The following is a 43,142-nucleotide window of genomic DNA, read 5'->3' on the forward strand; positions in this document are numbered from 1 at the left end:
ATATTGTCGTAAGAAATGCTGTAGGGAAACATGTTATAGGGAAAAGCGTAGTAGATAAAAATGTAGTAGATAAAAATGTAGTAGATAAAAATGTAGTGTAGGCCAATGATGCATTGGTTTTAAAGTCATCCATTCTATTTTGGATATGTTGATTGATTTATGTACTTTTACGTAAGCCAGTGTTCGTTGACTATTTTTAAATTGAATTTTAATTCGTTTTTATTGAATTTTTATCAAATTATTTTGATGCTATAACGCTTCAGTTTGCCTATTTATTACGTTTAAAAAACGTTAAATTATCCTAAATTTTCCCGCCTTAAAATCCCTTTTGGTTATAATTTTCTAATAAAATTTAAAATAATTTGTTAAAATTTGCAGATTTTTATGATTTAGCTCAAGGTCTTTATAGACAGCTAGTGAATACTTTGTTACTTTAAGACCCTGTATTTAAAATTGGTATTACCAATTGACTTTGTCCTCATTAGTCAGGGCTCAGTTACTGAGGTTTAGTGACTAAGATTGAGTTAGCTAGGGCATGGTTTTAAAGCAACATGGTTTTAAAGCAACACAGTCCGAAGCAACATTTACTCATTGAATGGCTGACAGCAGATATGGCCTATAGCAAGATTCGCCAACCAAAGTTATCAGATGTGATTGAGCAGCGTCTTGAACAGCTCATTCTTGAAGGCTCGCTACGCCCGGGAGAAAAGCTGCTGCCTGAACGTGAACTGGCTAAGCAGTTTGAAGTATCACGTCCTTCTTTGCGCGAAGCCATTCAAAAACTGGAAGCCAAAGGCTTTCTTTTCCGTCGTCAAGGGGGAGGAACTTTCGTACAGGATAGTCTGTGGCAAAGTTTCAGCGACCCGCTTGTCCAACTTATTGCAGAGAATCAAGAATCCCAGTTCGATCTTCTGGAAGCGCGTCATGCGTTAGAGGGTATTGCGGCTTATTATGCAGCCCTTAGGGGAACCGATGAAGATTTCAAACGCATTGAGCAGAGCCACCTTGCTATTCAAGAAGCCCAACAAAGTGGGGATGTGGATGCGGAATCTGATGCTGTCCTGCAATATCAGCTTGTTGTCACGGAAGCTGCCCATAACGTGGTATTGCTGCATTTATTGCGCTGTATGATCCCAATGTTACAACAAAATATCAGACGCAATTTTGAATTCATCTATACCCGCAAGGAAATGTTGGCAGCCGTTAGTGGCCACAGGGCTGAGATTTTTAGCTCTATTATGGCGAGAGAGCCGGAGAAAGCCCGAGAGGCTTCTCATCGCCATTTGGCCTTTATTGAAGAAGTTTTATTGGATCTGACTCGTGAACATACTCGCCGTGAGCGTTCATTGAGGCGGCTCCAGCAACATCAGGAATAAGAGCCTGTCCCTTGGGGCGTCATTGACAAATCAAATTCCCGAATGGGGTAGGTTCTAAACTTGACTGTACAGATCCTGACTGCTGCGTTTGTACAGTTCATCAACTCTTTATCCAAGAGTTTTAGCGGCAACATATAGCAGGGCCTATCTTCCGGTCGTAACAGGCAGTTAGTCAAAAGGTATGACCAGAAGATAGGCTCCGACAACCATTAGAAATAGATAACAGATAAGGAATACACCATGTCAGATATTTTGAAAAATGACGTGGATCCGATCGAAACTCGCGATTGGTTACAGGCGATCGAATCGGTCATCCGTGAAGAAGGTGTTGAGCGTGCTCAGTTCCTGATTGATCAGGTTTTGAATGGAGCTCGTAAAGGTGGCGTTAACGTTGCTGCGGGTGCTGCAAGCCGTGATTATATCAACACTATTCCTGTTGAGGATGAGCCTGCTTACCCTGGCAACATGGATTTGGAGCGCCGTATCCGCTCTGCTATTCGCTGGAATGCCGTAATGACCGTTCTGCGTGCATCCAAAAAAGATCTGGAGCTGGGTGGTCACATGGCTTCATTCCAGTCTTCTGCTACTGTTTATGACGTGTGTTTCAACCACTTCTTCCGCGCTCGTAACGAAAATGATGGCGGTGACTTGGTTTACTTCCAGGGCCACATTTCTCCGGGCGTTTACGCACGTGCATTCCTTGAAGGTCGTCTGACTGAAGAGCAGATGAATAACTTCCGTCAGGAAATCGGCGGTAATGGTCTGTCTTCTTACCCGCATCCTAAACTGATGCCTGATTTCTGGCAGTTCCCGACTGTTTCGATGGGTCTGGGGCCAATTTCCGCTATTTATCAAGCGAAATTCCTGAAATATCTGGAACACCGTGGTCTGAAAGATACCTCTAAACAAACCGTTTACGCTTTCTTGGGCGACGGTGAAATGGATGAGCCAGAATCTAAAGGTGCGATCACTATCGCAACTCGTGAAAAACTGGATAACCTGGTATTCGTCATCAACTGTAACTTGCAGCGTCTGGATGGCCCGGTAACAGGTAACGGCAAAATCGTTAACGAACTGGAAGGCATCTTCGACGGCGCTGGCTGGCAGGTACTGAAAGTCCTGTGGGGCGAGCGTTGGGATGCACTGCTGCGTAAAGATACCAGCGGTAAACTGGTTCAATTGATGAACGAAACTCTGGACGGCGACTATCAGACATTCAAGTCTAAAAATGGTGCTTATGTTCGTGAGCACTTCTTCGGTCGTTACCCAGAAACTGCTGCATTGGTCAAAGATATGACTGATGATGAAATCTGGGCTCTGAACCGTGGTGGTCACGATCCTAAGAAAGTTTACGCTGCACTGAAAAAAGCGCAGGAAACTACAGGTAAACCAACTGTAATCCTGGCTCAGACCGTCAAAGGTTACGGTATGGGCGATACCGCTGAAGGTAAAAACATTGCTCACCAGGTTAAGAAAATGAACATGGACGGCGTCCGTCAGTTCCGTGATCGTTTCAATATTTCTGTATCTGACGAGCAAATTGAAAATCTGCCATACGTGACTTTCGACAAAGACTCAGAAGAATCCAAATATCTGCATGAGCGTCGTAATTCACTGGGTGGTTACCTGCCAAGCCGTCGTGTTAACTTCGACGAAAAACTGGAAATCCCAGCTCTGGAAGACTTCAGCTCTCTGCTGGAAGAACAATCCAAAGAAATTTCTACCACCATCGCTTTTGTTCGTGCACTGAACATCATGCTGAAGAACAAGTCTATCAAAGATCGTCTGGTTCCAATCATTGCTGATGAAGCACGTACTTTTGGTATGGAAGGTCTGTTCCGTCAAATCGGTATCTACAGCCCGAATGGTCAGCAGTATACTCCGCAAGACCGTGAGCAGGTTGCATACTATAAAGAAGACGCTAAAGGTCAGATCCTGCAAGAAGGTATCAACGAACTGGGCGCTGCTTCATCTTGGCTGGCTGCTGCAACTTCTTACAGCACCAACAACCTGCCAATGATCCCGTTCTACATCTACTACTCCATGTTCGGATTCCAGCGTATCGGTGATCTGTGCTGGGCGGCTGGTGACCAGCAGGCTCGTGGTTTCTTGGTCGGTGGTACTTCTGGCCGTACGACTCTGAACGGTGAAGGTTTGCAGCATGAAGATGGTCACAGCCATATTCAGTCTCTGACTATTCCTAACTGTATCTCTTACGATCCATCATTCGCTTATGAAGTGGCTGTTATCATGCATGATGGCTTGGAGCGTATGTATGGTGAGAAGCAAGAGAACATCTATTACTACATCACTACTCTGAACGAAAACTACCAGATGCCGGCAATGCCTGCGGGTGTTGAGGAAGGTATCCGTAAGGGTATCTACAAGCTGGAAAGCTTGGAAGGCGCGAAAGGTAAAGTTCAGTTGTTAGGTTCTGGTTCTATTCTGCGTCATGTTCGTGAAGCAGCGCAGATCCTGTCTGATGAATACGGTATCGGTTCTGATGTATACAGCGTAACTTCCTTCACTGAACTGGCTCGTGATGGTCAGGATTGTGAACGTTGGAACATGCTGCACCCATCAGAAGAACCTCGCGTTCCTTACATTGCTCAGATCATGAACGAAGCACCGGCTATTGCTTCTACTGACTACATGAAACTGTTCGCAGAACAAGTACGTAACTTTGTTCCTGCAAGCGAATTCCGTGTATTGGGTACTGACGGTTTCGGTCGTTCTGACAGCCGTGAAAACCTGCGTCATCACTTTGAAGTTGATGCTTCTTACGTGGTTGTTGCGGCTCTGGGTGAATTGGCTAAACGTGGCGAAGTTGATGTGAAAGTGGTTGAAGAAGCCATCAAGAAATACAACATCAACCCTGAAAAAGCTAACCCACGTCTGGCATAAGAGGTAAAGATTAATGTCTATTGAAATTAACGTACCTGATATTGGTGCAGATGAAGTTGAAGTTACCGAGATTCTGGTAAACGTAGGTGACACGGTAGAAGCAGAGCAGTCACTGATCACTGTTGAAGGTGACAAGGCTTCCATGGAAGTCCCATCACCACAGGCAGGTGTAGTTAAAGAAATCAAAATTGTGGTTGGCGATAAAGTCGAAACCGGCAAACTGATCATGATTTTTGAATCCGCAAATGGTGCAGCAGTTGCTGTACCTGCGCAGCAGGAAGCAGCAGCTCCGGCTGCGGCGCCAGCAGCGGTTGAAAGCAAAGAAGTGAATGTACCTGATATCGGTGGTGACGAAGTTGAAGTTACCGAAATCATGGTAAAAGTCGGTGATACCATCACTGAAGAACAGTCTCTGATCACTGTCGAAGGTGACAAGGCGTCTATGGAAGTTCCTGCGCCATTCGCGGGTACGGTGAAAGAGATCAAAATTGCCGCTGGCGATAAAGTTAAAACTGGCTCTCTGATCATGGTATTCGAAGTTGCGGGTTCTGGTGCAGCACCTGCGCCAGCGGCGGCTCCGGCAGCAGCGCCTGCGACATCTGCGGCGAAAGAAGTTAACGTACCAGATATCGGTGGTGATGAAGTTGAAGTTACCGAAATCATGGTAAAAGTCGGTGACACTATCTCTGAAGAACAGTCACTGATCACTGTTGAAGGTGACAAGGCTTCTATGGAAGTTCCTGCACCATTCGCGGGTACGGTGAAAGAGATCAAGATTGCGACTGGCGATAAAGTCAAAACTGGTTCTCTGATCATGGTATTCGAAGTTGCAGGTGCAGCACCTGCGGCAGCGCCAGCAGCGGCTCCGGCTCCAGCGGCTGAATCTGCGAAAGCAGCACCAGCTCCAGCAGCAAGCAAGCCAGCAGAAGGCAAAAACGAATTTGCAGAAAATGACGCTTATGTTCATGCAACTCCAGTGATCCGTCGTCTGGCGCGTGAATTTGGCGTAAATCTGGCTAAAGTTAAAGGTACAGGCCGTAAAGGTCGCATCCTGCGCGAAGACGTTCAGGCTTATGTGAAAGATGCGATTAAACGCGCAGAAGCTGCACCTGCTGCTGCGGGTGGTGGCCTGCCAGGTATGCTGCCTTGGCCGAAAGTTGATTTCAGCAAGTTTGGTGAAATCGAAGAAGTAGAAATGAGCCGTATCCAGAAAATCTCCGGTGCTAACCTGAGCCGTAACTGGGTCATGATCCCTCACGTTAACCTGTTTGATGAAGCGGATATCACTGAAGTTGAAGAATTCCGTAAACAGCAGAACAAAGAAGCTGAGAAGAAACAGCTGGGCGTGAAGATCACTCCGCTGGTATTCGTCATGAAAGCAGCTGCGAAAGCACTGGAAGCAATGCCTCGCTTTAACAGCTCCATTTCTGAAGATGGCCAAAAGCTGATCCTGAAAAAATATGTCAACATCGGTATTGCGGTTGATACACCTAATGGTCTGGTTGTGCCAGTATTCAAAGATGTCAATAAGAAAGGCATCATGGAACTGTCAAGAGAACTGGCTGAAGTCTCCAAGAAAGCACGTGCTGGTAAGCTGACTGCTTCCGATATGCAAGGTGGCTGCTTCACCATCTCCAGCCTGGGTGGTATCGGTACTACCGGTTTTGCACCAATTGTGAATGCACCAGAAGTGGCCATCATGGGTCTGTCTCGTTCTTCCATGAAACCTGTCTGGAATGGCAAGGAGTTCGTTCCTCGTCTGATTCTGCCTATGTCTCTGTCTTTCGACCACCGTGTGATTGACGGGGCAGATGGTGCGCGCTTCATCACTTATATTAATCAATTGATGAGCGACATCCGCCGTTTGGTGATGTAATGCAAAGGCCGGTGAATAACCGGCCTAATAATGACTAGCGTGACAGATATTTTCTCCTTGCATCTGGCAGGTTGAGATTTCTGTCACGTTAACGCGCTTTTCAGGTTATTTACAATTCTGTAAACTGCTCGCGGTGTGTACGTCCCGGTGGAATATGGTTTTTTTTTCGTCTGACCCGCCGGACAAACAATTAAGAGGTCATGATGAGTACTGAAATTAAAGCCCAGGTAGTGGTGCTTGGAGCAGGCCCTGCTGGGTATTCTGCTGCTTTCCGTTGTGCAGACTTAGGTTTGGAAACTGTTCTGGTTGAACGTTATTCCACTCTGGGTGGTGTTTGCCTTAACGTAGGTTGTATCCCATCCAAGGCGCTGCTTCATGTAGCAAAAGTGATTGAAGAAGCAAAAGCGCTGGCACAACACGGTATCGTGTTTGGTGAGCCACAAACTGATATCGATAAGATCCGTCTCTGGAAAGAAAAAGTTATTTCCCAGCTGACAGGTGGTCTTGGCGGCATGGCTAAAGGCCGTAAAGTTAACGTTGTTAACGGTGTTGGTAAATTTACAGGCGCTAACACTCTGGTAGTAGAAGGCGAGAACGGCGCAACAACGATTAATTTTGATAATGCCATTATCGCAGCGGGTTCACGCCCAATTCAGCTGCCATTCATTCCACATGATGACCCTCGCGTATGGGATTCTACCGATGCACTGGAACTGAAAACTGTTCCGGGACGCCTGCTGGTCATGGGCGGCGGTATTATCGGTCTGGAAATGGGTACTGTTTACCACGCTCTGGGTTCTCAGATCGACGTGGTTGAAATGTTCGATCAGGTAATTCCTGCTGCGGACAAAGACATTGTTAAAGTGTTCACTAAGCGTGTCAGCAAGAAATTCAACCTGATGCTGGAAACTAAAGTGACCGCAGTAGAAGCTAAAGAAGATGGCATCTACGTAACAATGGAAGGTAAAAAAGCACCTGCTGAACCACAGCGTTATGATGCAGTTCTGGTTGCTATCGGTCGTGTACCAAACGGCAAGCTGCTGGATGCTGGCAAAGCGGGCGTTGAAGTTGATGATCGCGGCTTTATCCATGTGGATAAACAAATGCGTACTAACGTACCTCACATCTTCGCTATCGGCGATATCGTTGGTCAGCCAATGCTGGCACACAAAGGTGTTCACGAAGGTCACGTTGCTGCTGAAGTTATTTCTGGTAAGAAACATTACTTCGATCCAAAAGTTATCCCATCCATTGCTTACACTGAGCCAGAAGTGGCATGGGTTGGTCTGACTGAGAAAGAAGCGAAAGAAAAAGGCATCAGCTATGAAACCGCGACTTTCCCATGGGCAGCATCTGGTCGTGCAATCGCATCTGACTGTTCAGATGGTATGACCAAGTTGATTTTCGATAAAGAAACTAACCGCATTATCGGTGGTGCTATTGTTGGTACTAACGGCGGTGAACTGCTGGGTGAAATCGGTCTGGCTATCGAAATGGGTTGTGATGCAGAAGATATCGCTCTGACTATTCACGCTCACCCGACACTGTATGAATCAATCGGTATGGCTGCGGAAATTTACGAAGGCAGCATTACTGACTTGCCAAACCCTAAGGCAAAGAAAAAGAAGTAACGCATTAGATTTTGCATTATTTCTACGGTGATAATAAGCGGCTTCCAAATCGGGAGCCGTTTTAATTTAATGGGTGATAAGGAAATAATAACTGCTGGTTACATCTAGAGTAAATGACACCTCCAACCTGAGTTAGATTGGTGAGGGCGGCTTGTGAGTTTATATTCTCCATTGACGTTATGCCATTTATTGTTATTGGTAGGTTTTAACTCCATATGTTTTAAATTAAAAAAATTAGAATCAGAAGAATGAATAGGTACAAAGCCTAATTTTTGATAAAAAATCTCAGCCTCAAGTTCTGAATAAACTCTTAATATTCCTTGATGGCCTAAGGCGAGAGAGATATTAACCACATGTCGGACAAGTAAACCACCATAACCATAACCGTTAGGGTAGGTTAATATGAATGCTATTTGGTCAATGTTACTATCAGATATATTAGGCTTGGCAAGCATTAATATGATAATTCCAACCGTCCTATTTGTAACTGAACAGATAAAATGGCGATAGTTATTTAAGCCTCCAGTAACATGTGCAGAGTTGAAGGTTCTTTTTATGGATTCACATGTATTGATAAATGTAGTGTGATGTCCACCTCCAAATATTATTTCCCTTATAGGTTTATACGAGTAGCTGGATTCATTTCGCTGTATTTCGTTAAGTGCAGATAGCATATCATTTTGATTAACTTCCTTAATTTTAGCCTGATATTTAGGGTAAAATTTCTCCGCCATAATAATTGCAGAATTATGGCCTGCGCCTACTGTAGCGTCATTTTCTTCTCTATTAAGCATAATAATATCCTTTTAAATGGTGTTAGCATCAGCTTTGGGGAAGCTTCTGGTTTTTGGGATAAAATATGAAGAATTACTTATTTATTGATATTGAAAATTTGTTGAATTGTGTACAGTGATCAGAAATGCTGTTAAGAAAAAGATGAGTATGGAAAGTCAGTGCGTTCAGTAAAAATTCAGATGGAAATTAAAGTATTTTCGAGTCCCAATAGAAAAAAATAGCATATCCGTCTATAAATACTCCTTTTAATGATATTTATCTAGAATTTTATCACTGTGCAATGTTGATTTTATGTGAATGAATTAACATGTCATTCAAATTTTGGTATGCTAAATGCCCGAAGCTGAGCATAATTATGATGTTATGCGAGCAAAATCCTCTGACCTGGCACCCTTGATGATTGTTTTAGAAGGTTATTTTAGATGATCGTTTTGGATGATCGTTACCGGGTGCAGACAGCCGGGTATATAAAATGACAATGAGAGCGAGGAGAAAGTCGTGCTAGAAGAATACCGTAAGCACGTAGCCGAGCGTGCAGCTCAAGGCATCGTCCCTAAGCCGTTAGACGCAGCTCAAGCAGCAGCGCTGGTCGAATTACTGAAGAACCCACCTGAAGGTGAAGAAGATTTCCTGTTAGATCTACTGACCAACCGTGTTCCCCCTGGTGTAGACGAGGCCGCTTATGTTAAAGCGGGTTTCCTTGCTGCAATTGCAAAGGGTGAAACAACTTCACCACTCATTACACCGGAAAAAGCCATCGAATTACTGGGAACCATGCAAGGTGGGTATAACATCCACGCTTTGATTGATGCCCTTGATGAAGAAAAGCTGGCACCTATTGCGGCGAAAGCGCTTTCTCATACTTTGCTGATGTTTGACAGCTTCTATGATGTGGAAGAAAAAGCAAAAGCGGGTAATGTTCATGCCAAACAGATTATTCAATCATGGTCTGATGCTGACTGGTTCCTTGAACGTCCTGAATTGGCGGAAAAAATCACCGTGACTGTATTTAAGGTCACAGGTGAAACGAACACCGATGATCTCTCTCCTGCGCCTGATGCATGGTCACGCCCTGATATTCCTCTGCATGCTCTGGCAATGCTTAAGAATGCCCGTGAAGGTATTGAACCCGATCAAGCCGGAGTTGTGGGCCCGATTAAGCAAATCGAAGCACTGGCTAAAAAAGGTTACCCGTTGGCTTACGTTGGCGATGTTGTTGGTACAGGTTCTTCCCGTAAATCAGCAACTAACTCCGTATTGTGGTTTATGGGAGAAGATATTCCGTTTGTACCAAATAAACGTGGTGCAGGTGTGGTATTGGGCGGAAAAATTGCACCTATCTTCTTCAATACCATGGAAGATGCGGGAGCGTTACCAATCGAAGTTGATGTTTCTAAACTCAATATGGGTGATTTGATTGATATCTATCCATATAAAGGTGAAATCCGTCAGCACGAAACCAATGAGCTATTGTCTACTTTTGAACTGAAAACGGGTGTATTGATCGATGAAGTGCGTGCCGGTGGTCGTATTCCATTGATTATCGGCCGTGGTTTGACCGGAAAAGCGCGTGAATCATTAGGCTTGTCACACAGTGATGTATTCCGTCAGGCAAAAGCGGTTGCGAAAAGCGATCGCGGCTTCTCATTGGCCCAGAAAATGGTCGGCCGTGCTTGCGGTACAGTGGGTATCCGGCCGGGAGAATATTGTGAGCCTAAGATGACATCTGTGGGTTCTCAGGACACCACAGGGCCAATGACGCGGGACGAATTGAAAGACTTGGCGTGTCTGGGCTTCTCTGCGGATTTGGTCATGCAGTCATTCTGTCATACCGCCGCTTATCCAAAACCTGTTGATGTGACCACACATCATACTCTGCCTGATTTCATCATGAACCGTGGCGGGGTATCGCTGCGTCCGGGAGATGGCATTATCCACTCATGGCTGAACCGTATGTTGCTGCCAGATACAGTGGGGACAGGGGGAGATTCTCATACTCGTTTCCCAATTGGTATTTCTTTCCCGGCTGGTTCTGGTCTGGTGGCATTCGCTGCTGCAACAGGCGTTATGCCGTTGGATATGCCTGAATCAGTATTGGTTCGTTTTAAAGGAAAAATGCAACCCGGCATTACTCTGCGTGATCTGGTGCATGCAATTCCTTACTATGCGATTCAACAAGGTTTGCTGACTGTTGAGAAGAAGGGTAAGAAAAATATCTTCTCTGGTCGCATTCTTGAGATTGAAGGTTTGCCAGAACTTAAAGTTGAACAGGCATTCGAATTGGCTGACGCATCAGCGGAACGCTCTGCGGCTGGCTGTACCATTAAGCTGGATAAAGCGCCAATCATTGAATATCTGCAATCGAATATCGTCTTGCTGAAATGGATGATTGCGGAAGGTTACGGTGATCGCCGGACACTGGAACGCCGTATTGTAGGCATGGAAAACTGGCTGAAAGATCCTCAATTGCTGGAAGCGGATGCAGATGCTGAATACGCTGCGGTGATTGAAATCGATCTGGCTGAGATTAAAGAGCCTATTTTGTGTGCGCCGAATGATCCAGATGATGCACGCTTGTTATCAGAAGTTGCTAACAGCAAAATTGATGAGGTCTTTATCGGCTCTTGTATGACCAATATCGGCCATTTCCGTGCAGCGGGTAAGTTGCTGGATCAGCATAAAGGCCAATTGCCGACTCGCTTGTGGGTTGCACCGCCAACCAAGATGGATGCCGCTCAATTAACGGAAGAAGGCTATTACAGCATCTTCGGTAAGAGTGGGGCACGTATTGAGATCCCGGGTTGTTCATTGTGTATGGGTAACCAAGCACGAGTGGCAGATGGTGCAACTGTGGTATCAACTTCTACCCGTAACTTCCCGAACCGTCTCGGTACTGGTGCAAATGTTTATCTGGCTTCCGCAGAGCTGGCTGCTGTGGCGTCATTGTTGGGTCGTTTGCCAACATCAGCAGAGTATTTGCAGTTTATGGATAAAGTCGATGAAACAGCAGCAGATACTTATCGTTACCTCAATTTTGATCAATTGAATCAGTACACAGAAAAAGCGGATGGTGTGATCTTCCAAACTGCTGTGTAAAAAAGTATATTGCAATGAATAGGAGGCAAATGCCTCCTTTTTTTATGTCAGTTTTACGGCAGCTTTTGTGTCAGTTTGTGGACTACTTCAGAGGTGGGCTAATCAGAAATGTTTAAAATCCAATTATGTTAGTCATAGGCAAAAAGTTAGTCATAGGCAAAAAGTTAGTCATAAGCAAAAGATAGCGGAGGTGTGTAATGGAATATGAATTTATGCAGGATATTACTGGTCAAGTGACAACATCTTTTTCAATGGATCATGAAGCTATAGGCCATTGGTTAAATGAAGAAGTAAAAGATGATTTGAGCATACTGGATAAAATCACGGTGGCCTTGAAGGATATTAAAGGCAGCGAACGTCAGTGGCAGTTGGCAGGCCATGAGTATACTTTATTGATGAGCGAGGATGAAATCATGATCCGGGCCAATCAACTCCAGTTTGACACTGAGATGATAGAAGAAGGAATGAGTTACTATGACAACGAAAGTCTGGCTTTTTGTGGCACAGACGATTTTATCGTTATGCTAGCCGATTACAGAGAGTTTATTTTGCAAAGAGATCATACATAAGTATTCGTGTTCAACCTATGATGGCTTTCTGCCATAATCGATATTCCATCACATATGTGTATTGTGAGAGTGGCTTTTCTATTTTTTGAACAGGAACCTATGAATTTCGGTGGTGCTTATGGTCATTAACAATGCCGAATATTAACAATGCCGAATGGGGATAGGTTCCAACAATAACGGTGGGCTTTGTATGGAAGAGATCAATCTGTCAAAGGAGATTGATAAAGCAGCGGGCTGGTTTACTAACAATCAGGATCTTTTGATTCAGTATGCGGTGAATGTTGTATCTGCCATCTTGATTCTTATCATTGGCTTATTTATCGCTAAGGTAGTCAGTAAAGCAGTCAAGCGTGTTATGTCATTGCGTGGTGTTGATGCCACTATTTCTGACTTTTTATCCGCAATTATTCGTTACGCTGTCATTGCATTCACGATTATTGCAGTCCTTGGCAAGTTAGGGATTCAGACCGCATCTGTGATTGCAGTAATCGGTGCGGCAGGTTTAGCAGTTGGTCTGGCATTACAAGGATCGTTATCTAATTTCGCTGCCGGTGTTTTGCTGGTGCTGTTCCGTCCACTCCGTACTGGTGAATATGTCATGATCGGTGCTGTGGAAGGAACCGTTGTTCAAGTGCAGATTTTCTCTACGACATTGCGCACGGCAGATGATCGTATCATCGTGATCCCCAATGGTAAGATTATTTCGGACAATATTATCAATACCAGCCGTGAACCTAACCGCCGTACCCAGATTATGGTGGGGGTTGCGTATAATGCAGATATTGATGAAGTGAAAAAAGTGTTGGGTGATGTGATTCAAGCGGATGAACGCATTCAACATGAAAGAGGCGTTACTATACGCCTGCACGAAATGGCTCCTTCGTCATTGAATTTTGTTGTGCGAGTATGGACAACCAACGGTGACGCGTGGAGCGTGTACTGGGATTTGATGGAAAACTTTAAGCGTACTTTAGATAAACACAATATCGGTATTCCATTTCCACAAATGGATGTTTACTTGCATCAGCAACAAACCACCTTACAGAAAAAGACGGAAGAATAATTAAACGATCTTGGTGTGAGAATTTTCATGCCTCACACCAAATTCAAATACAATTCTCATCATTTTTTCTAATGATGGATAAGAATTATTCATTTTTACTAATATACGATATTGGCTAATATGCATTGATACCATAACTAATTGAATAATTATTAGGGATTTTTGCATGTTTTCGATATTTATACAGGGCTTTTTTCTTAGTGCCGCGATGATCCTTCCCCTTGGGCCACAAAATGTGTTTGTGATGCAACAAGGGAGCAAAAAACAGTTCCATTTAATGAGTGCAGCATTATGTTCCATTAGTGATGCGCTCCTCATTGCGGCGGGAATATTTGGCGGAAGTGCTTTACTTGGGCAATCAACATTTTTGCTGCAAGCCGTGACATGGGGTGGAATCGCATTTTTACTATGGTATGGTTGGGGGGCTTTTCGGACAGCACTATCGGCGGAAGTTAAACTCTCCTCTGCTGAAAATATAATCCAAAGCCGTTGGCGGGTTATAGTAGCTCTCTTTGCAGTGACCTGGTTGAATCCTCATGTTTATCTGGATACGTTCGTCGTGTTGGGAAGCATAGGCGGGCAGCTATCAATCGAGCTTAGGCCGTGGTTTACCCTCGGTGCGGTAATAGCATCAATCAGTTGGTTTTTTGCATTGTCATTTCTGGCCGCGTGGTTTTCACCTGTACTCAATCAACCGCGATCACAACGTATCATCAATGTTTTTGTTGGCTGTGTGATGTGGTATATCGCTTGGGGCTTACTTAAGCAAGGATTACAGGTTTTTTACTGATCCCAAGACTTCTTCATCGATAGTGTGTTCATAGATAGTGTGCTAATGTTTCTTAAAAGCACCTTACTCATATAAATTTGCTGTATTTGAAGGAGGTTTTGTGAAACGTAAATCATTGATACTGGCTGCGATGATGGCTCTGGGAAGTCTCTCTGGCATGGCTGCTTCTGCTTCTGAATTGCCATCTGTCCCACATATTTCTACTTCTGGCAATGCGGTAATCAAAGCGACGCCAGATATGGCCACGTTGATAATCCATGTAAGTGAAACTCAAAAAAGCGCGGCAGATGCAAAGAAAAAAGTGGACGAGCGTGTCGCGAAATATTTTGATTTTCTGAAAAATAATAGTATTGAAAAGAAAGATATTGATGCTGCCAATTTGCGTACGCAACCAGAATATCAATATGAACAAAAGACCGGTAAATCAACAATCACTGGTTATAGAGCTTCGCGTTCGGTTGAAGTAAAAGTTCACAAGCTGGATCAACTGAATACATTACTGGATGGTGCTCTGAAAGCGGGATTGAATGAAATTAACTCGGTGCAGTTCAGCGTTGAGAACCCACAACGTTATCGCGATGAAGTCAGACAAAAAGCCATTGAGAATGCTATTGCACAAGCGACTGCATTGGCAAAAGGGTTCAACGGTAAATTAGGCCCGGTATATAGCATCAATTACCGTGCTCCTGAAGCTGTGCCAGCGCCAATGAGCCGCCTGAAATACCAGACAGCCCTGATGGCAGCACCAGCAGCGGATTCAGCCGGTGAAACTTATGAACCACAGAGTATTGAATTCTCTGATCACGTCGATGCGGTTTTTGAATTACAGCGTTAATTAATTTCATCTTCCTGACGTAACATCTGACGTCCTAGTTTGAGCAGGGCGTCAGTGACTTTTCTCATCGCTCCGCTTTCTGGGGTAAAACGATGCCAATAAAGCATACGGCGTTGGCATAGTCCGGGCGTTAAATCAACTAACTTACCTGCTTGCAGCTCCTTGTCGATTTGCAAGTGCGGGATCATACAGCAAGTTGAACCTTGTTTTGCCAATTGTACAAATGCTTCAGAAGAATTCACGATATGGCAGGGGACACTACCCGGTGATAAATCAAAGTACTGTTGTAAGAATGCCTGATGCATATCATCCAGATGGTCGAATGCCACGGCAGGGGCTTTCAGTAATGCTGAACGAGTAACGCCATTAGGAAAAAAGCGCTCTGCGAACTCTGGAGAGGCAACAAACAGATAATCAAGAGCACCTAATTTATCAACCAGACAACTTGGCAGAGGCTGAGCTTGAATACTAATCGCCCCAACAACTTCGCCACGCCGCAAACGTTCCTGAGTCCGGGTTTCATCTTCCACCTGAATATTTAGACGAATGGGTAAATCGGATAAAACAGGATGGAGAGCGGGTAAAAGCCAGGTTGCCAGACTATCCGCGTTAACCGCGAGGGAGAGCAACAGCGGTATCTCATTGCCATTTTCGTCACCGAGCCATTGTGCTTCCAGTAATTCTACCTGATGTAATAGCGCGAGCAGCTTCTGTCCTTGCTCTGTAGGGCGAGGTGGAACGGTGCGCACCAATAGTGGCTGACCAAACAGATTTTCTAATTGTTTGATTCTCTGGGATACCGCGGATTGGGTGATACAAAGTTTTTGTGCCGCCCGCTCGAAACCACGTTCTCGGATCACTGCATCCAATGCTTGCAGTGACCTGTAATCAGGACGTTTCATTGAAAATAAAGTTCTCCGTTTTTACTCTTATTCTTGCGATCCAAATACCATTGCGATCTAAACAGCATTATGTGGCCTAGGTAGCACTATGCCATATTTTTTCATGGCACGAGGTAATATTGTTTATACTAGCCGTCAGATTTTTCCTTGTAACTGTTTATAGGCTGTGATTGATATGACTCAGGACGAACTGAAAAAAGCAGTAGGTTGGGCGGCATTGGAATATGTTAAACCAGGCACAATTGTTGGTGTTGGTACGGGTTCAACGGCAGCGCATTTTATTGATGCGCTAGGAACCATCAAAGACAAAATTGAAGGTGCGGTGTCTAGCTCAGAAGCATCAACGGCAAAGCTGAAAAGTCTCGGTATTCCCGTATTTGACTGCAACGATGTTGACAGTTTGGATATTTATGTTGATGGCGCTGATGAAATTAACGGTCAGATGCAAATGATTAAAGGGGGTGGTGCGGCATTAACCCGGGAAAAAATCATCGCTGCTGTTGCAAAGAAATTTATCTGTATCATTGATTCCTCTAAGCAAGTGGATGTACTGGGCAAGTTTCCACTGCCGGTTGAAGTTATCCCAATGGCACGCGCTTATGTTACCCGTGAACTGGAAAAGTTAGGAGGAACCCCGGTTTATCGTGAAAATGTGGTAACTGATAATGGTAATGACATTCTGGATGTCCACAACCTTTCCATTGTTGAGCCGGCTGAATTGGAAGACAAAATCAATGGCATCGCCGGTGTGGTAACTGTTGGTCTTTTTGCCAACAGAGGTGCCAACGTAGTGCTGGTGGGTGCTGCAGACGGTGTCAGAACGATCAAAGAATAATCGTTTATTGGGGGCGGAATATTCTGCCCCAAAATATTTTTATATTTATTAAAAAAAGAAAATTTGGTGATATCTCTCACGTTACCGCCTAAAAAAAACTCAAAATCCTGCTTTTGTCTTGTAACGAATTATTTTACTTCGCGTAACAACTTATTTACTGTTTCTTATCCTGTTATATAAGCAATCGATTGTATTGCTGTTGTCGTTTTTTTTGTTATTTTGGTGACATCTATAGGCGTTATGAAGTTAGTACAACTAGGGCGGGCAAATGGTTAAGGTATCTTTAGAAAAGGATAAGATTAAATTTCTGCTACTGGAAGGCGTTCATCAAAGTACAGTAGACAAACTGAAAGCGGCTGGGTACAGCAATATTGAATATCATAAAGGGGCATTGGAACCAGAAGAACTGAAAGAAGCCATTCGTGATGCCCGGTTTGTGGGTATCCGTTCCCGTACCCAGTTGACTGAAGAAGTTTTTTCCGCAGCGGAAAAATTGGTTGCTGTGGGATGTTTCTGTATTGGTACTAACCAAGTCGATTTGAAAGCCGCAGCAAAACGCGGTATTCCTGTATTTAATGCACCATTCTCCAATACCCGATCAGTCGCTGAAATGGTGTTGGGTGAGTTGCTGTTGTTATTGCGCCGTATTCCTGAGACAAATGCAAAAGCACATAAAGGCGTATGGGATAAGCAGGCAAAAGGTTGTTATGAGGCTCGCGGAAAGAAACTAGGTATTATTGGTTACGGCCATATCGGTACTCAGCTCGGTATTTTGGCTGAAAGTATTGGTCTGAATGTTTATTTCTATGATATTGAAAATAAATTGCCATTAGGTAATGCACAGCAAGTTCATCATCTATCTGAACTATTGAATATGAGTGATGTTGTGAGCCTGCACGTACCTGAAACAGCTTCAACCAAAAATATGATTGGTGCAACGGAGCTGGAACTGATGAAACCAGGTTCAATTTTGATAAATGCTTCACGCGGCACCGTGATAGATATTCCTGCATTAAGTGAAGCGTTGGAAAACGGGCATATTTCTGGTGCGGCGATTGATGTATTCCCAGAAGAGCCAGCAACAAACAGCGATCCTTTTATCTCGTTATTAACAAAGTTTGATAACGTATTACTGACACCGCATATTGGTGGATCGACTCAGGAAGCCCAAGAAAATATTGGTGCTGAAGTCGCAGGTAAGTTGGTGAAATACTCTGACAATGGTTCTACGCTGTCCGCGGTTAATTTCCCTGAAGTTTCACTGCCTGTTCATGCCAAAGATACTAACCGTTTGCTGCATATCCATGAAAACCGTCCCGGTATCTTAACCAGCATCAACCAAGTGTTCACTGCTCAAGAAATCAATATTGAAGCACAATATCTGCGAACTGAAGGCGATATTGGTTATGTGGTTATTGATATTACGGTGCAGAGCACTGCTGAAGCTGAATTGGTATTGCAACAATTGAAAGCCTTGCCTGGCACAATCCGTTCCCGGTTACTTTACTAATTCACCAAGAGTGAAAGAAGGGCTGTTGAATATTCAATAGCCCTTATTAATCAGTTAAAGATTCACGCCCATTTCCATACTTTTTCTGGTGTAATAATTTCCGGCAAAGGAATATCCCAACTTGCACTGGGTAATGTTTCCACTAGCTGGAAATTGTGTGCTAATCCTATCGGATAAAAGTTCTGTTGTTGCCATTTTGCGAGAGTCCTATCGTAGAATCCGCCTCCCATACCCAAACGTTGCCCTGTACAATCAAAAGCAACGAGCGGAATGAACATGACATCAAGTTCAGAAACAGGCAAAACCTGCCGGATATCCAGCGAAGGTTCTTCTATATTGAATTGATTCCGAATCAGGGGCGTATCGGCACAGTAACGCAGGAAAAGTAAGTGATTCCGGCTGAAAGGATGCAATACTGGCAAATAGACTTGTTTGTTTTGTTGCCAAAGTTGTTGAATTAATGGGCGTGTATTCAATTCCCCATCGAAAGAGAGATACAGGGCAATTTTGTTAGCTTGCAGAACCTTCGGATGAGCCATGACTTGTTTGGCTGCTTGCAGGGCAAATTGCGCTTGTTGCTCAGGGGGTAAACTTTGACGTAATTGTCGAATTTTTTTTCGAATGTTTTTTCGGAGAGAGAAAAAAGAATCTGATTGCATGATACCTGCCTGTTTAATGCAGAAAAGGATACAAAACAGATAAAAATTAGGGTTCTCCAAGATGCCGTTGCAGGTGGTAACCCTTGAACCCTTGGTTCAAGGTGAACGTAGAGTCGTTTCTATTAGGCTTCTTGGTCTGGCCAAGCATGCTCACAAGAAACAGAGCACTACATTCTATAAGGTATGAAATATCGGCTCAGGGGACTTCCCCGCTCACGCACACCTCAGAGAAATTTTTTGCTGCTTAAAACTCTAAATAGGCTCTAAACAACGCTATAGAGCCTATTGTATGGAACTAAACGAAGAAAGCAACTGCTTATATTCATCTATAGTGACTACTGCCTGATTTATCAACAAGAATGAGTTTATTGACAGGTGGAACATCAGGTAATTTTACCTTGTTCTAACAATGCGTTTTCAATAGTCTGCTGGAGCATTTTTATTTTTTGTTCCATATTGTAGGCATAATCACGGGTTTTCATTTTTTCTTGTGCTAACTCGTGACAAACATTCAGCGCTACAATAAAAACCAGCTGCTCAGTGTTAGTTACTCTGGTGCGTTCTTTGAGGTTTTGCAAACGTTGATCAAGCTCCTCAGCAGCAGCTTGCAATGCTTCTATCTGCTCTGGTGGACAATTGACACGTAATGACCGCCCAAAAATCTGAATATCTACTGGTTGTGCAGACATGACACCTTCCTGATTTATTACTGTGCCGATACCTTGATTTTGACATATAGCCCTCATCTTTCAAATTGTAGCTTTAATGGCTGAGTTACAACTTGAAATCTCTTGGGCATAAAATAAATTTTGGTATAAAAACAAGGTCGACACCAATCATTACCGTACAATACCAAAAGCTCCCCCTCCTTATATCGGTGTATGCTGTCTGGTATAGCGACTCCCCTTGATGGTAGCATAGCATGAACTTATATCGCCAACGATGATCAATATACATGTCTATACAAAACTCATTACCTAATTATCAGTCATTTGATGAAATTTTGCATCAACAGTCCGTTGCGCTGACAGCAGCAGAAATGCACGGCTTAATCAGTGGATTACTATGTGGTGGAAATCATGATAGTAGTTGGCAGTCATTGGTGCATGATCTCGCGAATGATGGTCTGGCATTTTCTCAGGTTTTGTCCGTACCTCTCAGGGAATTGTACGAAACGACCTTTGAATTGCTTGATGACAGTAATTTTGCATTTAAGCTACTGCTTCCTGATGAAGAAGCCGGTGTTTTTGAATGTGCGGATGCGTTGGCGGGATGGGTGAACCATTTTCTATTGGGATTGGGTGTCGCAAATCCAAAATTGACAGAAAAACCAGAAATTAAAGAAATTGTCACCGATTTACGTAATATCGGCATGCTGGGGTATGACGAGGACGAAGATCAAGAAGAGCTGTCCCAAGCTCTTGAAGAAGTCCTGGAATATGTTCGTGTTGCAGTTCAGCTTTGTTATATCGCTTTAGCAACGCCGAAAACTTCAGGTAGTGCAAAAAATGAAAAACCAACGTTGCACTGATTGGTGATATATACCTAATAAATTTCAAGTCGTAGCACAATGGCAAATGAACGGATCCTGAAAGCATAACTGACTGTGCGATTAGGAGCGGGTAAACGTGGCTGAGAAAGCAACAACTTGAAAGATAAAGGGTATCCTAACTAATAATAATGAAATCGCAGGAGAGGGTATGACTAAACAAGAATATTTATCCCGTCGTCAGGCACTATTGTCAAACATGGCACCGGCCAGTGCGGCCATTATTTTTTCTGCCCCGCCTGCGACACGTAATTCAGATAGCGAGTATCCTTATCGTCAGCACAGTGATTTTCTTTATCTGACAGGTTTCAATGAGCCGGAAGCGGTTCTGATACTGATCAAAAGTGATGAAACTCACAATCATAGCGTATTGTTTAACCGTGTCCGTGATTTGAATGCGGAAATTTGGTTTGGCCGTCGTCTTGGGCAAGAAGCCGCATTGGAAAAACTGGGCGTGGATCGTGCTCTGCCATATGATGATCTCAACGAACAGCTCTATTTACTACTGAATGGCTTAGAAGTGGTTTATCACGCGCAAGGAGAGTTTGAATACGCTGACAACATCGTATTTAGTGCCTTGGATAAATTGCGCAAAAATAGTCGCCGTAATCTCCGTGCTCCGTCTGCTATGGTGGATTGGCGTCCGTGGCTGCATGAAATGCGCCTGTTCAAGTCGGAAGCTGAATTGGAAATCATGCGCAAGGCTGGGAAAATCAGTGCGCAGGCGCATACCCGAGCCATGCAGGTTTGTCGTCCTGACATGCTTGAATATCAGCTTGAGGCTGAGATCCATCATGAATTTACCTATCAAGGTGCACGTTATCCTGCTTATAACACCATCATTGGTGCGGGAGAAAACGCCTGCATTCTGCATTACACAGAAAATGAACGTCGAATGAAAGACGGTGATTTAGTCTTGATCGATGCCGGATGTGAATATGAAGGGTATGCAGGCGACATTACACGGACATTTCCGGTCAATGGCAAATTTACTCGTCCACAACGTGAAATTTATGCCATTGTGCTGGAAGCCATCAATGTTTCTCTGGAGTTATACAAACCCGGCGCCAGCATCCGCGGAGTCACTGAGCAGGTTGTGCGTATCATGGTTAATGGATTGGTAAAATTGGGAATTATGCATGGTGAAGTCGAACAATTGATCGAGACCAATGCTTATCGCCAATTTTTCATGCATGGTTTAAGTCACTGGTTGGGATTGGATGTACACGATGTGGGCAATTACGGTGTTGAGCGTGATCGCATACTGGAACCCGGTATGGTGCTGACAGTGGAGCCGGGGCTTTACATTGCGCTGGATGCGGATGTTCCGTTGGAGTACCGCGGCATTGGTATCCGTATTGAAGATGACATCGTGATAACGGAAACCGGAAATGAAAACCTGACTGAGCATGTCGTAAAAGATCCCGATGAGATAGAAGCGCTGATGGCACAGGCGAAACAGGGTTAAGGTTAAAATAATCAGGAAGTGATAATGAACGTGATTATCGTGGGTGGAGGAATGGCAGGAGCGACACTGGCACTGGCTATTTCTTCGCTGAGTCGGGGGCAGTTACAAGTCTCCTTAATTGAAGTCGCAGAACCCACTCAGGAGCATCCGGGTTTTGATGCGAGAGCCATTGCCTTGGCTTATGGTACATGTCAGCGCTTGGATCAGATCGATATTTGGTCTGCACTGAAACATTGTGTGACTCCAATCACTCACGTTCATGTCAGCGACCGTGGTCATAACGGTTTTGTCAATATCCGCGCTGATGATTATCATATTCCGGCATTGGGTAATGTGATTGAATTACATGATGCCGGTATCCATCTGTTTGATTTACTGAAACAGTCACCGAATATCAAACTTTATTGTCCGGCTACAGTGAATTCCGTCGAGCGTCTGGAAAATTCTGTCATTGTTACGCTTAATAATGGTGAAAAACTGACAGGGGAATTGCTGGTGGCTGCGGACGGTAGCCATTCTGCGATAGCTCAGGCGTGTAATATTCCATTCCAGCGGCAATCTTACGATCAGGTAGCGATTATCGCCAATGTCCTGACTTCTGAGCACCCCCAAGGAAGAGCGTTTGAACGCTTTACTGAACATGGCCCGTTAGCTCTCTTGCCTATGTCTGAAGGGCGCAGTTCTTTGGTGTGGTGTCACCCACTGGAAAAACAGTCAGAAATCAATGGATGGGGTCAGGCCGAATTCATCCAACATCTGCAACAAGCATTTGGCTGGCGTTTAGGGAAAATATTGGAAACCGGTCAGCGGTACAGTTATCCATTGGCTTTATCGACAGCAAGCCGGCAAATTAGCCATCGCCTGGCGCTGGTCGGCAATGCATCCCAAACTTTGCACCCGATTGCCGGGCAAGGTTTTAACTTAGGTATGCGTGATGTTATGGCATTGGCGCAGATCATTTCAGAATCGGCTATTGCAGGGCAAGATATTGGAGCCTATAAAATGCTGGCTCAATATCAGCAGCAGCGTGAGGCAGATCGTGAAACGACAATTGGTATCACGGATGGATTGGTCAGATTATTCGCCAATGACTACTTGCCGTTAAGAATCGGGCGAAATTTGGGTCTGATGACGATGGAAGCATTACCACCGATACGGGATCTATTTGCCCGCCAGACATTGGGTTGGGTTACCCGGTCAGCTTAGGCAGATTAAGAGGAAAGAAAAACATGCAATCATTTGATGTGGTGATCGCAGGGGGCGGTATGGTTGGCCTTGCGCTGGCCTGTGGTTTGCAAGGTAGCGGTTTGCGCATCGCGATTGTAGAAGAACATTCACCAACAAAGAAATTTGATGCCAATGAAGAACATGCGTTGCGTGTATCGGCCATCAATGCAGCAAGTGAACGTTTACTCACTCATCTTGGTGTCTGGCAGAATATTCTTGCGATGAGAGCGAGTCCTTATCAGGGCATGGAAGTTTGGGATCAGGATAGCTTCGGCCGCATTCAGTTTAATGCGGACGAAAATGGCCTGACACATCTTGGTCATATCATTGAGAATCATGTAATCCGACAAGCGCTTTGGCAACGTGCGGAAAATTTGTCAGATGTGACGATTCTTACCCCATCCACCCTCCAGAATGTTGCCTGGGGAGAAAGTGAAGCCTTCATCACCTTATCTGATGGAAGCATGCTAACTTCGCGCTTAGTCGTTGGTGCAGACGGCGCACACTCTTGGTTGCGTCAACATGCCGATATTCCACTGACTTTTTGGGATTATGAGCATCATGCGCTGATAGCAACTATTCGCACTGAAGAACCTCATCAGGGCGTTGCACGTCAGGTTTTTCATGGTGATGGAATATTAGCTTTCTTGCCGTTGTCTGATCCTCATTTATGCTCAATTGTTTGGTCACTGCCGGCTGAATCGGCACAACAGCGCAAAACCATGGAACCTGAATTGTTCAATCGGCAATTGGGTGTGACATTTGACATGCGGCTAGGCCAATGTGAATTAATCAGTGATCGGCAAGCTATTCCATTAATGGGGCGTTATGCCCGCAACTTTGCCGCGCATCGCCTGGCACTATTGGGAGATGCGGCACATACCATTCATCCTTTGGCTGGTCAGGGTGTCAACCTGGGGTTTATGGATGTGGCTGAACTGATTAGTGAATTGAACCGACTGAATTGCGAGGGAAAAGACATTGGTCAGTATCTCTATTTAGGGCGTTATGAACGCCGTCGTAAGCACAGTGCTGCGGTTATGTTGGCAGGCATGCAGGGATTCCGTCAGTTATTTGAGGGTAATAATCCGGCTAAAAAGTTATTGCGAGGGGTTGGATTAGCATTGGCTGATCACTTACCGGGAATAAAACCGCAATTGCTTCGCCACGCAATGGGCCTCAACGATCTCCCTGACTGGCTCATTTCCCAAACCGCTTCGGTTGAAAAAATCTAATTTATCCTCCCATTTAGGATTAGTTTTTCTTATATTAGACTAAGGTGTGTTCAGTTGATTTGCTTCACACTTTAGTCATTTCCTAATCGAAAAAGATTGGTTCCTGCCGTTTATTGCAAATTTTGAGCGCTTTGACGCAATAAATTAGACAAAAATTCTGCATGATAGTAAGCGTTTTTTCAGGTTATCACACCAATGCCGCTAATTTATTTTATGGTTCATTTCCAGTTTCAGTGATAACTTCTGATTCTAAGGTATCGTTTGCGTGATTAACCGCTTCTTTGCTTCATGATCCAACATCTGCCGGTTAATGCGCCGTATGTTTTTTCAGGTCACGAATGTTTTCATGTCAAGAATGGAAAGAGGGAAATAATGTCAAAACACACCCCACTATATGATCAACATCTGGTATGCGGAGCACGCATGGTAGATTTTCATGGCTGGATGATGCCCCTGCATTATGGTTCACAAATCGACGAGCATCATATCGTGCGTACTGATGCTGGTATGTTCGACGTTTCCCACATGACTATTGTGGATCTGCACGGCCTAGGTTGCCGTGATTTTCTCCGTTACCTTCTGGCAAATGACATCGCCAAACTGACCGAGCAGGGCAAGGCGCTTTATACCGGAATGCTGAATGCTTCTGGTGGCGTGATTGATGACCTGATTGTCTACTTCTTCACTGATAACTTCTATCGTATGGTTGTTAATTCAGCAACGCGTGAGAAAGATTTAGCATGGATTAACCAACATGCGGAGAAATATGACGTCGAGATTACAGTGCGTGATGATTTGGCTCTGATCGCTGTTCAGGGGCCAAATGCACAAGCCAAAGTTCAATCACTATTAAGCGATGAACAAAAGCAGGCTGTAATCGGTATGAAGCCTTTTTGGGGCGTCCAGTCCGGCGCTCTCTTTATTGCGACGACGGGTTACACTGGTGAAGCGGGTTATGAAATTGCGTTACCAAAAGAACACGCAGCAGATTTCTGGCAGCAGTTATTAACCGTAGGTGTAAAACCTGCGGGATTGGGAGCACGTGACACATTACGTCTCGAAGCGGGCATGAATCTTTATGGTCAGGAGATGGATGAAACCATTTCACCACTGGCCGCCAACATGGGATGGACGATTGCCTGGAAACCGGAAGATCGTCAGTTCATTGGCCGCGAAGCGCTGGAAAGGCAGCGTGAAGCCGGTACAGATCAGTTGGTAGGGTTAATCATGCGTGAAAAAGGAGTGCTGCGCGGTGGTTTAACCGTCAGTTTCACCGATAATTCAGGCGAAATTCGTTCCGGTGTGATTACCAGCGGAACATTCTCCCCAACTCTGGGATTTAGTATCGCCCTTGCACGTGTACCACAAGGTATTGGTGAACAAGCGATTGTTCAGATCCGTAATCGTGAAATGCCTGTTCAGGTTGTGAAACCGGGTTTTGTGCGGATGGGTAAACCACTCGTAGACTGATTTTTGGTTGTAATGTTTTGATTGTTTTAATTTTTTATTAATCAATAAGAAACAAGGAGATGGCAACGATGAGTCATGTACCAACAGAATTGAAATATACAGAATCACACGAATGGGTTCGTTCGGAAGGAAATGGTGAATACACGGTAGGTATTACCGAACATGCTCAACAATTATTGGGTGATATGGTGTTCGTTGATTTGCCTGACGTCGGCACAGAGGTAAATAATGGTGATGATTGCGCAGTTGTAGAATCAGTTAAAGCTGCTTCTGATATCTACGCGCCATTGAGTGGTAAAGTCATCGCTGTTAACCCTGAGTTGGAAGGCTCACCCGAATTAGTGAATAGTGAGCCATATAACGAAGGTTGGCTGTTCCGCATCAAAATTACTGATGAGAGTGAACTGACTAACCTGCTTGATGCTGAAGGTTATCAGTCACTTTTAGAAGAAGACGAATAATTGTATTGACCGCCCCATATCACGTTGTGAATGGGGCTTTTTTATGTGTGCCGTTTTTAGCTAGTTTCAGGAAATTATCATCAATGACTCAGACACTAATCCAACTTGAAAATCAAGGTGAATTCATTCGTCGCCACATTGGTTCTTCTGCTGAACAGCAAACAGAAATGTTGGCGATAGTTGGTGCAAATTCTCTTGACGATCTGACAAATAAAATCGTTCCCCGCAATATTGCATTGTCAGAACCGCCAGCAATCGGTGAAAGTGCAACAGAACAACAGGCACTGGCTGAATTAAAGGCAATGGCGAGCCAGAACCAGCGCTATCAATCTTATATTGGCATGGGATACGCGCCATCGATACTTCCGCCTGTCATCTTGCGTAATTTGTTGGAAAACCCGGGCTGGTATACGGCTTATACGCCTTACCAACCAGAAGTTTCTCAAGGTCGGCTGGAAGCTCTGCTCAATTTCCAGCAAGTTACGATTGACCTGACGGGTTTGGATCTTGCGTCTGCTTCTCTGTTGGATGAAGCAACAGCAGCGGCAGAAGCCATGGCAATGGCAAAACGAATCAGCAAATTGAAGAATGCTGAGCGTTTTTTTGTGGCAGATGACATTCATCCACAGACATTGGATGTTGTGCGTACCCGTGCTGAAACATTTGGGTTTGAAGTCATTGTTGATAAAGCAGAGAAAGCACTGGAGTTAGAAGGTGTTTTTGGTGTTCTGTTGCAACAAATTGGCACAACGGGTGAAGTTCACGATTACAGTGATCTCATCGTGAAACTGAAAGAACGTAAAATCATTGTCAGCGTCGCGGCAGATTTCATGGCACTAGTCATGCTGACAGCACCGGGTAAACAAGGGGCTGACATTGTATTTGGTTCTGCGCAGCGTTTTGGTGTGCCGATGGGATACGGTGGCCCTCACGCCGCCTTCTTTGCCTGCCGTGATGAATTCAAACGTTCCATGCCGGGGCGTATTATTGGTGTTTCCCGTGATGCAGCGGGTAACAGGGCATTGCGTATGGCAATGCAAACACGTGAGCAACATATCCGCCGTGAAAAAGCGAACTCTAATATCTGTACCTCTCAAGTCTTGCTGGCAAATATTGCAGGCATGTATGCGGTTTACCACGGCGAGGAAGGCTTAAAGCGCATCGCTAGCCGCATTCATCGACTGACTGATATTCTGGCTGCTGGCTTGCAACAAGCGGGTATCACACTGCGTCATAAAACATGGTTTGATACGTTGACGGTTGAAGTGGCAGATAAAGCTCAGGTCTTGGCAAGAGCGGAGAAAGCGCAGATTAACCTGCGTACCGATATTTTCGGGGCTGTTGGTGTGTCATTGAGTGAAAAAACCAGCCGCGATGACCTGATAACCTTATTCCGGGTGCTGACGGGATCTGACGCTGTATTGGATATCGAAACGCTCGATAGCACAAGAGCGAATGACAACCAATCTATCCCTGCCAGCATGCTGCGTAATGATGAGATACTGACGCACGATAACTTCCGCCGTTATCATAGCGAAACGGACATGATGCGTTATATGCACAGTCTGGAGCGTAAAGATTTGGCGCTGAATCAGGCAATGATCCCGCTGGGATCGTGCACCATGAAACTGAATGCGGTCGCAGAAATCACGCCGATAACATGGCCTGAATTTACCGATATGCATCCTTTCTGCCCGACAGAGCAGGCACAAGGTTATCATCAGTTAATCAGTCAACTTTCCCATTGGTTGGTGCTATTGACTGGATATGATGCATTTTGTATGCAGCCAAATTCGGGGGCACAAGGGGAGTATGCTGGTCTGTTGGCAATTCGTCGCTATTACGCCAGCCGTGGTGAACAGCATCGTCATATTTGCTTAATACCAAGCTCAGCGCATGGGACAAACCCTGCCTCGGCACATATGGCGGGCATGACAGTTGTGGTTGTGAACTGTGACAAAGAAGGCAACATTGATCTGACCGATCTGCGTGAAAAAGCAGAAAATCATCGTGACGCTCTGGCTTGTATCATGGTGACTTACCCATCAACTCACGGTGTGTATGAAGAAACCATTCGTGAGATTTGCGACATTATCCATCAAAATGGTGGTCAGGTTTACCTTGATGGCGCGAACATGAACGCCCAAGTGGGGATCACTACGCCGGGCTTTATTGGCGCAGATGTTTCGCACCTGAATCTGCATAAAACTTTCTGTATTCCACATGGCGGTGGTGGCCCGGGTATGGGGCCGATTGGTGTGAAAAAACACCTTGCCCCATTTGTACCCGGTCACTCAGTGGTGGAAATGGATGGTGTTACGACACTGGGGGCGGTATCCGCAGCGCCATTTGGAAGTGCTTCCATTTTGCCAATTAGCTGGATGTATATTCGCATGATGGGTGCCAAAGGACTGAAGCAAGCCAGTCAGGTTGCTATCCTGAATGCAAACTACATCGCTGCTCGCCTGAAAGGGGCTTATGAAATCCTTTATACCGGACGTGATGGTTACGTTGCCCATGAATGTATTCTGGACATTCGCCCATTGAAAGAAGAGTTCGGTATCAGCGAAATGGATATCGCCAAGCGTCTGATTGACTATGGTTTCCATGCACCAACCATGTCATTCCCTGTTGCGGGTACTTTGATGGTTGAGCCAACGGAATCAGAAAGCAAAGTTGAAATTGATCGCTTTATTGACGCAATGCTGGCAATCCGTGAAGAAATCAGCAAAGTGGCAAAAGGGGAATGGTCTTTGGAAGATAACCCACTGGTTAACGCGCCACACATTCAGACTGAACTTGTTTCTGAATGGAACCATGCCTACAGCCGTGAAGTTGCTGTTTTCCCAACGGTGGAAACGAAGGCCAACAAATATTGGCCGACGGTTAAACGTCTGGACGATGTTTACGGTGACCGCAACTTACATTGCTCTTGTGCGCCGATTGACGATTATCGTTAATGACGATTTAGATTGATTTATTGTCAACCCCCGTCTGATAAGATGGGGGAAATCAGAGAGTGAAAAGTATGCCAGTTTGGATGGAGTTTTATTACTTCTATAGTTAGCCCTTCTCTTTAATCATAAAAGTAATTTTTCTACGTTATTAATAACGTAAATTTATTATTTCATGATTTCATGATCTCATTATTCTAAGTTTCCTTTAAATAACTTCATGGCGCTTTAAAAATAAGCAAGTAACTGCATACCAATGCAGTTACTTGCTCGTACATTTTTTACATGCGTCAATTAAGAACAATAGGAGTTCAGGCAATGTCATTGAGCAAAGGCATCAATTCGAATAAGCAAGCTGGATTACGTAATTGGTTTGGGTTGTTGATATTAATGTTGCCTGTTTTATTGGTGACTGTAGACAATACTATTTTGGGATTTGCTTTGCCGAAAATAGCTGGAGCTTTGGAACCGAGTGCCAATCAGCAATTATGGATAATCGATGCTTATTCCTTGGTATTGGCGGGATTGTTGGTTTCTATGGGCAGTATTGGCGATCGTATAGGCCATCGTGTGTTGCTGCTCTCAGGCGCATTGGGATTTACCGTTGTTTCAGTTTTAACCGCATTATCCACATCACCAGAACAGTTGATTGCTGGACGTGCTGCATTGGGCTTTTTTGGGGCGATGCTGATGCCATCAACGCTGGCCTTGATCAGCTGTCTTTTTGAAGATCGCGAACAGCGTCGTATTGCTGTCGCTATTTGGGCGACAACACTTACCGTTGGTTCTGCTTTAGGGCCTGTAGTTGGTGGCATTCTACTGCAATATTTTAACTGGAAGGCCATTTTCTTGCTGGCTGTTCCAATACTGGTTCCATTATTGATTTTTGGTCCCATTTTATTGCCGCCGTCTGACAAAAAACATACAGGGATTGTTGACGGTTATAGTGCCTTATTATCAATCATCGCGATGACAGGCATTGTTTATGCGATTAAGCACATAGCCAGTGATGGTTTTGATCTGTATGTCATTGTCGGACTCGCTATCGGTTTGATGGCTGGAAAATGCTTCATACGCCGACAGAAAACGCTATCCGTACCACTGATGGATATCTCGCTATTTCGTCATGGTGTATTTACCGGCTCGGTGATAGTGAATTTATTGAGTCTGGGGTTATTGGTGGGTTTTGTCTTTTTTGCCACTCAGTTTCTACAAATAGTACTGGGTATGAAACCCTTGTTAGCCAGTTTGGCATTGGTGCCCGGTCAAATCATGGCAATCGTTGTTGGGATGGCAATAGTGCCTGTTGCTCAGAGAGTATCAGCGCATTGGCTTATGCCAATTTTACTCTCTCTGGCAGGATCGGCATTTTTCTTGATCGCCTGTATAGGCAGTGATCTGATTTCAATCGCTATCGCTTTTGCATTGCTGGGGGTAGGAGTTGGTGCGATTGCCTCTGTTTCCAATGACCTGATACTTTCGGCTGTGCCATCTTCCAAGGCAGGGGCAGCTTCGGCAATCAGTGAAACAGCATATGAGATTGGTGTTGTGTTTGGGACAACGGTTATTGGGGGATTGGTAACGGCTTTTTATCGCTTGAACCTGAAACTGCCTGATGCAATTTCTCAGGAACAAGCCAGACTGGCATTGGAGACGTTAGCGGGTGCACACGTGGTTGCTCACTCATTAACGGGCATTGAAGGTCAGACATTGGTAGATGCAGCAGCATCTTCTTTCATTAATGCCATTGATATGACGAGTTGGCTAGTAACAGGATTGACTGGAATTGTAGTCATAATCGCGTGGACATTACTGAAAAACGCCAAGAAATCCGGATGAAAATCATAAGTGAAATTTAATTTTTTTAAATTAATTGTTAATGAATTAAAATTTCACATAAATCAAAATTCGTTGTTATTTTTAGCTTTTTAATCTAAAGATACACAGGTGTGGCAGTGTATTTTATTTTCTTCACTGTTTACACCTGCCAGCCAAATTAAAAGGAAACCGTCATCTGGGACAAGACAGAAAACATCCTTAAATCAGCCTTTGCAGTTGGTTAGTCAAAAAAATAATAGAAGGAGACGTTTATGAATGGCGCTGAAAGTCTTTTAAGATCGTTAACCGCCAGTGGCGTAACGGTCTGTTTCGGTAATCCTGGCACCTCGGAAATGCATTTTGTCTCGGCGCTCGATAGTGTCGGTGAAATGCGATGTATACTCGGTCTTCACGAAAATGTTGTTACGGGTGCGGCTGATGGCTATGCCCGAATGGCGGAAAAACCTGCCTGCACTTTGCTTCATCTTGGCCCGGGGCTGTCAAACGGACTTTCTAATCTTCACAATGCTCATCGAGCATCCAGCGCGATTGTGAATATTGTCGGTGATCACGCCTCATCGCATGTCGGTATGGATGCACCATTAGCATCGGATATCATTGGTATCGCACGCCCGGTATCAGATTGGATTTGTACTTCCACCAGCGCAAGAAATGTTGGTGCAGATGCAGCCAGAGCGGTACAAGCTGCCTATGCGGCACCGGGCAGTATAGCCACTTTGATCCTGCCAGCAGATACAGCATGGAATGACGCAGATGATGTTGCAGTACCACTTCCATTCATTACACCCGCTGAAGTTTCACTTCATACTATTGAGCGCGTGGCAGTGCAATTACGTCACGCTTCATCTCCTGCCATTTTGTTACGGGGCAATGTACTTAGGGATGAGAGTTTGATCCTTGCGGGTCGGATAGCAAAGCATACGGGAGCCAGATTGTTGTGTGACACTTTTGCTCCCCGTTTACAGCGTGGAGCGGGGCGGGTAGAGGTAGAACGGTTGCCCTATTTTGCCGAACAGGTATTGGAGAGTTTACAGGGCACTGATTTGCTCGTGTTAGTTGGAGCTAAACCTCCTGTTAGCTTTTTTGCTTATCCCGATAAACCGGGTTGGTTGACACCGGAAGGCTGTATTCTTTCCGTACTTTCTCATCCTCATGAAAATGGTTGTAGCGCATTGGCTACATTGGCCGAATCACTTGGTGCGTGCAAAGACTCATTTGCCGTTGCCAGACTACATATTCCGGAATTTTCACGGTCAGGCGCTTTGAATGCACAAGCAGTGATACAGGCCGTGGCACGGCACATGCCGGAAAACTCAATTCTGGCGGATGAATCTGTCAGTTCTGGTTTTGCTCATTATGGCATTACCTCATCAGCAGTGCCGCATGATTATTTGAATCTGACTGGCGGTGCCATTGGCAGCATGATGGCGGTATCGACAGGGGCAGCGGTGGCTTGTCCAGACCGCAAAATTATCACATTAGTGGGAGACGGTAGTGCTATGTATACCCTCCAGTCTCTTTGGACGCAGGCACGGGAAAAACTCGATATAACAACTATCATTTTGGCAAATCGGGGGTACAAGGTGCTGAATAATGAATTGATGCGAGTGGGGGCGGTTCAGGAAGGGATAAAAGCACACTCAATGCTTGATCTGAACAATCCACAAATTGATTGGGTTTCTTTGGCTCATGGTATGGGTATTGAGGCGGTTCGGGTGGAATTGCAGGCTGGGTTTGAAGATGCTTTTTTATCTGCCATGCGCCATCAAGGGCCGCGTCTGATTGAAGCGGTAATCAATTGAAAATGTATATTAAAGCTGTCAGATACCGTATTGGCTAAAGCTGACAGCTTTTACTGGATAAAGATGGAAATTATTTCAGCCAGCCTTTTTCCTTCGCTGCTTCTAATTGTGGTAGAAGGTATTGCCACAGTTCCGGATAACTTTCGGCAACAAAATGGAGCAGGTTGTAAACTTGTTCAAAGCGAATGTTATTTTCGACCCAACTCTGGCCTTGATTATGCAGGTTCATAAATACAGGCATGATCCTGTCGAGTGTTTTGGCAAAACGCGCTTCGGGGGTAAGGGCATCTTCGTATTCGTGCCACAGTTCCAGAAAATATTCTCTCTGTGCTTCCGGCAGTAAACCGAAAATACGGTTAGCTGCTTTAACTTCCTGTTCTTGAATGGCTTCACGGGCAGCCAGATCGAATGCAATCACATCACCGGCATCGATTTCAACAATGTCATGAATGAGGGCCATCTGGATGACACGACTGATATCCACATCGCCAGCATAAGGAGCAAAGCCGAGAACGGCAATAGCGAAATGCCAGCTATGTTCAGCGGAGTTTTCATGTCGGGTATTGTTCAGTAATTTCGTTTTGCGATGAACATACTTCAATTTATCCAGTTCCATGATAAACGCGATGACATCAGTAAAAGGGCCGAAATTAACAGGAGGTACAGCTAATGACATATGGAAACCTCAACAATTATTTTTCTTCGTCTAATGAGTAGGGTAATGCTTGGATCGTGAGGGCATGGCCTTCATCTTCACGGACACGGAAAACACTCTCTGTTTCCATATCATTGTTCATGACAACTTGCACCCAGATTAAACCGTCAGCCAGTTTAACCGCAGCCAACACTGAACCTGTCCGGCGCCATTTATCACCCAATTGCCATTCCAAATCATCGCCAGCGGCAGGCAAAGAAGAGGCACTACCGGCCAACCAGTACATAGCTCGCTTATTTGCACCGCGGTACTTGGCACGTGCCACCATCTCCTGACCGGTATAACAACCTTTCTTAAAATTGATACTATTTTCGATTGCCTGAAGATTTGTCGCTTGAGGAATAAGCTGTGCGCTGCTGGCTGCATCAATCACAGGAAATCCAGCTTCAATTTCCAGCGCCAGCCACTGTTGGCTGTTATTCAATTGTGATTGCAACTTCTCGACGAACATTTCGGTTAATTGAGCTGCGGTTGTGCTGTCCGTGACTAAAAGAAAACGTTCAGTAGGAAGTGATAAATGGAGAAGTGTTGTCGCTTCATGTTGGATAACAGGAGATTCGATATCGGGCAGATCAGGGAAGAAGGTTGCCAATGCTTTCCGGCTTCCTGTTCCCGCAACACCGAGCAGGACACTTTCGTCATCTTTGGCAAAAGTCACTTTGGAAAAAACAGCATACTTTTTCAATTCAGTTAATTGCGTGTCCAATACGGAATGACGTTCAATATAGGCAAAACCTTCTCCACGTCGAAACAGCCGTAGATTACTCCACATTTTTCCTTTGGCATCACAATGCGCAGTTAACACATGTTGGTTTTTATCCAGGGAAGCTATGTCTGTTGTTACTTGACCTTGCAGATATTTCTCCGCGTCAGCGCCAATGGTGGTCACCATTCCCCAATCCTCAAGGGAAATTAAAGTCAGTGGGAGTGTTGCTGAAGGGAGGGGAGATTGTGCAGAAAACGGAATTTGGTAAGCCATAACAACTCCTGCCAGTAAACTATCTGAGAAATAACGCTAATGGTAAAAGAGAAGTTGCTTCATGCAAAGGGGTTATTCCCGTTATTTACCTTTCAAACATTCGTTGTTGTGTTGTTGCGATACGCTTCTCAAGTTGTCGATATATCCAGACATTCAGCCGTAGCAGATGATGAAAAACAGGTTAGAATCGTTGATAATCCCGCTTGATGAAAAATGATAAAGAGGCTTTTTAAACATGGATATTGGTAATAAAGCGCGTATTCACTGGGCATGTCGTCGTGGAATGCGTGAGTTGGATATTTCTATCATGCCATTTTTTGAGTATGAATATGATTCCTTGAATGATGACGACAAGCGGGTTTTCGTTCGTTTGCTGGAGTGTCCGGACCCTGATCTTTTCAACTGGCTCATGAATCATGGGCGTCCTGAAGATGATGAGCTTTTTCATATGGTGCAATTGATCCAGAGCAGAAACCAAGCCCGTGGTCCTGTGGAACAATAAATTAAGCATCTCCCGCCAGACTTACCTGTTTTCTATCGGTGTACATGGCGGCATCGCTGTGGCGGCTTTATTGGCGCCGTGGCCGACAAACGGTATTTTTTTCTGGCTCCCATTGCTTGCGATTATCATGATTAGTTGGATATGGAGTCAGAAAAATATTCGCCAGTGTCAGGGGCGATTGGTGCTATTTAAGAGCAATAAAGTGCACTGGCAAAAAGCAGCGTGGATCATCGCTCAACCACCGTGGTTTAGCCGCTATGGAATGGTCGTTATACTTCATGCTCTTGTGCAGGCGGAAAATGCACGCCATCAGTCACCAGTCAGATTGTGGGTGGCATCCGATAGTCTGTCACCAGAAGCATGGCGCCATCTAAACCAGCTTATGCGCCAATATTCTGTTAAAAAATAGCTAAAAAACCGTCAGAATAAGGCTTCCATTTCAGCCAATATCTGCATACACCATTCACTTAAACGCTCATCGGTTTGTTCGAACTGGTTTACATCATCCAGAGCTAGCCCGACGAACTGCTTACCATCATCAGATAGCGGTTTTGGGCTGGTAAACTCATAACCTTCTGTTGGCCAGAAACCAATAAACTGTACACCTGTTGGTCGCAGATGATGATACAGCATGCCTAATGCATCCAAAAACCATTCACTGTAATCGATCTGATCTCCCATGCCATACATGGCAACGATTGTTCCTGCCAGATCCAGTGACGGAAGCTGATCCCAAATAGCCAGCCAATCTTCTTGCAGTTCTCCGAAATCCCACGTTGGCATACCGAGGATCAAGACAGAATACTCTTCCATCAATTGCGGATCACAATCCTTGACATTATGCAGATCGATGAGATCTTCACCGAGTATATCGCGTATTTTTTCTGCTACCATTTCTGTATAGCATGTACTGGAGCCGTAAAAGAGACCAATTTTCATCATTATTTATCAGGAAGTTTCGAATATCAGGGGTGGCATTGTAACAGAATAATCGCTTTTTCAGGCATAATAGCCGATTGGAAGGCGCATATAGAAAGGAGGGCTTGTGCCAAGAAAACACAACCTATCAGAAAGCCATTTATCAGGAAATAAGGCATCAGAAAAAGATTTATCAGAAAACAGCTCTCCGAAACAACATCCAACGGCTAATCCCCTGATAGAACAATTTCTCGATACCATCTGGCTGGAAAAAGATTTGGCTGAGAATACGCTGGCTTCTTATCGGCTTGATTTACAAGCTCTGAATAATTGGCTGGTGCATTATGACCATGATTTACTTACTGTACAATCTATAGAGCTACAATCATTTTTGGCTGAACGGGTAGACGGCGGTTATAAAGCGAGTAGTTCAGCCCGCTTGCTAAGTGCAATGAGGCGGTTGTTTCAGTACCTTTATCGTGAAAGAATGCGGGAAGATGATCCAACTGCGTTATTATCTGCGCCTAAATTGCCTAAACGTCTGCCCAAAGATTTAAGCGAAAAACAAGTTGAGAATTTGCTCAACGCGCCTGTGACTGAACAGCCGATTGAACTGCGGGATAAAGCTATGCTTGAAGTGCTTTATGCGTGTGGATTACGTGTCTCGGAATTGGTTGGCCTGACGTTATCGGATGTGAGTTTACGTCAAGGAGTGGTCAGGGTAGTCGGTAAGGGAAATAAGGAAAGATTAGTCCCTTTAGGGGAAGAAGCAGTTTACTGGCTGGAAAATTATCTTGAGCATGGGCGTCCTTGGTTATTGAATGGCGCGGTATCTGATGTATTTTTCCCCAGTAAGCGGGGAACGCAGATGACACGCCAAACTTTTTGGCATCGGATCAAACACTATGCCGTATTGGCCGAAATTGATGCCGAACGCTTGTCACCCCATGTTTTACGCCATGCCTTTGCAACACATTTACTTAATCATGGCGCTGACTTACGCGTTGTGCAGATGTTACTGGGCCATAGTGATCTCTCTACAACTCAGATTTACACTCATGTAGCAACCGAACGCCTTAAGGTGCTACATCAACAACATCATCCTCGTGGGTAACTGCGGAGAAAGATGCAAATAAGGAACAAACAATGAAGAAAATTGCGTTTTGCCTTTCTTTAATACTGACTGCTTTTGCCAACAATGCTTTTGCCAATAATGCCTTCGCTGATGAAAGCCCTATCAATAAGTCACTGGCTAAAATGGGAATCAAGGCAGAAAATATTACCCCATCACAGATTTCTGGCGTGAGTGCAATTTTAACTGATCACGGCATTATTTATATGTCTAATGATGGTAAATATTTGTTACAGGGACCATTGTATGAAATGAGTGGCAAAATACCCAAGAATGTCAGTAATCAGGTTTTGGTTAAAAAGCTGGAAGCTTTGAAAAATCAAATGATTATTTATAAAGCACCGAAAGAAAAACACGTTGTTACTGTCTTTACTGATATTACTTGTGGTTATTGCCGCAAACTGCATGAAAGCATGCAAGAATATAACGATCTGGGAATTACTGTTCGTTATCTGGCATTTCCTCGTCATGGCCTGCAACACGAATCAGCCAAAGAGATGCAGTCTATTTGGTGCAGCGCGACACCGAACAAATCTCTCAATGCGGTTTTCAAAGGTGACAAGGTTTCTCCAATTAAAGAATGCAAAACTGATATCGCGAAACAATATCAGCTAGGCCTGCAATTTGGCGTTCAGGGTACACCAGCGATTATTCTTGAAGATGGTAGTGTGATTGGTGGTTATTTGTCGCCGAAAGATTTATTAGCTATGTTGGATCAACGTGGTGAATAACTGATAATGCATCAAGAAACACAACTCCGCCGCCGACCGGAGGCGGATTTCAGCCAGCTTCCCAACAATATTCATCCGTTATTACGCCGCTTATACGCCATGCGTGGTATACGTCAGGCAAATGAACTGGAGCGCGGTGCAAAGGGATTGCTTAATTACCAATCCCTTAACGGCATTGAACAGGCAGTTGCTTTGCTTATCACAGCATTGCATGAACATTGGCGTATTGTGATCGTCGGAGATTTCGATGCGGATGGGGCGACCAGTACCGCATTGTGCATTCGTGCATTGCGTGCAATGGGATATCGTCGTCTTGATTATCTTGTTCCCAACCGTTTTGAAGATGGTTATGGCCTGAGCGTTCAGGTTGTTGATGAAGTCGTCAAAAAAGGCGCAGAACTGATTATCACAGTGGATAATGGGATCTCATCCCATGACGGTGTCACTGCGGCACATCAACACGGCATTAAAGTTATTGTCACCGATCACCATTTGCCGGGTGAAACATTGCCCGCCGCCAATGCCATTATCAATCCCAATTTGGCTGATTGTGCCTTTCCTTCCAAGGCATTGGCGGGTGTTGGCGTCGCATTTTATCTGATGTCCGCACTCAGGGCGGAATTACGCCAATTGTCATGGTTTGAGCAGCAAGGCATATCATTACCTAATCTGGCGGAATTACTGGATTTAGTGGCATTAGGTACGGTAGCAGATGTGGTTCCCCTAGATACCAATAATCGTATTTTGGTATATCAGGGACTAAATCGCATTCGGGCAGGGCGATGCTGTGCGGGAATACGGGCATTGCTCGAAATTTCCAAACGAGAATCCACAAAACTGGCTGCCAGTGATTTGGGTTTTGCATTAGGGCCACGATTAAATGCTGCCGGACGTCTGGATGATATGTCTGTTGGAGTGGCGTTATTGCTGACAGATGACATGATGCAAGCGCGTCAGATCGCTTGTGAGTTGGATGGCTTGAACCAGACTCGTCGGGAAATTGAACAAGGCATGCAGCAAGAAGCCTTGCAGATTTGCGATAAAATCGAACGCACCCATACCCAATTACCCTATGGCTTAGCGATTTACCATCCTGAATGGCATCAGGGCGTAGTGGGTATTTTGGCCTCGCGTATTAAAGAACGCTTTCATCGTCCGGTTATCGCTTTTGCCCCTGCTGGGGACGGTACGCTAAAAGGATCGGGCCGCTCTGTACATGGCTTGCATATGCGTGATGCGCTTGAACGCCTTGATACCCTGCATCCGGGATTGATGTTGAAATTTGGTGGTCATGCGATGGCAGCGGGATTGTCGATTGAACAAGACAAATTTGACCTATTTCAGCGCCATTTTTCTGCATTAGTGGCAGATTTACTGGACATCTCCCAACTTGAAGGTGTGGTCTGGAGTGATGGGGAACTGGCATTGGATGAGTTGTCGCTGGAGGTTGCAGAAATCCTGCGTGACGGTGGCCCGTGGGGACAGGCGTTTGCAGAGCCAGTATTTGACGGTAAATTCAAGTTGCTACAACAGCGAATTGTTGGTGAAAACCATCTGAAAGTGATGCTTGAACCATTAAATGGCGGACCAATGCTGGATGGCATCGCATTTAATATTGATGTTAATCGCTGGCCGGATAACAGCGTCAAAACGGTAGAACTGGCTTATAAATTGGATATTAACGAATTTCGTGGTAATCGGGATGTACAGCTTTTGATCCAACATATTTGGCCTTACTGAATTGCCATCATCTGATGATGTGGTAAATCTGCGGAAATGCTATAAACCCAGTGATAGATCCGTTAGAATACGCGGTTCGAAAATATCCATGCGACCATCATTTATTCATAATACACAACGTATAAGACACAAAATATGTTTGAAATTAATCCGGTAAAAAACCACATTCAGGACCTGTCTGAACGGACAGCAGTTCTGAGGGGGTATCTTTGACTATGATGCCAAGAAAGAACGCTTAGAAGAAGTTAATGCTGAACTGGAACAGCCTGATGTCTGGAATGAACCGGAACGGGCACAGGCGTTGGGTAAAGAGCGTTCATCACTGGAAAGCATCGTAGAAACCATCGATCAACTTGATCAGGGATTGGAAGATGTAAACGGTCTGTTGGAATTGGCCGTTGAGGCTGATGACGAAGAAACCTTCAATGAAGCAGTCGCTGAATTGGAACAGTTAGAAGAAAAACTGGGCCTGCTTGAATTCCGTCGTATGTTCTCCGGCGAATATGACAACGCAAACTGTTATCTGGATCTTCAGGCAGGTTCTGGCGGTACAGAAGCACAGGACTGGGCCAGCATGTTGATGCGCATGTATCTGCGTTGGGCTGAATCCAAGGGCTTTAAGACAGAAATCATTGAAGAATCTGATGGTGACGTTGCAGGTCTGAAATCCGCCACTATCAAGATCGTGGGTGAATATGCTTACGGCTGGCTGCGTACAGAAACGGGCGTTCATCGCTTGGTACGTAAGAGCCCGTTTGACTCAGGTGGCCGCCGTCATACATCATTCAGTTCTGCCTTCATCTATCCAGAAGTAGATGATGATATTGATATTGAAATCAATCCGGCTGATTTACGTATTGATGTATACCGCGCCTCTGGTGCTGGTGGTCAGCACGTCAACAAAACTGAATCGGCTGTACGTATCACCCACGTACCGACTGGCACCGTCACTCAATGTCAGACAGACCGTTCTCAGCATAAAAACAAAGACCAGGCGATGAAACAGTTGAAAGCGAAACTGTACGAACTGGAAATGCAGAAGAAGAATGCTGATAAACAAGCAATGGAAGAAAACAAATCGGATATTGGTTGGGGCAGTCAGATCCGCTCTTACGTTTTGGATGATTCCCGCATTAAAGACTTGCGTACTGGTGTAGAAACCCGTAACACGCAATCTGTGCTGGATGGTGATTTGGACAAATTCATTGAAGCAAGCTTAAAAGCTGGCCTATGAGGAACTAAAATGTCACAACAACAGCAGGGAGCTGAACAAGCTCCTGACTTAAATAATGAACTGAAAACACGCCGTGAGAAACTGGCTGTACTGCGCAGCAACGGCATTGCTTTCCCAAATGATTTTCGTCGCGAAAACATTTCCGAAGATCTGCACGCAAAATACGATGGCAAGACGAAGGAAGAGTTGGAAGAGCTGGATATCGAAGTGACCGTTGCTGGTCGCATGATGACACGTCGCATCATGGGCAAGGCATCTTTTGCAACCTTGCAGGACAAGGGCGGCCGCATTCAGATCTACGTTTCCCGTGATGACTTGCCGGAAGGTATTTACAATACTCAGTTCAAAAAATGGGATTTGGGTGACATTTTAGGTGCACGCGGTAAGTTGTTCAAAACTCAAACGGGTGAACTTTCCGTTCACTGTACCGAACTGCGTCTGCTGACTAAAGCACTGCGTCCACTGCCGGATAAATTCCACGGTTTGGCAGATCAGGAAACCCGTTATCGCCAGCGTTATTTGGATCTGATCGCGAACGATGAATCACGTAAGGCATTCCAGATCCGTTCCCGCGTGATGTCTGCATTGCGTAACTTCATGACCCAGAAAGACTTCATGGAAGTTGAAACGCCAATGATGCAAGCGATTCCGGGTGGTGCAAGTGCACGTCCATTCATTACGCACCACAATGCGCTGGATATCGACATGTACCTGCGTATTGCGCCAGAACTGTATCTGAAACGTCTGGTTGTCGGTGGTTTTGAGCGCGTTTTCGAAATCAACCGTAACTTCCGTAACGAAGGTGTTTCTCCGCGTCACAACCCTGAGTTCACCATGATGGAACTCTACATGGCTTACGCGGATTACCAAGATCTGATTGTACTGACCGAAGAGCTGTTCCGTACCTTGACTCAAGAAGTGTTGGGTACAACGCTGGTGCAATATGGTGAGCAAGAATTCGATTTCGGCAAACCTTTCGTCAAAATGACCATGAAAGAAGCGATCTGCAAATATCGTCCAGAAACCAATATGGCAGACTTGGATGATATGGATAAAGCCGTTGTTATCGCGAAATCCTTGGGCATTGACATTGAAAAAGGTTGGGGCTTGGGTCGTATTCAGTGTGAAATCTTTGAAGAAACCGCAGAAAGCCACTTGATTCAGCCGACTTTCATTACAGAATATCCGGCAGAAGTTTCTCCGTTGGCACGCCGTAACGACGAAAACCCATTCATTACTGACCGTTTTGAGTTCTTCATCGGTGGTCGTGAAATTGGTAACGGCTTCTCGGAGCTGAACGACGCGGAAGACCAGGCAGAGCGTTTCGCAGAGCAAGTTCGCCAGAAGGACGAAGGTGATGACGAAGCGATGTTCTACGATGAAGACTACATCACTGCACTGGAGCATGGCTTGCCACCAACAGCAGGCTTGGGAATTGGTATCGACCGTATGGTGATGTTGTTTACTAACAGCCATACTATTCGTGATGTTATCCTGTTCCCGGCAATGCGTCCGAATAAATAATCATTTTTTGATTAAAATCCGCCAAACGCCCTGCCCGTTAATCTGGCAGGGCGTTTTTGTATATAGAAAACCCCCAGCTTGGCTGGGGGTTCCGTAGAGCTTACAGCTATAAGTCTGCTATAAAAACCCCTTTTGATTTGTTAAAACACCTTGCGGTCTGGCAACTGCAAAAGTGAATCAAAAAATCGAAAGGGGGTCCCACAATGAGGGATGAGAAGAGCTTAGCGCATACCCGATGGAACTGTAAATATCACATAGTCTTTGCGCCAAAATACCGAAGGCAGGTGTTCTACGGAGAAAAACGGAGAGCGATAGGCAGCATATTAAGAAAACTCTGTGAATGGAAAAACGTGAACATATTGGAGGCAGAATGTTTTGTGCGGACCACATACATATGCTTCTGGAAATCCCGCCCAAGATGAGTGTGTCGAGTTTTATGGGGTATCTGAAGGGGAAAAGTAGCCTGATGCTTTATGAGCAATTTGGTGATCTCAAATTCAAATATCGTAATCGAGAGTTTTGGTGTCGGGGGTATTACGTTGATATAGTGGGAAAAAATACAGTTAAGATCCAGGAATACATAAAGCACCAACTGGATGCGGATAAATTGGGAGAACAGTTATCAATCCCGTATCCTGGTAGCCCGTTTACGGGCCGTAAGTAATCCATAGAATGCAAATGTCAGATTGCGATGCGCCTGTTAGGGCGCGGCTGGTAAGAAAGCCTTATAGGCGCATATGAAAAACCCCCGGCTATGCCCTGTCTCTTCTACACAAATCCCTCGATTTAATCGAGGGATTTTTTTGAACCTTTTTCTACCT

Annotated in this window: 34 protein-coding genes, 1 other RNA gene and 1 pseudogene; 28 read left to right on the top strand and 8 right to left on the bottom strand. The window is 44.9% G+C overall.

Annotation, left to right across the window (positions count from 1 at the left end; all coding sequences use genetic code 11):
• Window positions 1-611 precede the first annotated feature (611 nt).
• The 4 genes from pdhR (at window position 612) to lpdA (ending at window position 7,787) form a co-directional block, all read left to right on the top strand.
• Window positions 612-1,376 carry a pyruvate dehydrogenase complex transcriptional repressor PdhR gene (gene pdhR / locus AB204_RS12005; protein WP_047963641.1) on the top strand — a complete coding sequence of 255 codons (765 nt, stop codon included), beginning with the start codon at window positions 612-614 and terminating at the stop codon, window positions 1,374-1,376.
• Window positions 1,377-1,616: 240 nt separating this feature from the next.
• Entirely contained in the window at window positions 1,617-4,280 is a 2,664-nt protein-coding gene (aceE, locus tag AB204_RS12010) for a pyruvate dehydrogenase (acetyl-transferring), homodimeric type (protein ID WP_047963610.1), read from the top strand.
• Between the two features lie 13 nt (window positions 4,281-4,293).
• Complete coding sequence (gene aceF / locus AB204_RS12015) at window positions 4,294-6,156, top strand: pyruvate dehydrogenase complex dihydrolipoyllysine-residue acetyltransferase (protein WP_047963611.1); 1,863 nt, start codon at window positions 4,294-4,296, stop codon at window positions 6,154-6,156.
• Between the two features lie 203 nt (window positions 6,157-6,359).
• Window positions 6,360-7,787, top strand: a complete 1,428-nt coding sequence (gene lpdA, locus AB204_RS12020) for a dihydrolipoyl dehydrogenase (protein ID WP_161796563.1) — start codon at window positions 6,360-6,362, stop codon at window positions 7,785-7,787.
• 104 nt (window positions 7,788-7,891) lie between these two features.
• On the opposite strand, the gene AB204_RS12025 is transcribed toward lpdA, so the two are convergent.
• Window positions 7,892-8,581: a GNAT family N-acetyltransferase gene (locus tag AB204_RS12025; protein WP_047963613.1), complete on the bottom strand. Its 690-nt coding sequence runs from the start codon at window positions 8,579-8,581 to the stop codon at window positions 7,892-7,894.
• Between the two features lie 499 nt (window positions 8,582-9,080).
• On the opposite strand from AB204_RS12025, the gene acnB reads away from it, so the two are divergent.
• The 5 genes from acnB (at window position 9,081) to AB204_RS12050 (ending at window position 14,935) form a co-directional block, all read left to right on the top strand.
• The gene (acnB, locus tag AB204_RS12030; protein ID WP_047963614.1) at window positions 9,081-11,678 is read left to right on the top strand and encodes a bifunctional aconitate hydratase 2/2-methylisocitrate dehydratase; all 2,598 of its coding nucleotides are present in this window, start codon (window positions 9,081-9,083) and stop codon (window positions 11,676-11,678) included.
• 197 nt (window positions 11,679-11,875) lie between these two features.
• Window positions 11,876-12,247: a YacL family protein gene (locus AB204_RS12035; protein WP_047963615.1), complete on the top strand. Its 372-nt coding sequence runs from the start codon at window positions 11,876-11,878 to the stop codon at window positions 12,245-12,247.
• 190 nt (window positions 12,248-12,437) lie between these two features.
• Window positions 12,438-13,310, top strand: a complete 873-nt coding sequence (gene mscS / locus AB204_RS12040; RefSeq protein WP_047963616.1) for a small-conductance mechanosensitive channel MscS — start codon at window positions 12,438-12,440, stop codon at window positions 13,308-13,310.
• 166 nt (window positions 13,311-13,476) lie between these two features.
• The gene (gene argO, locus AB204_RS12045; protein ID WP_047963617.1) at window positions 13,477-14,100 is read left to right on the top strand and encodes an arginine exporter ArgO; all 624 of its coding nucleotides are present in this window, start codon (window positions 13,477-13,479) and stop codon (window positions 14,098-14,100) included.
• Window positions 14,101-14,200: 100 nt separating this feature from the next.
• The gene (locus tag AB204_RS12050; protein WP_047963618.1) at window positions 14,201-14,935 is read left to right on the top strand and encodes an oxidative stress defense protein; all 735 of its coding nucleotides are present in this window, start codon (window positions 14,201-14,203) and stop codon (window positions 14,933-14,935) included.
• Here AB204_RS12050 and AB204_RS12055 read toward each other — a convergent pair.
• Window positions 14,932-15,837 carry a LysR family transcriptional regulator ArgP gene (locus tag AB204_RS12055; protein WP_047963619.1) on the bottom strand — a complete coding sequence of 302 codons (906 nt, stop codon included), beginning with the start codon at window positions 15,835-15,837 and terminating at the stop codon, window positions 14,932-14,934. The two genes, AB204_RS12050 and AB204_RS12055, sit on opposite strands and share 4 nt — an antisense overlap.
• A gap of 175 nt (window positions 15,838-16,012) precedes the next feature.
• On the opposite strand from AB204_RS12055, the gene rpiA reads away from it, so the two are divergent.
• Together rpiA and serA are read left to right on the top strand one after the other, a co-directional pair.
• Window positions 16,013-16,672 (top strand): ribose-5-phosphate isomerase RpiA, encoded by a 660-nt coding sequence (rpiA, locus tag AB204_RS12060; RefSeq protein ID WP_047963620.1) that lies wholly within the window; start codon window positions 16,013-16,015, stop codon window positions 16,670-16,672.
• Between the two features lie 268 nt (window positions 16,673-16,940).
• Window positions 16,941-18,182: a phosphoglycerate dehydrogenase gene (gene serA / locus AB204_RS12065; protein WP_047963621.1), complete on the top strand. Its 1,242-nt coding sequence runs from the start codon at window positions 16,941-16,943 to the stop codon at window positions 18,180-18,182.
• A gap of 62 nt (window positions 18,183-18,244) precedes the next feature.
• Here serA and AB204_RS12070 read toward each other — a convergent pair whose 3' ends face one another.
• The 3 genes from AB204_RS12070 to zapA all read right to left on the bottom strand — a co-directional run bounded on the left by AB204_RS12070 (window position 18,245) and on the right by zapA (window position 19,530).
• A complete protein-coding gene (locus AB204_RS12070) occupies window positions 18,245-18,841 on the bottom strand; it encodes a 5-formyltetrahydrofolate cyclo-ligase (RefSeq protein WP_047963622.1) in 597 nt (198 codons plus the stop codon).
• A gap of 49 nt (window positions 18,842-18,890) precedes the next feature.
• Window positions 18,891-19,075, bottom strand: a non-coding RNA gene (gene ssrS / locus AB204_RS21435) — 6S RNA.
• Window positions 19,076-19,224: 149 nt separating this feature from the next.
• Window positions 19,225-19,530 (bottom strand): cell division protein ZapA, encoded by a 306-nt coding sequence (zapA, locus tag AB204_RS12075; protein WP_047963623.1) that lies wholly within the window; start codon window positions 19,528-19,530, stop codon window positions 19,225-19,227.
• Window positions 19,531-19,796: 266 nt separating this feature from the next.
• On the opposite strand from zapA, the gene AB204_RS12080 reads away from it, so the two are divergent.
• The 9 genes from AB204_RS12080 to AB204_RS12120 all read left to right on the top strand — a co-directional run bounded on the left by AB204_RS12080 (window position 19,797) and on the right by AB204_RS12120 (window position 32,846).
• On the top strand, window positions 19,797-20,372 hold the full coding sequence (locus AB204_RS12080) for a YecA/YgfB family protein (protein WP_047963624.1): 576 nt from the start codon (window positions 19,797-19,799) through the stop codon (window positions 20,370-20,372).
• 169 nt (window positions 20,373-20,541) lie between these two features.
• A complete protein-coding gene (pepP, locus tag AB204_RS12085) occupies window positions 20,542-21,858 on the top strand; it encodes a Xaa-Pro aminopeptidase (RefSeq protein ID WP_047963625.1) in 1,317 nt (438 codons plus the stop codon).
• A gap of 24 nt (window positions 21,859-21,882) precedes the next feature.
• Window positions 21,883-23,064 (top strand): 2-octaprenyl-6-methoxyphenyl hydroxylase, encoded by a 1,182-nt coding sequence (gene ubiH, locus AB204_RS12090; protein WP_047963626.1) that lies wholly within the window; start codon window positions 21,883-21,885, stop codon window positions 23,062-23,064.
• Between the two features lie 23 nt (window positions 23,065-23,087).
• Window positions 23,088-24,320: an FAD-dependent 2-octaprenylphenol hydroxylase gene (gene ubiI, locus AB204_RS12095; protein ID WP_047963627.1), complete on the top strand. Its 1,233-nt coding sequence runs from the start codon at window positions 23,088-23,090 to the stop codon at window positions 24,318-24,320.
• A gap of 372 nt (window positions 24,321-24,692) precedes the next feature.
• The gene (gcvT, locus tag AB204_RS12100; protein ID WP_047963628.1) at window positions 24,693-25,790 is read left to right on the top strand and encodes a glycine cleavage system aminomethyltransferase GcvT; all 1,098 of its coding nucleotides are present in this window, start codon (window positions 24,693-24,695) and stop codon (window positions 25,788-25,790) included.
• A gap of 68 nt (window positions 25,791-25,858) precedes the next feature.
• Window positions 25,859-26,251, top strand: coding sequence for a glycine cleavage system protein GcvH (gcvH, locus tag AB204_RS12105; protein WP_047963629.1), 393 nt, complete (start codon window positions 25,859-25,861; stop codon window positions 26,249-26,251).
• A gap of 83 nt (window positions 26,252-26,334) precedes the next feature.
• On the top strand, window positions 26,335-29,211 hold the full coding sequence (gene gcvP / locus AB204_RS12110) for an aminomethyl-transferring glycine dehydrogenase (RefSeq protein ID WP_047963630.1): 2,877 nt from the start codon (window positions 26,335-26,337) through the stop codon (window positions 29,209-29,211).
• A gap of 312 nt (window positions 29,212-29,523) precedes the next feature.
• Complete coding sequence (locus tag AB204_RS12115) at window positions 29,524-31,044, top strand: MFS transporter (protein WP_047963631.1); 1,521 nt, start codon at window positions 29,524-29,526, stop codon at window positions 31,042-31,044.
• Window positions 31,045-31,295: 251 nt separating this feature from the next.
• Window positions 31,296-32,846, top strand: coding sequence for an acetolactate synthase large subunit (locus tag AB204_RS12120; RefSeq protein ID WP_047963632.1), 1,551 nt, complete (start codon window positions 31,296-31,298; stop codon window positions 32,844-32,846).
• Window positions 32,847-32,916: 70 nt separating this feature from the next.
• Here the strand turns inward: AB204_RS12120 and AB204_RS12125 are convergent, their stop codons facing one another.
• Window positions 32,917-33,522, bottom strand: coding sequence for an HD domain-containing protein (locus AB204_RS12125; protein ID WP_047963633.1), 606 nt, complete (start codon window positions 33,520-33,522; stop codon window positions 32,917-32,919).
• Window positions 33,523-33,538: 16 nt separating this feature from the next.
• On the bottom strand, window positions 33,539-34,540 hold the full coding sequence (ygfZ, locus tag AB204_RS12130; RefSeq protein WP_047963634.1) for a tRNA-modifying protein YgfZ: 1,002 nt from the start codon (window positions 34,538-34,540) through the stop codon (window positions 33,539-33,541).
• Between the two features lie 235 nt (window positions 34,541-34,775).
• Here ygfZ and sdhE point away from each other — a divergent pair, with 235 nt between their 5' ends.
• Both sdhE and AB204_RS12140 read left to right on the top strand, forming a co-directional pair.
• Window positions 34,776-35,042: an FAD assembly factor SdhE gene (gene sdhE / locus AB204_RS12135; RefSeq protein ID WP_047963635.1), complete on the top strand. Its 267-nt coding sequence runs from the start codon at window positions 34,776-34,778 to the stop codon at window positions 35,040-35,042.
• The gene (locus AB204_RS12140; RefSeq protein WP_047963636.1) at window positions 35,023-35,451 is read left to right on the top strand and encodes a protein YgfX; all 429 of its coding nucleotides are present in this window, start codon (window positions 35,023-35,025) and stop codon (window positions 35,449-35,451) included. The genes sdhE and AB204_RS12140 overlap by 20 nt, the downstream gene beginning before the upstream one ends.
• Before the next feature lie 11 nt (window positions 35,452-35,462).
• Here the strand turns inward: AB204_RS12140 and fldB are convergent, their stop codons facing one another.
• Window positions 35,463-35,981 carry a flavodoxin FldB gene (gene fldB, locus AB204_RS12145; RefSeq protein WP_047963642.1) on the bottom strand — a complete coding sequence of 173 codons (519 nt, stop codon included), beginning with the start codon at window positions 35,979-35,981 and terminating at the stop codon, window positions 35,463-35,465.
• Between the two features lie 214 nt (window positions 35,982-36,195).
• Between fldB and xerD the strand changes: the two genes are divergently transcribed.
• From xerD to tnpA, 6 genes and pseudogenes are all read left to right on the top strand, one after another.
• The gene (gene xerD / locus AB204_RS12150; protein WP_047963643.1) at window positions 36,196-37,074 is read left to right on the top strand and encodes a site-specific tyrosine recombinase XerD; all 879 of its coding nucleotides are present in this window, start codon (window positions 36,196-36,198) and stop codon (window positions 37,072-37,074) included.
• 32 nt (window positions 37,075-37,106) lie between these two features.
• Window positions 37,107-37,823, top strand: coding sequence for a bifunctional protein-disulfide isomerase/oxidoreductase DsbC (gene dsbC, locus AB204_RS12155; protein ID WP_047963637.1), 717 nt, complete (start codon window positions 37,107-37,109; stop codon window positions 37,821-37,823).
• Window positions 37,824-37,829: 6 nt separating this feature from the next.
• Window positions 37,830-39,563: a single-stranded-DNA-specific exonuclease RecJ gene (gene recJ / locus AB204_RS12160; protein WP_047963638.1), complete on the top strand. Its 1,734-nt coding sequence runs from the start codon at window positions 37,830-37,832 to the stop codon at window positions 39,561-39,563.
• Between the two features lie 135 nt (window positions 39,564-39,698).
• Window positions 39,699-40,797, top strand: a protein-coding gene (gene prfB, locus AB204_RS12165; protein WP_152671536.1) for a peptide chain release factor 2 whose coding sequence is annotated in 2 segments (ribosomal slippage) — window positions 39,699-39,773 and window positions 39,775-40,797 — 1,098 coding nt in all. Because the reading frame shifts where the segments join, the coding sequence is not laid out codon by codon here.
• 9 nt (window positions 40,798-40,806) lie between these two features.
• On the top strand, window positions 40,807-42,321 hold the full coding sequence (gene lysS, locus AB204_RS12170; RefSeq protein ID WP_047963640.1) for a lysine--tRNA ligase: 1,515 nt from the start codon (window positions 40,807-40,809) through the stop codon (window positions 42,319-42,321).
• 203 nt (window positions 42,322-42,524) lie between these two features.
• Window positions 42,525-42,985: pseudogene (gene tnpA / locus AB204_RS12175) on the top strand (IS200/IS605 family transposase).
• Window positions 42,986-43,142: the final 157 nt, after the last annotated feature.

The organism is Xenorhabdus khoisanae (genome assembly GCF_001037465.1).
Taxonomy (GTDB): Bacteria; Pseudomonadota; Gammaproteobacteria; order Enterobacterales; family Enterobacteriaceae; genus Xenorhabdus; species Xenorhabdus khoisanae.

Coding starts and splice junctions, on each gene's coding strand:
- AB204_RS12025 (WP_047963613.1), bottom strand. CDS start 8,581: ATGCTTAATAGAGAAGAAAATGACGCTACAGTAGGCGCAGGCCATAAT.
- pdhR (WP_047963641.1), top strand. CDS start 612: ATGGCCTATAGCAAGATTCGCCAACCAAAGTTATCAGATGTGATTGAG.
- argO (WP_047963617.1), top strand. CDS start 13,477: ATGTTTTCGATATTTATACAGGGCTTTTTTCTTAGTGCCGCGATGATC.
- AB204_RS12115 (WP_047963631.1), top strand. CDS start 29,524: ATGTCATTGAGCAAAGGCATCAATTCGAATAAGCAAGCTGGATTACGT.
- pepP (WP_047963625.1), top strand. CDS start 20,542: ATGACTAAACAAGAATATTTATCCCGTCGTCAGGCACTATTGTCAAAC.
- lpdA (WP_161796563.1), top strand. CDS start 6,360: ATGAGTACTGAAATTAAAGCCCAGGTAGTGGTGCTTGGAGCAGGCCCT.
- AB204_RS12070 (WP_047963622.1), bottom strand. CDS start 18,841: ATGCAATCAGATTCTTTTTTCTCTCTCCGAAAAAACATTCGAAAAAAA.
- lysS (WP_047963640.1), top strand. CDS start 40,807: ATGTCACAACAACAGCAGGGAGCTGAACAAGCTCCTGACTTAAATAAT.
- ubiH (WP_047963626.1), top strand. CDS start 21,883: ATGAACGTGATTATCGTGGGTGGAGGAATGGCAGGAGCGACACTGGCA.
- ubiI (WP_047963627.1), top strand. CDS start 23,088: ATGCAATCATTTGATGTGGTGATCGCAGGGGGCGGTATGGTTGGCCTT.
- AB204_RS12125 (WP_047963633.1), bottom strand. CDS start 33,522: ATGTCATTAGCTGTACCTCCTGTTAATTTCGGCCCTTTTACTGATGTC.
- serA (WP_047963621.1), top strand. CDS start 16,941: ATGGTTAAGGTATCTTTAGAAAAGGATAAGATTAAATTTCTGCTACTG.
- ygfZ (WP_047963634.1), bottom strand. CDS start 34,540: ATGGCTTACCAAATTCCGTTTTCTGCACAATCTCCCCTCCCTTCAGCA.
- AB204_RS12120 (WP_047963632.1), top strand. CDS start 31,296: ATGAATGGCGCTGAAAGTCTTTTAAGATCGTTAACCGCCAGTGGCGTA.
- gcvH (WP_047963629.1), top strand. CDS start 25,859: ATGAGTCATGTACCAACAGAATTGAAATATACAGAATCACACGAATGG.
- AB204_RS12055 (WP_047963619.1), bottom strand. CDS start 15,837: ATGAAACGTCCTGATTACAGGTCACTGCAAGCATTGGATGCAGTGATC.
- recJ (WP_047963638.1), top strand. CDS start 37,830: ATGCATCAAGAAACACAACTCCGCCGCCGACCGGAGGCGGATTTCAGC.
- aceE (WP_047963610.1), top strand. CDS start 1,617: ATGTCAGATATTTTGAAAAATGACGTGGATCCGATCGAAACTCGCGAT.
- AB204_RS12080 (WP_047963624.1), top strand. CDS start 19,797: ATGTCTATACAAAACTCATTACCTAATTATCAGTCATTTGATGAAATT.
- gcvT (WP_047963628.1), top strand. CDS start 24,693: ATGTCAAAACACACCCCACTATATGATCAACATCTGGTATGCGGAGCA.
- sdhE (WP_047963635.1), top strand. CDS start 34,776: ATGGATATTGGTAATAAAGCGCGTATTCACTGGGCATGTCGTCGTGGA.
- rpiA (WP_047963620.1), top strand. CDS start 16,013: ATGACTCAGGACGAACTGAAAAAAGCAGTAGGTTGGGCGGCATTGGAA.
- AB204_RS12035 (WP_047963615.1), top strand. CDS start 11,876: ATGGAATATGAATTTATGCAGGATATTACTGGTCAAGTGACAACATCT.
- zapA (WP_047963623.1), bottom strand. CDS start 19,530: ATGTCTGCACAACCAGTAGATATTCAGATTTTTGGGCGGTCATTACGT.
- mscS (WP_047963616.1), top strand. CDS start 12,438: ATGGAAGAGATCAATCTGTCAAAGGAGATTGATAAAGCAGCGGGCTGG.
- aceF (WP_047963611.1), top strand. CDS start 4,294: ATGTCTATTGAAATTAACGTACCTGATATTGGTGCAGATGAAGTTGAA.
- fldB (WP_047963642.1), bottom strand. CDS start 35,981: ATGAAAATTGGTCTCTTTTACGGCTCCAGTACATGCTATACAGAAATG.
- dsbC (WP_047963637.1), top strand. CDS start 37,107: ATGAAGAAAATTGCGTTTTGCCTTTCTTTAATACTGACTGCTTTTGCC.
- gcvP (WP_047963630.1), top strand. CDS start 26,335: ATGACTCAGACACTAATCCAACTTGAAAATCAAGGTGAATTCATTCGT.